Below are 57,671 nucleotides of genomic sequence, written 5' to 3' on the forward strand. Positions count from 1 at the left end.
GTGGTGCAAGGATGCTCTCAAGCTGAGTTATAAAACAGGATGAGGTAGAGCGTAGAACGCGTGCAATCGTATGTGTCTGTTGCGCGACAATATGATCCATCCACTTATAGAAATCACGAATGTAATCGGCAGATATAATGCTCTCGATAGCATTATATTCTGGATTATTCACGACAGTATGAAGCGGGTCGTTCACATCTCTGCGGACGTCTTCCAGATGGCGGTCCCGGTTAATATAATGTTCCAGAGACCTGGATTGGTAGTGAATAAGGCGTGCGCCCTTCCACGTCGGAATATTCCGGGTGAAACCACCACTCGGAGATTCCCACTCAACAGGCAGACCTTCACTATCTACACTGGTACCGTGAACATCGACATTATGAACCTGGTAAACCGACCTCGACAACCGATCAGGACGGAATATAACTTTGGTATGCCGGTTCCAGAAAAGTTCATTACTGCCCGTTCGGGTGTAATTCAGAAATGGAACGCCTTCTGGACGGCTAACATACCCGTTCGTGCCAACACAGCACCAATTAAACGCAACGAGCGATGCATCGCCTTGTTCTGACAGATAAGATTTTATATTTTTCCCATACAGATCGAGATATTCGTCTGCATCGAAAAACGCAATCCAGTCAAACTCATGACCATATCGAATGACGGCATCATTATAAGCACGCACCTGACGCACATTATGAATGTCGCGGTTAACGGCGTTTCTCATATAACGAATATCAATTCCGCCCTGCATGGAAAGAATTACTTCTTCCGTTGCATCATCGGAGAAATCGTCATAAATAATTAGAGTATCGAAACCTAACGCCTTATACCACGCTGCCCAATAAATAATTTCCGTTTGTTCATTTTTTACAACCAGACATACTGCAACCTTCATGTCTCATACTCCCACTTAGACAGACGACAGCATGAAGGGTTTCTTACTGTCTCGCCAATTTTAACCCAGGCTTAAGTATTTTCAAGACCTGCAAAATTAATTATTAATAAATGCTCAATTAGTACCAGATCGAGCACCTACCTTAAGCGTTCTGTACGTTAAACCAGGTTTTCAACCTGCGAATTGCCTCTTCAATCAAATCAGTTGAGAGCGCAAAACTGAAACGTATGAAACGGTTCCCATGCAGAGGGTCGAAGTCTACACCGGGCGCCGTCGTGACCCCCGTCTCCAGAAGAAGCTTACGACAGAACGACAGACTATCCTCTGTGAGATGTCCAATATCCGCGTAAATATAAAATGCACCGTCCGGTGGTGCGATATGCGTCAAGCCAAGCGCGGGCAAAGCTTCAAGAAGCAGATCGCGGTTTCGCCGATACGTCTCAATATGGCCCTCGAGCTCCTGCCGACAGTCAAAAGCGACCAGTCCTGCATGCTGACTCAGCGCCGATGGTGTGAGGAAAAGATTTCCCATACGCGCCCGGGCAGCATCTATCTTGTCGGATGGCACAATCAGCCACCCCAGCCGCCACGGAGCCATACTGAAGTATTTTGAAAAGCTGTTGACCACCAGCGCGTGTGGATCATGTTCCAGAACACTATGGGCAGGCTCCCCGTAGCTCAGACCATGATAAATCTCGTCTGATACAATCCGGATCCCACGGGCCTTGCAGACATCAATGATAGCCTGCAATTCACTGTCTGGCAGAATCGTTCCCGTTGGATTGGCAGGGCTGGCAACAATAAGACCGTCTGGAGCAGGCTCCAGCTCGGCCACGGCTTGTGCCGTCAACTGGAAGCGTTCAGCTTCTCCGCAAGGTATTTCCACCGGCACCATATGAAGTGTGCGGAGCGTATTGCGGTAAGCAACATAACCCGGTCGCGCGAGCGCAATACGCTGCCCAGGCACAAAACAGCTCGTCAAAGCCAGGACAAGCGCGGGGGAGGCGCCGCAGGTCAGGATTACCTGCTCTGGCTGAACGGCGACGCCGTAGGTCTCCTGGTAATGCCGGGCAATACGCTCCTTGAGCGGCTGGCTTTCCCAGTATCCCATGGGATCTGTCGCCAGAATATGCTGTGCCCGTTCAATGGCTTCCTTTGGCGCACCAGTGGAGGGCTGACCAAATTCCATATGAATGATGCTGCGCCCCTCCGCCGCAAGCTTGTGAGCAAGCGCACTAATGGAGATGGCGTGAAACTGGTCAATGTCCGGAACGGGCATGGGAAACTCGGTACAAAACTTCAGAAGCGACGGTAAACCAGTTCAGGCGTTTCTGCCTGCTCCACCGCCTTCTCGACGATGTCATGAAATGGTGAGCGGCTGCAAACCGGGTCCATGTTGGCGGCATTCCCTGTCAGAGCCAGCGCCTGACAACGACAGCCTCCCCAGTCGATCTCCTTACGATCACAGGCCCGGCAGGCTTCCGGCATCCATTCGGTTCCACGGAACATGTTGAACAGGTGGGAATTGTTCCAGATCTCGGCCAGCGATTCATCCCGCACGTTCGGGAAGGTCACATTCGGAATGATTTCCGCAGCATGACAGGGAAGAACACGACCAGACGGGGAGATGTTCACGAACCGCTGCCCCCAGCCGCCCATGCAGGGCTTGGGGCGGTCTGCATGATAATCTGGCGTGACGTAATCAATAGCCAGACCTCCCTTCTCACGCTCGGCTTCTACAGCACGCGTGGACTCTTCGAGCTGTTCTCTGCTGGGGAGCAACGCATCGCGGTTTTTGAGGCCCCAGCCATAATACTGGGTATGAGCAATTTCGACGCGGCCAGCCCCAAGCTGACGTGCCAACTCAAACATTTGCGGAATGCGCGCGACATTTTCCCGATGGACAACAAAGTTCAATGTCATGGGAATCCCGGACGCCTGAATCAGCCGGGCGGCTTTAAGCTTGCGAGGCTGCGCGCCTTTCAGGCCGCCAATGCGTTCGGCGCCCTCTTCCGTCACATCCTGGAAAGAAAGCTGGATATGATCCAGGCCGGCCTTATCCAGCGCATCAAGTTTGGCTTCATCCAGCAGGACGCCGGACGTAATGAGGTTTGTATAAAGATTCAGCTTTCGTGCCAGCGTCACCAGTTCGACCAGATCTGGCCGGGCCATTGGCTCACCGCCCGAGAAGTGAACCTGCAGGACGCCCATCTCCGCTGCCTGTTCAAGCACCCGTCTCCATCCAGCCGTATCCAGCTCCGCCGCCTTGCGTTCCAGATCCAGCGGATTGGAGCAATAGGGGCAGGCGAGCGGACAACGATGGGTCAGTTCAGCCAGAAGGCTCATCGGTGGCTGGGGCAAGGTCATGCGTGCAGAACGCCCTTTTCCGTCAGATCAGAAAGAAGCGCGAGAACATCTGTGGAGATGACTTCGCGCGGGGCGGAGAACTGTTCTGTCAGCTTTTCTACAATAGAACCAACAGACAGTTCCCCGTCCACAAGACCCAGGATATGTGGGGCGGCGCCTTCGATAATAAAAGCCTTTTCGGGAGCCTGGACAAGCCAGACATCCCGAACACGGTCATGTTGCAACCGATGACCACGCGCAAAGGACAAGACGGTCTCTTCCGTCACACTCATGGGACAAAAGCGCCCGGCGGGATATGCCCTTCAACATACGCGTAATCCAACGCATCCAGCATGGACCACAGAACGGAGCACTTGAACTCCAGAGCACCCAGAACTTCGCGCTGTTGTTCCGGTGTACGGGCATTTTCCCGGACATAGGCCAGCGCAAAGTCCGAATCCCGAGGAGCCTGCGTCAGACGGGGTGTGAAATAGGCCAGTGTTTCTTCAGAAATGAAGTCGTAGTGCCGCAGCATCCCTGAGACACGTTCGCTGATGATCGTCGGAGAGAACAGCTCGGTCAGGGAGGATGCGATAGCTGCCAGAATGGACTGATCACGCACGAAATTCACATACGCATCCACGGCAAAGCGCGTCGCGGGCAACAGGCCGTCCGTGCTCTCCACATAGTCCCGATCAAGACCCAGACCATCCGTGAGTACGAGCCAGCGCGCGACACCGCCTGTTCCCGGCTCCGTACCATCATGATCCTCGATGCGGCGACGCCATTCGCGGCGCAGCTCGGCGGTCGGGAGGCGAGCGAGGAGCGTGGCGTCCTTGGCCGGGATCTTAGCCTGATAATAGTAGCGGTTCAGGGCCCAGGCCTGCACCTGCTGCTTCGTCAGCAGACCATCATGCAGCTTGCGGTGGAACGGATGACGGTTGTGATAGCGCTCAGCACCAATCTGGCGGAGGCGAGCTTCGAGCTGGTCAGGGGTCAGGAGTGTCATGGTGTTTCCAGTCTGAAAGTCATGCCGTCTTCGGACACGGTCCACCCCGCGTTCTCGACGTCTTTGCGTTCCGGACTGTCTTCCATCAGAACCGGGTTCGAGTTGTTGATGTGAATCAAGACTTTACGCGGTTTTGAGCAGGACGCGAAGCACTCCACCGGCCCACCAGTATCCCGGACAGAGACGTGCCCCATACGCTGACCTGTCTTGGGGCTCAGTCCCGCACGAATCATTTCATCATCGCGCCACAGAGTACCGTCAAAAAACAGCAGATCCGCTTGAGAGGCACGTTCAATGATTTCTGGTGTGATGTGGGCGCAGCCGGGGATGAACAGAACCGTTTGCTTTCCATCCGTGATGGACACACCCAAAGTTTCATCAGGCCGCGACCCTTCAGCTTCAGCGTAAAGCGGAGCCTTACCCGGCACAGCAAAGGCTGTGAGCGTCAGGCCTGACAGGCTGCCATCCTTCAGCTTCAAAGCTATAGGCACATCAAGCGTCAGAGGAACGCGCGGGACAATTGCAGGATCGAGCGCACCGAAGATCGGATTGGCCGCCAGTTGCTCCAGTGTGGAGTCACTCCCCATGAGCGTGAAAGGCTCACGTTCCCGCAGGGTCAGCAGACCCGTAATGGCGTCGATTTCACCACAGGTGAGAATGACGCTCTGGATCGGCGTTCCGCGCAGACTACCCTGATGGTGAAGGGCCGGAGTCTCGATAATCTGCTGCCGGAGATCAGGGGAAGCGTTGAGAACAAACCAGTGTTCTCCATCAGCACTCACGGCAATGGAGGCCTGAGTGCGAGGGCGTGCGCCCTGTCGCGTGCGGGCGGCTACACAACCCGGCGCTGCGGAGTTCCATTGGGGGAAACCACCGCCGGCCGCGGAGCCGAGCACGATGACATCAATCATTTTTCAGAAAACCGTCTGGGAAGCATGAACAGAAAACGGCCGCCCCTGTGGGAGGCGGCCGCCATTTTTCCCCGAAAGGGAAAAGATGATTACTTCTTCTCGCCGCAGACGTACGAGTTGATTTCTGCGCCTAGCGGAATTTCGGTAACTTTCGGCGTGTTCCAAGCCATGGCTGTTCTCCTAGCTCCAGGTTCGCCAGCAGGGCAGACCCCTACCAGCTCTGATCATTATTTAGTTACCTCTTCCCACTGGAGTTCAAGAGGGTTTTTGGGCAGAACACGCAACTGTGTCCTCTGTCAGGGCTTTTACCCTGACGTCACCCCTCCCCGCTTCAGGCGTCAAACATGTCCGGCTGTCCGACAGAGCCTTCCGCAGTTTCCAGCCAGAAAGGCTCTCTTCCGCCGGAAGAGGATGCATCCGGCCCAAGTCGACCCAGTCAGCGGGAAGGAGACGAGCTGCCAGATCCGACGCTCGACCGTAACATATTACGTCAGCACCTGAACGTCAGAGACATCTGCGTCCTGATCCTGACGATTCTGGCCGTGTTTTACTCGCTGTATTTCACCGCTCCCATCCTCTTGCCCTTTGTGTTCGCGCTGGTCGTCAACCTGATGATGATCTCGCCGATGCGCTTTCTTCGGCAGAAACTGCATCTACCCAAACATCTGGCTGCGCTGTTGCTCATCGTTGCCATGTTCGGTGTGGTTGGTGGAATTGCGACAACAATTTCTGTCCCTGCGGCAGGATGGATTTCCCGTGCTCCGCAGACACTGCCTGCTCTTCAAAGCAAACTGGCCGTCATGCGCGGACCGATTGAAGTCATGGAACGGGATTACATGCGGCTATCCGGCATGTTCGGCGGCTACAAACCCTCTGGTTCGCATGCTGTAGCGGCGCCAATCGGGGGGGAGAATGCCCTGAGCCGCCTTGGGACGTCCGTTCTCGCAGGCACCAGAGAAATTGCAGGCGGCTTCTTCTCCATGCTGCTGATGCTCTTCTTCCTCATGACGGAAGGAGACACACTGCTACGTCGGATTGTGGAAATCATGCCCACATTCCGTAAGAAGCGCCGACTGGTTCAGATCACGACCCAGATTGAACGGAATGTCTCGCTCTACCTTGCAACCATCACGATGATGAACCTGCTGGTGGGGCTTGCGAACATGATCCAGTGCTGGGCAACGGGCATGCCCAATCCCCTGCTTTGGGGGGTTCTGGCTTTTCTGCTCAACTACATCCCGATCATCGGCCCCTTGACCGGAATGGTGGTCTATTTCGTTGTGGGGCTTTTTACCTTTCCGTCCCTGCTTTATGCGCTGGTTCCACCTTCCATCTACCTGCTGATTCATGTGCTAGAAGGAGAAACCATCACCCCCATGCTCCTGGCCCGGCGCTTCACGCTGAACCCGGTTTTCGTCATGGGGTCTCTTCTGTTCTGGGACTGGATGTGGGGCATTTCCGGTGCTTTCCTGTCTGTCCCGATGCTCGCCGTTTTTAAGATCATCTGTGACCATATCGAGGTGCTGGCCCCCCTCGGCCACATCCTTGGCGGATCCCGCAGGCGGTCTCTCAGCAGCGCAATAACAGCACAGCTTCAGTCGGAAACCTGAGGAACATCTGGTCAGACAAGGGGTTTTCAGGCTAGAGGCAGCGACATTGTCCTGCCTCAGGAAACATCAAGGAGACCCTCATGATCCAACAGCCCCGACGCGGTGTCTGCCTGGTGATTTCAGCCCCCTCCGGTGCGGGTAAATCCACGATTGCAAACGCTCTGCGTGCGTCAGAGCCGTCGTTGAAGCACTCTGTTTCCGTGACGACCCGTGGACCCCGCCCAGGTGAAGTTGAAGGTGTTCATTATCACTTCCGGGATATCGAGGCGTTTCGCACGATGGCAGAGGCCGGCGAACTTCTGGAGTGGGCAGAAGTTTTCGGCCGCGGCTATGGCACTCCGCGTGCGCCTGTTGAAGAAGCGTTGGAAGCCGGTCATGACATGGTCTTTGACATTGACTGGCAGGGCCATCGCCAACTGAGAGCCGCCCTTCCTGCAGACGTCGTGAGCCTGTTTGTTCTGCCACCATCACTCGAAGAGCTGGAACGCAGGCTTCACAAACGGGCCTCTGATGATCCTGCAGAGATTGCAAAGCGCATGAAAGCCGCGCTGGATGAAATCTCTCACTGGGCGGAATTCGATCATACGATCATTAATTCTGATCTGGACACAGCTATTTCTCAGGCCAGATCAGTCCTGACGGCCGCTCGGTTGGCAACCAGACGGCAGAGAAATCTCTCCAATATTGTAGCGGCTTTCAACAAGACCGCCTGACATCTTCAAAAACTGAGTTTTCGGAAGGCCGCAATTTCCTGATTGCGGTCTTCATTTCTTTTCCAGAATGACAAAACATTTCGGTATCAGAATTTGCGTAGCCAGACGTAACGAGTTCGTTATGAATAATGACAGCAGCATTGGTGCTGCAGAAGGCCGTAGCTTATTGGGAGTCGACGGTATGTCATCAAGGCGTCTTTTTTTCCTCGCAACCACGTCTCTCCTGGCGTCCTCTGTTGAAACCCATGCTTTGGCTGCAACACCAACGGCAGCAACGGATACTCATCACAAGGTAGTACATCACCATACGCCTGCGCAGGCAGCGACCACACCCACGACCGTAAAGCGTCAGGCTGTGCAGCGTCGCGCTGCTGAAGGTGGCAATGAGAGCATGATTGTTACAGGCACACACGCCAGTAACAAAAGGGCTCGTGACAGCTCAAGCCCGGTAACAGTCGTGTCCGCCGCAACATTGCGACGGTCCGGACAGATGAATCTGGCAGATGCCCTGACCCGCACCTATGCTTCGATCAACGTTTCTGCAAAGGGAAGCGATACCGCAGCTCTTACATCCTCAATCCGGATGCGTGGCCTGAACCCGAACCAGGTGCTGATCCTGATTGATGGCAAGCGCCGCCACGTCACAGCCAACATTGTTCAGAACGCCGGACCGCAGTTCGGTTCAACGCCAGTCGATCTGAACATGATCCCGGCGAACATGATCGACCACATCGAAGTTCTGGAAGATGGCGCAGCAGCCATGTACGGTTCTGACGCGATTGCCGGTGTGGTGAACATCATCACCAAAAAGCAGAATCACGGCCTGAACATGTCAGCCCAGACCGGCGCGAACGCCTACAATGGCGACGGCTGGCAGTACCAGCTCAACGCTGACGGCGGCCTGAAACTTGGACATGATGGCTATATGCACATCAGCGGACAGGTTTATCATACGGATCACTTTGTCGCTGGCGCGAATGACCATCGCCTTCTTGGAAGCTGGCCCACTGGCGCGAACACCAACGGCTACTACACGGGTGTTGTTGCCAACGCTGTAAACGTGCCGAAAAACTCCAACAAGATCATGAGCACCCCCGAAGAAACCCGCGAAAATCTGGGGATTGATTTCGGGAAGCCGATTACTGAAAAAATCGATTTGTATGGGCAGGTGACCTACGCCCATCGTCATGCCGAAGCCATTCAGAATTACCGCGTTCCCAGCATTGCCCCGACGCTTTATCCCTCCGGCTTCTCTCCCCTCGAAGTCATTGATGAAGACGACTACGCCGGTGAACTCGGCCTCAAAGGGCATGATTTCTATGGCTTCGACTGGGATCTGAGCACGGTTTACGGTGCGGATCAGGACAAGATCAGCAACAAGAATACGGCCAACACCGGTATGCTGGGCTCTACCTGCAACAACGGCAACGTCGCCAATTATTCCTCCACCGGGTGTGGCTGGTCTCCCACGACTGTGCGCGCGCTGAACTACCGTAATGCCCAGTGGACCAACAATCTGGATTTCCGCCGGAAGATCAACATCTTCAACACCGTCCCGATGGTTCTTGCCTTTGGAGGTGAACATCGCCTCGAAATGTATGACATCGTCGCTGGTGAACCCGCTTCTTACGAGGTTGGCGGCACACAGGGTTATGCTGGCCTGCGACCACAGAATGCAGGCTCCTGGAGCCGAAACATCTGGGCCGCCTATATTGACGGCGATTTCCACCCTCTGAAGCACTGGGATCTGGATTTCGCAGGCCGCTTCGAGCATTACACAGATGTTGGCAATGCCCAGAACGGCAAGGTCTCCACACGCTACGACGCAACGCCATGGCTGGCGTTCCGCGGCACGATCAGCACAGGCTTCCGTGCCCCGACCCTCGCCGAGCAGCACTACAGCACGATGAGTGTGAGCCCGACCAGCGCCAGCGGCCTTCTGCCTGTCAGCTCCGCAGCAGCACAGATCCTGGGTGCCAGCCCGCTCAAGCCCGAATACTCCGTAAGCTCCAGTGGCGGTGTCGTCGTGGAACCGGTCAAGGGCTTCCACGTGGAGGCAGACGTCTATCAGATCAATCTGCGCAACCGCATTTCGCAAGGTGGAACCACGAAGGGTCAGGCGGCTGTCGACGCCATTCAGGCCATGGGTTACGCGCTGCCCGTCAACTCCTTCGATATCAGCAACGTCTCAGCCTATTACTTTGCCAACGTTGCCAGCACGCGAACACAGGGCCTGGACATCAAGGCGGACTACACGTTCCACCTGCGTCGCTACGGTAATCTCGCTCTCAGCATGGCGCTGGATCTGAACCGTACCCGCATGCATCATGTTGCCAGCGATACAAATGGCAACCCGCTGCTCAACGCGCAGACAATTGGGTACCTCACGACGGGCTACCCGCGGAGCAAGATCATCCTCAACGCGTACTACACGGTTGGGAAATGGGACATCAACGTACGGCAGACGCGTTACGGCGAGACCACCAGCATGATGACCTATCAGGACTGGACGCCAACCTCTGCCACCTGCGCTGCTGCCGGCGGGGCCGCCCTTCGTTACTCCAACACCTGCTTTGGCCAGTTCAAGAACACTCCGCGCTGGCTGACCGATCTTGAAGTCGGCTATCGCTTCAACGAGCACTGGCATGTGGCTGTTGGCGGTAACAACGTCTTCAACGTTCGTCCCCGCAAGCTTCCGGAAGAGCTGAGCTCCTACGGTGCCGCTGTCTATGACTCCAACTCTGCACAGGTGCCGATCAACGGCGGCTACTACTACGGCCGTATCAACGCGACATTCTGAGCCTGCAAAGGGCTGCCAGGGAGAAAACCCGGGCAGCCCTTTCTTCTTACTTCGTCGTGTATCCACCATTCACAAGAATGGTCTGACCCGTCATCCACCAGCCATCAGACACAAGCGTCCGGACAAAGGGGACAACATCCTCAATATCGGTCAGGCCGGTCTTGCTTAGAGCGGACAGGGCAGCCGCTGTCTTGTGATATGCGACGGCATCCGCACCTTCCTGCCCATAAAAGAAGGGCGTATCCATTGGCCCGGGACCAATCGCATTCACGGAAATGCCTCGTGCACCGTACTCTTTGGAAGCAGCCCGTGTGAAATGCTCGACGGCCGCCTTGCTTCCTGCATAGGTGGCGTAGAACGGCGTGTAAGCTCCCAGAAGTGACGTAACGAGTGTCAGAATCTTGCCGTTGTCGTTGAGATGTTCTCCGGCTTCTTTGATGAAGAAAAAAGCCGACTTCGTGTTCACGTCGAACATCTCGTCGAACTCCTGCTCAGACGTCTCTGCCATCGGCTTCTTGAGTACTTTGCCGACCGTATTGATCGCAATATCCGGCCGACCAACCGCAGCCACAGTGTCAGCAAACAGCTTGGTGTTCCCGTCAGCTGTTCTCAGGTCCTGCTGAAAGGCGACGGCCTCCACGCCCTGAGCTTTGAGAGCCGCGATCGTTTCGTCCGCATCGGGTTTTGTCGCTGCACTGTTGTAGTGAATGGCGATGGCCCGAGCCCCATGAGCCGCAAGATCCCGAGCGATCAGGCCGCCAAGGTTCTTGGCGCCTCCAGCAATAAGAACCGTTTTTCCTTTGATACTGTGATCTGTCATGATCCGGTCTCCGCGTTTTTGAAATGGAACGCGCAGGCTACCGTCTGACGGAACACAACAAAGGCTGTATTCCTGACCACACCTGTCAGGAATCACGAACAAACTCAGGGCCCTGCTCTGCGGAGATTTTTTTGGACCGGATCGACCTCTTCCGCATTTTCACCAGAGTCGTTGAAACCTCCAGTTTCACACGCACGGCTGACATGCTGAACATGCCACGTTCGACCATCTCCACAGCCATTCGTGATCTGGAAACGCGCGCAGGAACGCGTTTGCTCGCCAGAACCACACGCGCGGTCTCTCCCACTCAGGACGGACTGGCTTTTTACAAGCGGTGCCTGCGCGTCATCGGAGAGGTGGAGGACATTGAAACGCTGTTCCGGAAAGACCGTGACGGCCTCAGCGGTGTCGTAAGGGTCAATATGCCGGGCAGGATCGGGCGTCTCATTGTTGCCCCGGCTTTACCCGATTTTTTATCCCGTCACCCTGGCTTGTCCGTCGATCTTGGCGTCACAGACAGAGCCATCAATCTGGTGGAAGACAGAGCGGATTGCGTTTTGCGTGTAGGGCCGTTGCAGGATTCCGGTCTCATCAGTCGCAGGATCGGAGAACTCAATCTGATTAACGTCGCGAGTGCGGCCTATCTTGACCAGTTTGGCTGCCCTGCCCACCCAGATGCCCTGAACGATCATTACGTGGTGCGATATGCATCCCCCGTTACTGGCCGACCGGAAGAATGGGAATGGCAGGAGGGCGGAGAGACCAGAACCGCTTCGCCACCCAGTCGCGTGACGGTGGATAACGCTGAAGCCCTCATTGCCTGCTGCCTGGCCGGGCTGGGTCTGATCCAAATTCCGGCCTACGACGTGCAGCAGCACATCCAGGCTGGAGAGCTCGTCAGCGTGATGCCTGAATGGTGCGCAGAGGCTCTGCCCATGACCATTCTATATCCACACAGGCACTCCGCTGGTGATCGTGTGACAACATTCGTGGACTGGCTGGAGCCTCTCATCAAAAGCCACGTTCTGACGTGATTCAGGCTGATGGTACTTCAGAATCAGTTTGCGTTGCAGCCTGCACGGCCGCAGCAAAGGCGGTCGCACTGCCCATCGCGTCGGCCATGGTGGTCGGCATCAGGATGGTCGTTCCACGGTTTTTGTTCATCTCAAAAACGCGGTTGATCTGAAGAATCTGCAGGGCAATCGGTGAGGCTTCATATGTTTTGGCTGCAGCCGCGAGCTCCACAGCAACAGCACGTTCGGCGCTGGCGAGCGTAACACGCGCTGCGCGTTCCCGTTCTGCCTGCGCCTGACGGCTCATCGCATCCTGCAAATTATCTGGCAGCTGAACATCACGGATCTCAACGGCCTGCACCGTAACTCCCCATTCGCGCGTCTTGACCTCAATCAGGTCCCTAAGCTGGTCATCAATTCTGCGACGATCCTCCAGCAACACAGCAAGATCAGAGCTGCTGACCACCTCACGCAGGGTCGTCAGTGCCACCATGGACACGGACCCCTCGTAGTCATCCAGCTCCGTGATGGCGCGGAGTGGGTCATGAACCATCCAGAAAACAACAGCATCCACATCTACCGGCGTCGTATCACGCGTCAGGGTTTGCCGCGTATGCACCGGAACCGTCCTGATCCGCTGATCAACCACTTCGGTGACCTGATCTACAAAAGGGATGATGAGAAACAGCCCAGGTCCCCGCAAACCCTGAATTTTACCGGCGCGCAAGACCAGAGCACGCTGCCAGGAATTGCACATCTTCAGAGACAGAAGGACGAGAACGCCCAGCACCACGCCGATGATTGAGAAGGCGAGGTTAAAGGTCAGAGCCTGTAAGCCCCCACCGGCCAGAATACACCCGAAAGCCAGTGCAATAGACACCGAATTGACAGGAAGGCCATTGCTGCGCCGCGACACGGACGACGGAAGTGTTGGATACGAAATCATGACTATGCCTTTCCGGCGCCGGTATCTGGCGCAATTGTGGGCGAAGACGCTTCAAGAAGGTGCTGCATGGCTTGGAGAAGCGCGTCTGGATCGAGCCCCAAGGCATGGCTCCGGGCGATTGTTGCCGCAGCGAGATCCATGAGCTCTCCCTTCTTTCGATCAATATCGGCCGATGGAGGATGCTGGCTCACAAAGCTGCCTCGCGCCCGATATGTCTCGATGGCACCCAGCCGTTCCAGTTCCGCGTAAGCACGCTGCACAGTGTTGAGATCAACCCGAAGATGAACTGACAACGCCCGCATCGTGGGAAGCTGGTCTCCCGGAGAGAGCAGACCAGACCCTATCGCTGTCAGGATACGCTCCCGCATCTGTGCGCGCAGGGGCAGGCCACTCGCAGCAGAAAGGGGGGTCGGAAACAGCAATGTCTCTATGTTTGCAGACATGCATACAAGATGCATCGATATGCATCCTTCCTGTCAAGAAATTTTGGAAGACCGCCGCTTCGTGATATGCGCTGCTGTTCTCTTTTCATTGGCTGCGGACAGCAAGGACAGACGCCCCATGACAGCGCCTCAGACCGGAACGGACACTTCTGACCGAAGCGGTTCTCCGCTGATCCTTGCCCTTCCAAAAGGGCGGATTCTCAAGGCGTTAGCCCCCGTTCTAACACGAACAGGCATCGAACCCGATGCGGACTGCCTTCAGGAAAGCAGCCGTCGGCTGCGATTTGGCACCTCCTATCCAAATCTGGATGTTGTGCGCGTCCGTTCTTTCGACGTCGCAACTTTCGTCGCGTATGGTGGAGCGCATATTGGTGTCTGTGGCGCAGATGTCCTGATGGAATTCGACTATCCAGACATTTACGCACCGCTTGATCTCGGAATTGGTGGCTGCCGAATTTCCGTGGCGCGCCCCAAAACCGTCACTGAAGATCCGGCAGCGTCCCAGTCACGCCTACGTGTCGCCACGAAGTATCCGACCATTGCACGACGTCACTTTGCGTCCCGCGCCGTGAATGCAGAAATCGTGCACCTGAATGGTGCCATGGAGCTTGCGCCGACCCTGGATCTGGCGAGCGTAATCGTGGATCTGGTTGATACAGGCTCCACTCTCCGTGCCAACGGCCTCATGGAAACCGAAACCATTGCCCACGTCACAAGCCGCCTGATCGTCAATCGCGTTGCGCTCAAGACGCGCCCTGAAGAGATTGGCGCATTGATCGAGCGTTTCCGGGCAGCCCTCAACACTGAGGGAGCGTCAAAATGAAACGTCTCGACACCCTGAGCGCCAGTTTTGAAAAGGATCTTGCGAACCTTCTGGCAGATCGCAGCAGTGACGAGCGCAGCGTTGCGGAGCCTGTCCGGGCCATCCTGGCTGATGTTCGTCAGCGCGGAGACGAAGCGCTCTGTGACTATACGGCCCGCTTTGACCGCCTGACTCTGCCTGCTGAAAAACTACGCATCAGCGCGGAAGAAATTGCCACGCAGGCAGATCTTGTCCCGTCAGACCTGATGGATGCTCTCAAAACTGCTGCCCGGCGTATTGAAGCATTCCATGCTGCACAGATGCCAAAGGATCTGGATTTCACGGACGACGAAGGAATCCGGCTTGGCATGCGCTGGACGGCTCTGGATGCCGTGGGTCTTTATGTGCCCGGCGGAAAAGCCGCTTATCCCTCCTCGGTTCTAATGAATGCCCTTCCCGCGCGCGTCGCCGGAGTGCGACGCGTAGCCATGTGTGTTCCATCTCCCGATGGAGTGCTGAACCCTCTTGTTCTGGCAGCGGCCCGTCTCTGCGGCGTGGAAGAAATTTATCGGATCGGCGGCGCACAGGCTGTGGGCGCCATGGCGTATGGAACAGAACTGATTGCTCCGGTGGACCGGATCGTCGGTCCAGGCAATGCGTTCGTGGCAGAGGCCAAGCGACAGGTCTTTGGCCATGTTGGCATCGACAGCATCGCCGGGCCTTCGGAAGTTGTCGTTGTGGCAGATGGGAATAATGATCCCCGTCTGGCAGCAGTCGATCTGCTGGCACAGGCTGAACATGATGAACAGGCACAGGCCATTCTCATCACCACGGATGCCGCGTTTGCAGATGCAGTAACGGCGGCTGTCCAGACAGAACTGGAAACCCTTCCCCGTACCGCTATCGCGGCCAAAAGCTGGGAAGACCATGGTGCAGTCATTATCGTTCGGGATCTGGATGAAGCCGCCCGGATTGTGAACCAGCTTGCTCCTGAACATCTTGAAGTGCTGCTCGACGAACCGCGTGCCTTCAGTGCGAAAATCCGCCATGCAGGGGCCATTTTCATGGGCCGCTACTGCCCGGAAGCTGTCGGCGATTACGTTGGTGGCCCTAACCACGTTCTGCCCACAAGCCGCACGGCCCGTTTCGCATCAGGGCTTTCTGTGTTCGACTTCATCAAACGCACAACGACCATTGAGGCAGATGAAGCCGGACTTGAAAAGATCGGCCCCGCGGGTGTTGCTCTCGCACAGGCGGAAGGGCTGGATGCTCATGCTCTGAGTCTTTCCCTACGTCTGGGCCAGATCAAAAACTAAGTGTTCGCCCGCCCTTACGAGGGCGGGCAAATCTTTAGGCCGTCTAAATCCTGACAGTGCCGATTGGCTGCAGGCTGCAATCCGCCCACATAAATTTCGAGCGTCCCCTCCACCTGTTTGGCTTGGGGCCTTTCTCTGCCACATGCAAAATCTTTAGGTGGGCGGGACAGGTAGAACGTATTGATCGGACGGTTTTTTTCGGCAGAGAGCCGAAAAACAGTCATAATCCGATCGGCATCCGGGCCGTAGAGATCCAATCCACAGCCTGCAACGGGGTAGAGCGCTACCTGCTGCGCGTCCCCAATCAAACCTGTCAAAGACCTGGTAACGCCCGTAACAGGAAAATCGGCCTTCCACAGGTCATGTGCCTGCGCGCGTAACGAGCGGGTGTCCAGGAATTGCAGCAAGGCACAGACAATCAGCAGGCTGCCTCCGACCCTTCTCGGTATAAAGCGGGATAGACGGATTGCCGCGATCAGCAGGCCATATCCTACAGGCCAGAAGCATCGTCCACTTGCACGAAAAACGTCTGCCAAAGGGGGCGACAGGGCTATGTGCCAAAGCCGGTATGAGCCTGCATATCCCATGTTGGAAACAGCGTAGAGCGCCATAATTCCAAGGAAAATCGACAGTCCGGCATGCCGCCGCATCGCGCTCAGAAGTTCGCGCCTGCAAAAGACCACATCACAGAGCAGAAGCAAAAGAAGCCCTGCACCGAGATAGGAATAGCCCTCAAAAGACTGGGTCTCCATGCCGTAATGCAGCGCAGGAATAAACGCCAGCAGATCGGAATGCATGGGCCAGATGGGCGACAGCAGGTTCATGGAGAACAGGCCATACCCGCCAGCGCCTTGAGCATACCGGAAATATCCCAGCACCTCGCTGACGATCAGGACCAATACAATTCCAGCCCCGCATGAACAGGCTACCTCACGCCACGCCTTAGCCCTCCGAAACAGAAGCGTCAGAGCTGCTGCCGCAATGGTTCCAGAACCCAACAGCATCAGGATCGGATGAATAAGCAGGCAGATCACAAGAAAGATCGGCGTCAGCCCCAAAGCCCACTTTTTCCCCCGCACAAGGGAAAAATAAAACGCAAATGCCAACAGAAGAAGGAATTGCCCCATCAAACTGAGATGAATGATACGTCCCAGAAAAAATGGCATGCAGAGAGCCAGGATTGCTCCGGACATCAACGCCGTAAAACGCCATTCACCCGCAGCGGACAGCGCCAGAACCATAGAGACCGGCTGCATGAGGAAACAGAACACCAGCCAGAGCCTGTAAGGTACAAATCCGGCGGGCAGCAGAGCCACGAACGGTTTGAACAGTAACAACAGTAACGGTGTACTGTCTGTCATTGCTACGCTGGCACCCCGAGGGGTCAGGAGCGAGTGTGTGTCCAGCAAAGGCCACTGCCACGCATCGCCCAGGAAATACCGCTGCCCAGCGACGGCCTGGATTCCGTCCTGGAAAACTGGAAAACGGCTTAGACTATCCAGCGGGACAAGATGCAGGCCCTCGCCCAGCCCCATGAGCACGGCAAGGACCAAAGCCCAGACAATCGAAGGCACCGCTCGCACCCACTCATACCTTTTCGCCACGCATGTCCTCGCCTGCGGGGCGGAGCTGTCAGAAGCCGTCCCGCTTTTGTTTCATATTACCGAAGCACCAGCCCATTTCTGCCATTTTCATACCCGGTGCCATGGACAATCGGTATGTCTTGTGAAAAGTCCACAATCATTTCGGCCAAAAACATCAGAAAAACCGCGTTAAGCTTGACCTTTTGCCGGACAGTCCGCACATAGCGGAACTGGATTTTCAGGCTCCGATCGGGGCCACTGCCATCCGCAGACCTTTACCCTGTCCCTGAAGCAAGGATTCCCATGTCCAAAGAAGACCTTATCGAGTTCACCGGCACCGTCATGGAACTGCTGCCCAACGCCATGTTCCGTGTCACGCTCGACAACGAGCACACCATTCTCGCCCATACGAGCGGCAAGATGCGCAAGAACCGTATCCGCGTTCTCGCTGGTGACCGCGTAAACGTTGAAATGACCCCATACGACCTGTCCAAGGGCCGGATCACGTTCCGCTTCAAGTAAGAGACTGCGGCGTATGCCCCTTTCCCAGTCTCCCGTGCCTGAAAACGGCATGACAGATCGCCCGGCGCTTGTTCTGGCGTCTGCCTCTCCCCGACGTCTGGCTCTTCTGAAGCAGATTGGAATCGTGCCTGATGACGTCATCGGCACAGATGTGGATGAGGAACCGCGCCCCGGTGAACTTCCCCGCGCGCTGGTCCAGCGTCTTGCCCGAGCGAAAGCTGACCATGCAGCCGCACAGCGTCAGGATGCAGCTCTGGTGATCGGTGCGGATACTGTCGTTGCGGTTGGACGACGCATTCTCCCCAAGGCGGAGGATGAACAAACTGCACGCGCGTGTCTGCGGCTGCTTTCAGGCCGAAACCACAAAGTGCTGACCGCAGTGGCTCTGCGTCCCACCTCTGCCTGGCCGGACGGTGTGGCCAATGAGCGCCTTGTGGAAACGGCCGTCACGTTCCACCGGCTGACTGACAGCCAGATCGACGCACTGATCGCCAACGGAGACTGGCAGGGCAAGGCTGGCGGCTACGCCATCCAAGGGGCTGCCGCAGCTCATATCCGGCAGATTGGCGGCAGTTATTCTGCTGTTGTGGGTCTTCCGTTGTTCGAAACCGCACAGCTTCTGCGCGGGCAGCCCCGTCGTCAGGGTGGGTGGATCGCGTGATCGAGATCCGCGCCGCCTGCTCTCCGGGCGATGTGCGGATTGCGGTTACGGACCATGAGACCCTTCTGGATGCGGCCATTTGGCGTCCCGGCCTTCCGGATGGGTTTGATGACTGGCATATTGCGCGCATCCAAACGGTCGCTCCCGCATTGGGCGGGGCCTTTGTCACACTCCACAACGGAGATAATGGCTTTCTGTCCTGCCGGGATGCGCTGGTTCAAGGAGAACTGATCTCCGTCCGCGTCAGCCGCTCCGCACAGAATGGCAAGGGCCTGCGCCTGCGTAAAGCAGAGTCTGTGCCGGATATGCCTGTTGCACCGACGCTTCTGGCATGCGGCCCTTCACCACTGGAAGAGCTGGCAGACCGCTATCCTGACGCCCCTCTGTACGTTGATGCGCCAGGTATTGCCGCGCGCCTTCCGGCCCGACTGCGCCCTCGGTTTCAGCGATGCCAGCAGGCTTTTGACGACACGCTGGAAAGCGATTTTGACGAACTTGGCTCCGAATTTGCAGATCTTGGCCAACTGACAGCCAGTATCTTTCCCACCCCCGCACTGATCGCCATAGACCTGGACAGCGCCAGCGCTCCTGACTTCAAGGGAAACGTTGCAAGCTTTCCGGCCCTGGCGCGACAGATCCGCCTCCGCAATCTGTCAGGGACGCTGCTGGTTGATCCCGCAGGCGTTAAAACCCGCAAGAGGCCTGCCCTCGTCAGCTTTCTGCGCGATGCCCTGTTGGATGATCCGTTAAAGTCGCAAGTGCTCGGGGCCACGCCTTCCGGCCTTCTGGAAATCACTCGCCCGCGGCGCAGACCTCCCTTGCATGAGCTTTTGTCCTCCCCACATGGGAGGGCGCTGTCAGTGCTCCGCACCATTTTACGAGAAGACCGCAAGGGTCGCACTCTGACAGCATCCATTTCTCTCATCAGGGCTCTGGAGAACGATCCGGAAGCCCTGAGTGACTTTACTTCCCGCCGGGCCGCTCCTCTGGAGTTGGTCATGGATCCAAACGCATCCCCCGCAAGCTGGAGCCTGTCATGAGTGCCACCTGCCCTATCTGCAATCGCCCAACGGAACCGGCTTTTCGGCCCTTCTGCTCACAGCACTGTGCAGACATTGATCTGGGGCGCTGGTTCAACGGTAACTACCGTGTTCCATCCTTCAGGCAGGATAATGAAGAAGACTCTGAAGAATATCCTCATACTGAGGGTTGATCCCAAGCGAATCATCAGCTAAACCCCGTTTCCGCAGCGGGTGTCTCACCTTAAGCCCGGTGCCCAAGTAGCTCAGTTGGTAGAGCATGCGACTGAAAATCGCAGTGTCACTGGTTCGATCCCGGTCTTGGGCACCATTTTTCCCAGAAAATAAAAAAATCTGTTTGTGCTAAGCCTTAAAGCCTAGCTCGTCTTAGCTGCGCCGAGACTCACGAACAGAGCCGTCATTCCTGATCCACTGCATCAATCTGCGGCGGCAGGCGCCGATCAATCCATTTCACCAGAACTCTCAACACCGTATTGGCACCGAGAATAAAGACGGTCAGCAGAGCTGCCTCTGCAATCATATCACACCCTGTGCACGCACCGATGGCGGCTGAGCACCAGAGTGTTGCCGCAGTGTTCAGGCCCCGCACATTAGGGCCATCTTTCATGATGACGCCGGCGCCAAGAAATCCGACACCTGATACCACGTAGGCAATCACGCGAATGGCCGAGACATCTCCGCCAATACGCTCTGCGAGATCTACGAAAGCAGACGCACCAATCGCGACCAGCGCGTTGGTGCGCAGCCCGGCGGTCCGTTGGCGGAACTGACGTTCCGCCCCGATCAGCGTCCCAAATACAAAAGCAGCCAGATAGCTTCCGAACGTATCCAGAAAGGAGTGCGCATCAAAGGTCTGGGTAAAATGCATTGTTACTCTTTCTCTGCCTGCCGTGTATCGCGGTTCAGAAGCCTTGGCTGTTTGCGATCATACGGCGGTCGGACGATCCATGGTTTTCCGCAGAGGATACAGACTGAGATTTTCGATGGTTGCACCAGCGTTTGTCGCCTGAAGACTGAGTGTATCCAAGGGACTTGCAGGAAACACCAGAGCTGTCCCGACCGACAAGCCATCATTGATGAAGATTTCGAGCGCACACGCGTCCAGAACCAGTTTCAACGAGAAACGTCGGCTGTTTGCCGTTAGCGGTGTGGAAAACCTCTCCGTGAAAAATGGCTGCGAAAAGCCATGCAGATCTCCGCGATCCAGCCAGAGCTGAGCTGAAAATGCGTCAAACCCGATAGAGAGAGACTCTCCCTGACCGTTGGAGAAGACAATCAGGAAGCGACCGGCTCGTCCCTTGTTGCCATCAGGTTGAGGGTTTCTGCGCTCATCCACGGTTACCGTCAGAGAAAGTTCAATAGCCTGTCCTGTGGGGATGGAGACCTGAACGCCGCTCTGAGCAGCAATACGTTCAACCCGAAAGGGAATCTGCTCGCCTCTCAGCATTTCCAGTCCTCGAGGACGCTGCACCAACCGTAGCCAGTTCATATCGTCCCGCCTGAGCGACAAGGTTCGCGGAAGGGTCATAAGACCGCGCCAGCTTCTGTTCGGAACCTCTTCGCAATACTGCCAGTTCCCAAACCAGGCGAAATAGACAGCTTCATTGCGCAGCATGTTTTCATAAACCTGCATGGCGTAGCTGTCTTTGGCGAAGTCCGTCAGACCTATGACCGTATTTTCGGGGATAAAGCGCTCACCGTCGAAGTCACCTACAAAATACTGCGTGACACTTCCGCCCTGAGGTCCACCGGGATTGACTGAAACGAACAGAACCCAACGGGACGTCTTCCCCTCATCCTCAACCTGCAATTCAATAAGATTGGGACATTCATAATCCACGCCGAACAGACCTGCTGGCCCGAAATCACTGAGATGCATCCAGTGTTTCAAATCAATCGATCCGTAGAAGGCCACCCTGTGAGCCCGCGCCTTCACGACGACCATGACCCACTTTCCACTGGGTTGGTGCCAGAACACTTTCGGATCGCGGAAAGAGTTCAGCCCGATATCCAGAACGGGGTTGTGCTCGTAGTCGATAAAGCGCTTACCGCCATCTGGACTCCAGGCCAGATACTGCGTCTGCTTCTGGGGTGTAGCACGCGTGTAAAGAGCGACCAGACCACCTGGCATGGATGGTAACGGCGGCACCGAAGGAGCCGCTGGCGGAAGTTCAGCTGTTGTCGGTGGATCAAAGACATGTCCGAAGGGAGCATTCGTCCCCGGACCAAGAACATCCATGTTTTCCGGCGAAAATGGCACATCTGACGTGGCTTTGGTCAAGCCCGGAGCCAAGGCCTCAACTGCCGCCTGCGTTGCCGTCTTGGGAGCGGGTGGAGTGTCCCCTTGCGTAGGGGAGCTTGCCTTCGGGGGGAAAAGACCAGAATCATTATTTCGGTCCAGAACCACGCACCCTGAATACGCCTCGCCAGCGGCTGTCTGATCAATCGCGATAGGTTGATCCTGCCACGTGTATAAATCCGTACTGATTGCATGCCCCCAGTGCACCTGACCCGCATAGGGGGCAAAGGGGTCGTACTGGTAATAGAGATGATACGTCTGCCCGTCGAAAATCAGACCATTGGGATCATTCATGAAGCCGGTTTGTGGCGAGAAATGAACCGTGGGGCGATAGAGATAGTCACTTTGCGTTCTGACAACGGGCTGGCTTGCTATCCCCGGATGATTGCCCGGCTCCTGATGGGAATTGCTGGGTTCATCGTGATGAGGAGTCATTGCAGACATCGGCGTTTCCTCGGCGGCTCTGGCAATCCGGCTACTGCCGACAGCAGCTCCTGCGGCTAGAATGCTGGCCAGAGCCGTGCGGCGCCCGAGTTCGGGCCTGTCGTTTCGATCTGTCATACCTCCACCATACAGGAGGATGCTTAACCCGGAAGCCTTTCAGGAAAGCGCCCGTCTTCAAAAAGAGGAAGGACATTGCATGTCCGTTGCGAATACGCACATAAGGACGTCATGAAGCGCTTAGACCCTTTCCTGATGGCCCTGATCTGCGCGATCGTCCTGGCCTCCGTCCTGCCCTGCCGCGGGGAAATGCAACATATCCTGCAGCAGGTCGTCACGGTTCTCATCACCCTGATGTTCTTCTTCCAGGGGGCCAAACTTGAGCGCCATGCCATTATCGAAAGCGTGCGTGACTGGCGCCTTCAGGGAACGGTTCTACTCTGCACATTTGCTCTCTTCCCGCTTCTTGGCATCGGGCTGCATCTGCTCTTCCGCAATTTGTTCCCGAATGCGCTGTTCGGAGAAGATCTGTGGGCTGGCATTCTTTTCCTGTGCTGCCTGCCTTCAACCGTTCAATCCTCGATTGCCCTGACTTCGATTGCACGCGGCAATGTTCCTGCGGCCATCTGCGCAGCCACTGTGTCGAATATTGCAGGTATTGCATTGACCCCGCTTCTGACAGGCATTGTCCTTGGTCACGTTGGTGCAGGTCACTCACCCCTTGAGAGCGTTCTGGACGTTGCCAAGGAACTGCTTCTTCCGTTCATTCTCGGGCAGATCCTTCAGAAATGGATTGGCCCGATTGTCAAACGCCACAAATTCCTGATTTCGTTCACAGATCGTGGCTCCATCGTCGTGGTCGTCTACACCGCGTTCAGTTCAGCCGTTGTCGAAGGCATCTGGCACCGCGTTTCACCGCTTCATTTGCTTGAGGTGGCGCTGCTGGACAGCTTCATGCTTGCGCTGGTGCTGGTGGCCTCGCATTTCATGGGCAAGGGCATGAACCAGTCCACGGAAAACAGCATCGCGCTTCAGTTCTGTGGTTCAAAAAAATCGCTGGCTTCTGGTGTTCCGATGGCGAGCGTTATCTTTCCCTCTGCCTCGGTAGGCATCATTGTTCTGCCCCTTATGATCTATCACCAGATCCAGCTTTTCACCTGCACGCTTCTGGCCCGTCATTATGGAAAACGCATAGGCCTGGAAACGCATTCAAACCCTCATTCCTGAGCTTCATGACAAAGCTGTTAAAGAGGTTTCTTTTTGTCACGAGGTGGTCTTTGACCCCTTTGGGTTCGTAGACCAGTGTGGCCCCAGTTTGAAAACCGGAGCTACAGAATATGCCGTCATACTCGACCCTGGTTCAGGAAAAAATTCCTGAACCGTCGGTACTCAGGCCTGTACCAGACGGCATTCCACAATCCCTTCTCTGCCGACTTTTCCGCGTTCAGCAATTCAATGACATTCACGAACGAGCTGCTGAACTGCATCTGCACCTGCCCTTGGGCAAAAAGCGCTTGAAACGTCTGGAATGTATTCGAAGTGCTGGTGCACTGTTTATTCATGTTCCCAAAAATGGCGGAACATCAATCTGTAACCAGCTTTACGGCTGTTCCATGATGCATCAGACGTTCCGATACTATCGCCACGTCACACCGGAGCTTTCCAAGGAGTTGCCGAGCTTTGCCATTTGGCGCGATCCGGTAGAGCGATTTGTTTCTGCTTGGGCGTTCGCAAGAAAAGGCGGCACTTCGACAGTCAAGATCCACCCTTCTGTAAATGCACTTTACCGCTCATTCCACACGCTGGACGATGCCATCACACATGTGGAAAGCCAGTCATCTCCATATGACGTAGACCACGTCTTCCGCCCGCAGGCCTGGTACATTTGCGGAAAGGACGGACAGCTTGAGGTGGATAACCTGTTTCCTATGGAACAAATTGCGCAACTGCCCGAACTCGTTCCAGCCATGCGGGGCCACGTCATCCCACACCTGAATCAGAACCCGCACGCAATCGAAGTTACGGCACTACAATCCGCAAGCTCTACCAGCAGGATGAAGCGCTGCGCCCGTAACGCCAAGAATAGACAAAGGGAAAAATAGGACCCTTTTCTCTAAACTGTCACAAAGCATACAGCTATCGCTCTATAAATAGCCCCGGAAAGACTGTGTTGTTGCGAAATTACCATACACCCTAAATGTCATAGTGTGACTTACATGATCTGATTGAAGATCACTGCAAACCATGGTCTTTCTCGGCCGAACCAAACCAACCTGGCCGAGAAAGACCCCACAGACGATGCGCCTTACACGCCTCCTCTCGACCTCAGCGCTGATCGCATTTGGCACACTGCCAGCATTTGCAGCGCCTGTTTCAGATACGAAACATCAAAATCAAAAGGCTCATCCAAAGACGGAAGTAGCCGCCCCATCCATGATGGGTAATACGGCTCCGACGGACGTGCACGAAGAGCATGTCTCCGTCAGCGGTCGACATTCTTTCGACGGCGTAACACGTCGCGCCGTTGGCGGCGGTCTGATGGAGAAGCAGGACAGCGCAAAGTCTGTGTCGGCCGTCTCGCGTGACTTTATCGAGAAGCAGGTTCCGGGCGCTGACCCGATGCAGTTGATTTCCCTGCTCCCGGGTGCAAACGTCTCTTCAACTGATCCCGCAGGCCTCTCTGGCAGCTCCATGAGCATGCGCGGCCTTGATTCCTCACAGATCGGCTTCACCCTTGAAGGTTTCCCGATCAACGATATCGGCAACTTCGCCGTGTATTCGCAGGAAATCGTTGATTCCGAAAACCTTCGCACCGTTCGCGTTGCCCAGGGTTCGGCAGATCTGGATAGCCCACACATCAGCGCCACAGGCGGTGTGGTCGACATGTATATGATCGACCCGAAGATGAAGGCTGGCGGCGCATTCGACGTTTCATACGGCTCATACGATTACACCCGTGGCTTCCTGCGGCTCGACACAGGCAAGATTGGTCACACCAATCTGCGTGCCTACTTCTCCGGGTCTTATGCAACCGAAGGTGTGAATAACAGCGATGCTACGCAGCGTAAGCTGCACGCGGAAACGAAAATCGTAAACGATTGGGGTGACGGGAACCGCGTCTCTCTCGCGATCGTGGGTAACCGTCTTTACAATTATCTGACACCAAGCGTGAACAAGGCATCCTGGAATGCCTATGGTCGCGGCGTTGGAAACCGTTACGTTGCACCATGCTCCAATAACGCAACGTGTACCCGTGCCGATGGCACGACGTATAAGAATACGACTGGCGCAACGATCTCCAACACGGTTTGGAACTCGTCTTACAACACGAGCGCGTCCGACAAGGGCGTTTCGTACTATCAGTTGCACCAGAATCCTTTCACCAACATCTATGTCAGTGGACCTTCCACCTTCAAGTTGGCTGATCACCTGGTTCTGACGGAAACACCGTATTTCTGGTATGGCGAAGGTAGTGGCGGCAGCGCATACAGCACTAACCTGAACAGCCTCAGCTACGGTACCACCAAGGTTACAGGTAGCATCAACGGGCAAAGCGGAACGCGCACCCTCTACAACCCGTCCATCACCAAAACCTATCGCCCGGGTGCAACCACGAAATTGACCCTCACAACAGGTGCAAACCGCCTGATGGTTGGTTACTGGTTCGAATATTCGAAGCAGTCACAGCAGGGCCCTTACACAGGCGTCGGTGAAGACGGTAATCCTTGGGACATCTGGGGCAGCGCAGAAAACGTTGTTCTTTCCAACGGACAGACATACCAATACCGCAACACGCTAACGCAGACACGCGTCCACACGATGTTCATTGGTGACACCTTGTCACTTCTAAATAACAAGCTGACAATCGACGCTGGTTTCAAATACGCGATTGTACTTCGTACTGGCACCAACATGCTGCCCAACACGTCCACGGGCCGCAATATCAGCCAGACATACAAGGAACCGCTGCCAACCTTCGCAGCTCGTTACCAGATCAATCCGGAAAACCAGATCTTTGTGTCTGCTGCGACCAATTTCCGTATGCCAACCAACTATGCGCTGTATGACTCCGGCGCCTATTATGCTGGTTCCGGCTACTCAACGCACGCCAACACGAACCAGAAGCCAGAAATCTCGATTTCTGAAGAAGTGGGCTACCGTTACACTGGCCCAACCATTATGGGCTCTCTGACGTATTTCCATTACGACTTCACGAACCGTCTGATGTCCACCAGCCAGTGCATGGACTCTGCATGCACGAATTACTACTCCACCAATATCAATGCTGGCGGTCAGACAACAAACGGTGTGGATGCTGAAATCGGAACGCGCCCGATCTTCTATCACCTACGTCCGTATGTTTCCTTCGAGTATGTTGATGCCCGTCTGGGCAGCAACCTGCAGGCAGGCAGTGGTACAGGCATCGACTATCTGCGCACCAAAGGTAAATTTGCTCCAGAAACACCAAAGTTCCAGGCTGCCTTCAACCTTGACTACGATGACGGCCACCTCTTCGGTGCCTACAACCTGAAGTATGTTGCCAAGCAGTATTCCACCTTCATGAACGACCAGTCCATTCCAGGCTATGTCGTCATGAACGTGAATGTTGGCTACCGCTTCAAGACCATTGGCTTCCTGCAGAGCCCGAACATCAAGCTGAACTTCTCCAACATTACAGACAAGGCATACCTGGGCTTCGTGAAGGGCCTTCAGACCAATGCCAAGCCGACAGTTGGTATTTTTGGCAAGACTGTCAGTGCTTCTGTCCCCACCTACGCCATCGCAGCTCCGTTCTCTGCTATTGCGAGCGTCAGCGCCGGTTTCTGATCTTCCGACCAGATATCGCTTCGTACAGTCCTCATGCCAGTCTCTGGTATGAGGACTTTTTTTGTACCCCACGCCGAATTTTCATCATGACGTTGACAGTTTAGGCGTCCTGCACAGATATAAGCCAAGACCCCGTCGTCTTGACGCTAGAGGAAACCCATGGCTGGCAGAACAAAGTCCGCAGAAACAACAGCACTGGATATTTATCTGGAGCGGTTGCAGGACCATCTGGCAATCGAGACCAAAGCCATCGAGACCGTTCTTTCAGAGCTTCCATTCTGCGAGCGCTATGGAAGTGTGAGCGCCCAGATGGAACAGGACCTTATCCTGCGTCGAAAACATGTCAGCGACATCACGGCCCTTCTGAGCCGACACGGCCGGCAAACGCCCGCAGCGCATGAGACCGTTTCTTCCATTCTCAGCACTGTTTCCAGTTTATTGAGCACCGGAGAGGAAAGTAATCTCCTCAAAAACGTACTCACCGACGTCAGTTACCGCGCTCATCAGATCGCATCTTTGAATATGCTGGCGATCCTTGCAGACCGCTTGGGTTTCAGCAGCGACCTGTCTCTTCTGGAGCGGCTTCGCAATGAGGAAACAGCTTCGACTGACAAGCTACAGCAGAATTTGCCAGTTATCGTGGCGCAATATCTCGCCAATCACTAAAAACATAGTCCCCCCTCTTCAGTCAGGCAGGCCGTAAACCTGAATCTGACTGAAATGCAGGTATGTCTTTTCACCGAGGATTGTAATCCTTACAAATCTTGCTCGGATACCTTCTGGGGTCACCCAAATGTAGGGGCTCCCGTCGGCACCACCGAAAATCTGTCCGTCTTCCTTACGATGGACTTCGGTCCAAGCCTCTCCATCAACTGAAACAGAGATTGCCAGATTGTTTGCACGCTCTAATGCAGTATCAAGTCGATTAAACAACCGCACTTCATGAACGCTTACTTTTCCCTGAAGATCGACCTGCCACCACGGGTCTTTTTCTTCAGCAGTATGGTGCGCAGGGAAATTACCGATTTGTCCTGAGAGTGGGCCTTCTGCGTCATCCTCTGGAGAGATGTCCAAAAGTGCTGAAGACTGCGTAGCGGTGCATCCCTCTGACAAAAGCGCCCACATTGAAATCGGAAAAACGCAGGTTACACGCGCATCAGATAATTTTTTCCAGTAATCGGCTAGATAAGTGTCGTGAACAGCATTTGTCATCGAAAAGAAGCTTTCGCGCTCTGACTGCGTCATTAACCTCCAAGTTTTTTGACTACTAAAGTTTCCGACAATGCTCCGTTTCGCACGGATTTCAAAGTCCTGCTCAGACTTGATATTATAATGAGCAATAAAGGCGATATCTAAGATAGCGCGATTCCGCTCTTTTCCCTTAAGATATGCCCAAGCATTTTCAGGAAAATTGTCATAATAACTAAACATTGTCTCTCCCAAAACATTTGTTGCCTTGAGATCTTGAGCTACCGTCATCAGGTTATGATGAATCGCTTCTTGTGGGTTTTCGAAGATGGTCTGATAAGGAACTGCCGCTGACCGCACAAGGATCTTTGTAAGCGGCGTTGCTCCGTTCTCGCGGCGCGTATAATTGGTCAGGACGGAACCTTTAGGTCGAATTTTATGCCCATTATTTCCAAAAAATGACCAGTTGAAATAAAGAGCATCATTCTGCGGGAATTTTTCAAGAAATTTTTCGATGTTGTCGCAATCTCTCAGACACAAAAACTCATCGACATCTAGAAACATATGCCACTCTGTCTCAGTCGAGTAGTGGCGTAAATAATGAAAAAACATCTGAAACTGGGCACCGACAACCCCATAGTGAACAAATGTCACTTTAGGATTAGGGCCGACAGTTAAAGGAAGAACTTCATCATAAAGTTCGCTTGGGTCGTCATCATTGCAATATATGTAGACGTGCTCAAACCCTATCGAAAAATGATAGGTAAGCCACTCTAAAATATAGGGTGTTTCCCACCGTACCGTGGTCACAAGAGAAAACTGATGCTTGGGAGTGGGTCGTTGTCCTCCCCCAGCAATCACTTCACGAGGTGCAGTACCGTAGGCTGTCCAACTATCCATTGATCCGGCATAGGGTGGGTTGTCTTGCTTCGTCAAGGCCATCTTCCAAAACACTCTTCGCTCGTTTCTGCTCTCGCGTTAGAGTGTCGCTATGTCCAGCTTCCGCTTCCTTCACGCCGCCGACATTCATCTCGATAGCCCCCTTAAAGGACTAAGCCGTTATGAGGGTCTTCCACTGGAAGAAATCCGGAATGCAACCCGGCGAGCTCTGGATCGTCTCATCGATATTGCCATCGAGGAAAAGGTCAGTTTTCTGATCCTCGCAGGCGATCTGTATGACGGAAGCTGGCAGGACGCCAGTACCGGCCTCTACATGATGAAATCTCTTAGTCGCCTCGTGCATGCTGGAATTCGAGTCATTACTCTTTCGGGCAATCATGACGCTCAGTCCGTCATCGCACGTGAGCTTCCTCGACCGGCTGGCATTGATCACTTCAGTTACGATGCTCCTGAAACCATACGACTGGAAGACATCCAAGTCGCCCTGCATGGTCAGAGCTTTCGTGAAAGACATGTTCGAAAAGACATGACGCCTACATACCCGGAGCCTGTTTCCGGATGGTTCAATATTGGTGTTCTTCATACCTCTCTTTCAGGCTACGGCGAACATGAAACCTATGCGCCCTGCTCCGTCGAAACGCTTGCGTCAAAGCACTATGACTATTGGGCTCTAGGGCATGTTCACGCCCAACAGATTGTTTGTCATCATCCATGGATTGTTTTTCCTGGAGTACTTCAAGGGCGACACATCCGGGAGACAGGCCCTTGTGGCGCAATGCTCGTCAGCGTCGAAAACAACATTGTCCAGTCTGTCACACCTGTTGCCTGTGACGTCATACGCTGGAGCCATATCGTCATAGATATAGCTGATATGCATGATCTGGATGACCTCATGCATGCCGCGAGGCTTCGTATGGAGGAAGCCCTGGCTCAGGCCGACGGACGCACCGTTGTCGCACGTGTGACGCTAACGGGAACAACCACTCTGCATGACAGCCTCTGTGCATCCACCTGCTGGCAAGACGATTTAAGGAGCGTTGCTGTCTCCCTGGATACTGGTCAGAACCAAATCGCCTTGGAGAAGCTCCGGAACAAGACAACCTCTCCGCCCACTACAAATACACTCCATGACCTGGATGCGGCTTTGTCAGAGCTCATGAGCGATCCCGAATTTATAGCAACGCTTTCTGATGACTTTGAGATGTTCTTCTCCGCGCTTCCTGGATGTGTCGAGAGAAGTGCTTTGATGGCTGATGAAAATAGTTGGCCGCTGGAAGAAGCAAGCTCTGCCTTGCGCGCACGACTGATGGGGAGCGCAAGCTGATGCGGTTTGATCGTCTTGACCTGTTCAGATATGGCGGCTTTCAAGAGCGCACTATTACCTTCCCAAAATCGGAAGGGGATTTTCACGTCATTCATGGACACAATGAAGCCGGGAAATCCACGATGCTTGCAGCTATCAGGGATTTTCTCTTTCAGTTCCCGCATCACATCAGTGCTGACTGGTTAAGTGCAGCACCCCTTCTGCGAGTTGGCGGGCAGGTAAGTCACAATGGAGCAGTACTGGAGGGCATACGACGTAGAGCCCGCACACAGACCTTCTACGCCTCCGATGACGCCACCCCCAAAAGTGACGAGTTGCTGAGACAATGGATGGGAGACCTGGACGCTAAAAGCTTCGAAACCGGATGGGCTCTTGACCATCGTCGCCTTCGTGAAGGCGGTGAAGAAATGCGCCGCCTTAAGGACGATGCAGGCCTGCAAATTCTTTCCGCAGGTCTGGGCGTCGGCGGTTTGGGCGGACTGATAACTTCTCTCGAAAAAGAAATGAACTCTCAATGGCGAAAGGGAAGCAGTACATCTGCCATTCTGAAAGCAAAGCGTGACCTTTCAGATCTGAATAAAACCCTGAGAAATACCGCAGTCCTCCCTCACGATTTAACTGTCGCCCGCGAAACGCAGGAAAAAGAAGAGAAAGCCCTTTCTGAATGTAATGCTGAACACCAACGCCTTGTCGTGCGGCAGAGAGAAAACTCTCGGGCCAGAAACATCAGCATTCCCTATCTTCAGCTTATGGATCTGCAATTACAACTTTCGCAATCAGGACTTCCTGAATTTTCTTTCTCTGAATGCGACAATTTTGAAGTTATTCTTTCAGAAATAAAAACAGAAACAACCATCGAATCTGCAACAAAATTAAAATTAGAGTCGATATCAGAACGTATAAATGAGTCCACGCCAAGAGGCAAAATTTTAGATGATGCAAACCGGATAATATCATTAACTAATAAGAATGATTTTATCAATAAAATCGATATCGATACAAATTTAAGGTTAGACCGAATTCGCAATGACAAAATCTGGATGGAGCAATTTTGGGCACGACATCGCGCAACGCCCAATCGCCTTCCTGACGCAGGCGCGCTGGACGCCTTAAATAAAAAGCTTCAAGAGCGAGAAAATTATCTTACGCTTGAGCATGAAATAAAAGATCGCTTAGAAAAATTACGCCAAGAGTTTGATCTAATACGATCTTCTAATTTTTCTTCTGACGAGCGGAAAACCGTTTCTACAGCCGATTTCGAGCACTTAAAAACCAATTTGAACTATGCAAGAAGCCTAGGTGGGATTGATGATGAAATTGAAAAATTAAAAAAGGATCTGAAAACAGCCATTCACGACACTAATGCAGCATTTGATCGTCTGCTTCCTTGGTCAGCAATTACTGAAAATCGTTGGTCGGCGCTGGATGGTCTTCCTGTTCTGGAAAAAGAGATCATTGACGAAGAGTATCTTAAATGGCGTGATCTTGAGGAGAAGTCTCTTCAGGAAAATAGCCTTCTCCTAAAACTCCAAGAAGCGCTTTCGAAGAAAATCTTTGATCGTGATATTTTGGAAAAATCTGGAGATGCTGTTTCCATAGAAGCTCTTTCAAATGCACGAGATCTCCGCGATACGACCTGGTGCAACATTCAGGGTATTTTACAAACAGAGCAATATCCGGATCCATCTGTTTTAAATGCATTTTTCATTCTTCTGAAAAACACAGATATTCTTGCAGATCGGCGCCATACTCATGCTGAGCAATCGGCTCGACTGAACGATCTTAGCCATCATATTAGCAGCATTAAAATTGAAGCTGCTCAGGTTGAGAAACATATACTCTTTATTAAATCACAACAAATTTCTCTTCAAAATACTTGGTTTGAAAAATTAAAATATCTTGGGCTGCCCGCACTTCCACCTAAAGAGTTTCTGAGTTGGTGTGACGCTAGACTTGATGCTCTTTCCAAATCAAAGCATCAGGAACAAATTGCAGAATCTTTTCAGAAAAAACAGCAGCAAAAACGTTCTGCACTAGAACAGTTATCACCTTATCTACAGGAGGCTCAGACGGATAATTTTGTTCTCTGCCTCCAGCATGCTCAAAATATTCAGGATGAATATGAGGCTCATTTAAGGAGTGCACTGGATAAAAAACAGGCCCAAGAAAGACTGCAAACTGCTATCGCAGCGGAAGAGCGTCAACTTGAGACGCTTAAGCATAATTTGGCCGCATGGCAGGTTTCATGGGAAACAGCTTGTACCTCTTGCCATTATCCTGCTGGGGCCCGGCATGTTGATCTTGTTGATGTGCAAGAGGCGCGATCAATCCAAATCCGTTTGGAAAGCGAAAAGAAAGAGCACCATAAAAATTACGCGGATATTCTGGAATTTAAAAATTCTCTCAATTTCATGCTTGAAAAGCATAACAAGAAATCGTTGGAAAATTTATGCACCTCACTTCGGCAGTCCGAAGAGGCTGAACACAAACGTCAAGAATTCATAACCCAAAGAGCAACACTCCAGGAAACTCTCGAAGCCACATCTATAAGGCTCGCCTCATTGCGGCAAAGCCTAGCTCCCATATTAATTAAGCTTGGCATTCCATACAGTGACGATCTCCATAATATCGCTGCGGAACTTAGGCATCGCGCCACTCTGCTTCAACGCCGTGATGAGCTGAACACCATTATTCTCTCCGCGGGTAACGGCCGGGGTCTTGAGGCCCTCTTGTTAGAAGCAAAGAAGTCTGACCCTGAAACACTTGAAAGGGAATCTGACGAACTTGAGCAGCAGAGTCTTATGCTAAAGCAAAAACACTCGGAAATTGAAAAGCGATTGTGGGATGCTCGGCAAATTTTGACATCTCTGGAAAATAAAGGCGGCGCGCACGAAACTGCCGAGCGGATACAGGAAGTAGAGGCAGAGCTGAATGATCGTGCAGCGCGATATGTTTCGCTTCGCCTTCAAAGCCTGATGTTACGTCGTCTCGTTGAAAAACAGCGCCAGGAAACTCATGGTCCTTTGCTGGAGAAAGCAGGGAGCATGTTTTCGCACCTCACACGACATCGATATGCAGGAATTGCTTTGGAGGACACAGGAACGGACAATCTGACTTTGTCCGGCCTTCTTCCAGATAAGTCCTCTCTTGTTCCCGTACACTCCATGAGTGAAGGGACTAGAGATCAACTTTATCTGGCATTACGACTTGCCTCGGTAGAACAATCTCTCGACCGTGGAATCCAACTTCCCTTTATCGCAGATGATCTTTTTATAACATTCGATGAAGAAAGATCTCTTTCCGGACTTGAACTTCTTTCTTCAATATCAAAACGAACTCAGATATTATTTTTCACACACCATGCACATATTGCGGATATTGCAAAGAATTTTGGTCATATTACCCGTCTTTGAAATATAAAATTTAAAGGATATTTTAATTTTTATGTTTTAGAGACATTCCTCAGACACATAACGAAATTCTATATTTTCATTCCTATGACTGAGTAATTTCGTTATAGCAGACCATTCCTGTTTTCTTCTGGAGGCTCCATAGAGTTTCTGCCATGACCCAAAAAGGGCCTTCGCCAGAGCTGCCCGCTCGCATTATTCCGCTTGCGACGCTTGCTACTCCGTCCCAAGGGCTGCAGCCCGTCGTTCAAAGACGACAAGGCGCCTCTCATGAAACGATTGAGAGCCTTCTCCCCTATTTCAATGAAGACAGAGCTCTCTTCACAATCTCACGTCATACTGGTGGAAACCTGTATATTGACCGTGAACAACTCATCAGAACCCATCAATCTGAAAAACCTGCTTTAGGTCACGAAATTCTTCTGACTAATGACAGCATTCTTATATCTGTGACACGGAGCGGTCTGCTCAATCACCTTCCTGTCCTATCCGGCCTTCCTGTGGTCCATTTTGAAACCCAGTCAGGCCCAGGTCGCTTTCTTCTCACCTGCTGTGAATTAATTCTCGATGGTGCCTTGGAAGCCAGCCCCTCTCAAACGCAGACGCGTTTGTTCAAACACCTGACAGACCTTCTGATCACAACACTTCTGGATTCTCTCGATCTGGAGTTAAGCGTTGCTGGTCGACGCAAACACCGTCAAAAACATATTCGGTCTTATATTGAAAGCAGATTACAAGAGCCTGATTTAACGCCAAAAAGCATTGCCAGTGCCTACGGTATATCATCCAGAGCGCTTTATTTGCTTTTTGATGGAGAACCAGGTGCTGTCTCAGGTTGGATTTTAAACAAGAGGCTGGAGAGAATTTATAAGGACCTGCAATCGGCTGAATACACATCTATGGCCATTGCCGAAATCGCTGCAAAACATGGCTTTAGAAATGCGGCTCATTTTTCAAGGCGCTTCCGTCAAAAATTCGGTCTTTCGCCCAGAGAACTCCGTCAGAGAAAATTGACTGGCTAGAGTTTCGTTCGTTCCCTCAAGATCCAAAAAAAGCGGAAGATTACTCTTCCGCTTTTTCCTATTCTTCCTAAATCGCCGGAAAGAAATTTATTAGGCAGTTGCAGCCCCGGCAAGCAAACCTGCAAGCAACCGAGCAAACCCAGTCGGATCTGGTAGGGGCTCGCCCTCCTGAACACGCGCGAGATCCAACAGCACGCGTGCAAGATCTTGAATGCTTTCCTTCTTTTCAACGCGCTGAGCCAAGGCTTTAATTAACGGGTGACGAGGGTTAATTTCCAGAATTGGGAGCGTTTCCGGAAGAGCCTGTCCTGATCGGCGCATCAGCCGCTGCATGGCCAAGTCCGGGCCTCCTTCAGACGTAATCACGACCGCACTATTCGTCAGGCGAACGGTACTCCGGACATCTTTCACTGCATCGCCCAAAGCCTCTTTCAACGCAGGAACCAAGGTGTCTACATTAGCTGCCTCGACTGTTTCCTCATGATCTGTCGAAAACTTCTCAAGATCTCCATGAGAATAGACGACTGAGCGCAAAGTTTTGTCGTTGTATGAATGAAGCCGCTCTGGCCAGAAAGCATCTACTGGATCAGAGAGAAGAAGAACCTCCAAGCCCCGGGCATGGAAGCCTTCCAGCTGTGCAGATGCCTTCAGAGCCTCAAGGTTATCACCTGTGAGGAAGTAGATAACGTCCTGTCCGTCCTTCATACGCGAGATATAGTCATCAAGCGTCGTTAGATCGTCACCATGGGTTGTATGGAAACGTGCGAAACTGGCAATTTCCTGACGGTGCTCGCTATCTTCCCACAATCCCTCCTTGAGAACCGCCCCAAAGTTTTCCCAGAATGCATTAAATCCAGCATCTGCGTCCTTGGCTCGTGTTTTAATCTCCGTCAGAACGCGTTTCGTGACCGCCTTGCGGATACGAGCAAGAACTGGTGTCGCCTGTAACATCTCACGAGACACATTAAGCGGCAGATCTTCTGTATCCACTACACCCTGAACAAAGCGCATCCAATTGGGAAGCAAATCTGCCTCATCTGTGATGAACATGCGTCGAACATGAAGGTGAATCTTACTTTCCCGAGACTGCTCCATGAAATCAAATGGTCGGGCGCTGGGAAGAAACAGAAGGGCTGTGAATTCTGTCGTACCTTCTGCATGCCAATGCATTGTTGCATAAGGTTCATCAAAAGCGCGCGCAATGTGCCTGTAGAATTCCGTATACTGTTCAGGGGTAATTTCGGCCTTAGGCTTGCGCCACAAAGCTGTTCCTTCGTTGGCAGCTTTCTCTTCGACTGTTCCATCCTCATTGACCTCACGCAGAGTGATTGGCCAGGAAATATGGTCAGCCCATTTGCGAATAATTGACCGAAGACGCCAGCTGTCCAGGAAGTCTTCCGCATCACTTTTCATGTGCAGAACAATGTCAGTGCCCGGCGTAGAGCGAGTGGAAGGCGTGAGGGTAAAAGCGCCCTTCCCGTCTGAAGACCAAGTCCAGGCCTCTTCTGCCCCAGCCTTGCGGGACGTCACATCCACCCTGTCGGCAACCATGAACGCCGCGTAGAACCCAACACCAAACTGACCAATCAGACTTGGGCGATCTTCAGCTTTGGCAGCATTCAGTTTTTCACCAAAGGCGCGTGTGCCTGAACGGGCAATCGTACCCAGATTTTGAGCCAGTTCATCATGCGTCATTCCCACACCGTCGTCGGAAATGACCAACTCTTTCTTGTCTTTTTCCGGGGCAATACGAATTGACGCATTTTCGGGAAGAGCAAGAGCAGAGTTCGTCAGCCCTTCAAAGCGGCGCTTGTCTGTTGCGTCGGCTGCGTTCGCAACAAGTTCACGCAGAAAAATCTCTCGATCCGAATAAAGCGCGTGCACGACAAGATCGAGCAGACGCCCCACCTCTGCACTGAATTCATGCTGTTCCGGCTGGCCTTGCGTTGCACTCATCGTCATCAATCTCCTCTTAGGAAAGTAACGAAGATATGCGACGTCAGGGTCAATTTTTCAACAGACGTCAGAGATAACTTGCAAGCGTCATACCCTTCATATTTGCGATAATGGAATATGATGCCTGGAGCTGATTGCTGGTATCATTCAATTGGACGGAAACCTGTGCGAGATCTGCATCCTTCGCCGTTCCCAGTTGGGTCGTAAGAGCGGCTTTCATCTGTGCCAGCATCGTACTCTGACTGGTCAAGCTGTTCTGCTGTATTCCAAGTGAACCACTGATATCGGATAGCCCTTCTGTCACACCGGTATTCGTCGTCTGTAATCCTTGAACTAGCTGTGTGTAATCTGTGGTCCCTGCGTCATCAGAACTCAGAGAGGCAACAACCATCAGGTTTCGCATAAGATCTCGGATCGGAGAGCCCGTTGACGTTTCTGACGATGTACTCCCCTCTGTCGCCACGATGCCTGCAGAAACTGTTTGATTAGTCCCAACGGTGATTTTTAATTTCTGCTGTGCAGCAGTAACCGGGTCAGTCGAAAGTGCAGCGGAAAATGGCTGATTCTGGCTGGTGTCTTTTGCAAGAGAAAGCGTCTCTGACAGAACATCTGACGCACTACCATTCCCCATGCTTTTTACAGTCTCCTGTATAGAAGATGCGAGACTGGAACTGCTTAAGCTAGTGCTTACGGGAGCAGTGGAAGACTGCAACCCTGAAAAAACATAGCTCCCGCCCTCCTGCGTGTTCAACAAATTACCTAAAGACGATAAATATGATTTAGCCTGTTCGGACGCAGAACTTATAGCCGTTGAGGAAACATTCCCGACAAGAGTTGAAAGAGTGTCATTCAGATTATCTGCGATTGTCGCAATTTGGCTGACTGTACTCTGCGTGACCGTTAATCTGTTTTGTGCCATGGTTACGTTGGAATTCCAGGACGAAACCTGAGTGATTGCAGGCTGGAGCGCTAGCGCCTGAGCACGTGTTTCTCCAAGCTGGGCGTAGTTGCTGGATTTTACGCCCGTAGAAGCTTGTTCCTGAAGATTATCTTTTATCTGGGATAACGAAGCCAAGTTTAGCGTCTGTTGATTCGATAATCCGCCATAACCAAACGATGCCGTAATTCCAGTCATAATCAGCTTTCAACAGCATTTAAAAGAGCGGTAAACATGGATTGTACGGAAGAAATAACTTTCGCATTGGCTGAATAGGCGTTCTGTAATGTAACGATATTGGCCATTTCAGTATCAACAGAGACAGTTGATGTTCCTGCCAGGCTTGAAGAGAGATTGGTCTGCGTTGTTTGTGCAAGAGACAGACTGCTACTTGCATTATTAGCTGTCGCAGCCTGGTTGGCTGTCAAAGACGTCGCAAGAGCCACAAGACTTTGACTTCCACTATATCCGGTAGACAATTTCCCCGTCACACCTAAATTATTGGTAGGGGCGGCTACCTGTCCTGTGCCATCTGATTGAGTGGTTCCAAACGCATAAGACAGAATGTTCTGGACAACACTACTACTTGCGGTCTCACCAGATACAAGAAGCGATGGATCGTCCTGATAGGACTGGGAAACCTGAATATTCTGGGCAAAACCAGCGCTTCCCTGAGGCACAATGGACGTCTGGGACGCATCGGGAATATTGCCACTGGATGTTGTAAATAAAGACATGCCCTGCGCATCGAAGCGGCTGGCTACAGTATAGGCTAGAGAGTCAAATTGGGCCTGCATCGTTGGGAGCGTGGTATCTCGCAGCGTTATATCGGCTCCGAGGCTTCCACCGGTCAGATGACCAGTAATATCTTTTCCGTTCAGCGTAATTGCCGGAATCGCATTAGCGTCTAAGTTACCCGGATAGCTCATACTGGTTGAAATTTGCGCTGAGGCTGTCGTCAAAGGCCAGGTGCTGGAAATGGTGTCTGCTGAACCCGAAGACGTATTGTGTGTAGGGAGCGTGACACCGTCTTGCGTGGTAATGGACATGTCTCCATTGGAGGAAACCTTCCAACTCACACCCAATTCACTGGAGAGCGATGACAGGGCCGTAAAGCGCTGATTTTCAATGTCCGCAGTATCGAGCCCTTGCCCTTTAAGAGCCATGATCTTGGTAGACAAAGAGCCAATAGTCGTCAGGTTGGTATTGATATCCGAAACTGACGAGACAACACCATCCTGTGCGTTCTGACGTTGCTCCTGCACAGTGTCTGCAAGAGTGTTCAACGACTGGGTAAAGCTATTGGCCGCCGAAAGAACTGTGCTTTGGGTGGTCGAACTCGACGCGGAGCTGGTCAAAGAAATAAGGGCTGACTGAAGATTTCCCAACTGGTCAGAAAGTGTCCCGCTGCTACCAGAATCTGCAGAGGTTGAACCTTGTAGAGCCGTGACGACAGAGAGCGCGTTGCTCGTTGTCGTATATTGGGAAACATCTGAATTCTGGGAATATAAAGCAGTTTGGATATGTGCGTTTGTAGCCAGACTGGTTGTTGCGCGTCGTACGCCGCCACCCGTCCCGTCATTTACGACAGACTGAACATTTGCGACTTCTTTGATGTAACCTGCAGTAGACGCATTGGCGACATTCTGGGAAGCCGTAGACATTCCATACTGGACGGCCTGCAAGCCAGAAACGGCGATTGAAAGTGAATCAGTTAGTCCCATGATAGAGAGTTCCCCTCACCCGGCCTTACTGAATCATCGCCAAAGTGGTCTGCAGAAGCTGATTTGCAGTGGTCACGATTTTCGTATTCGCTCCATAAGCCTGCTGCGCGACAATAAGTTTGGTAAGATCGCTGGTCAGATCCGTCGTTGAGCTTTCAGTAGAACTGGTACTGAGCGTCCCTGCCCCATTCGTGTTCACTGCATTGACTGTCGGTGCACCAGATGATGCCGTTGCCGTATATGCCTGTCCGTTTTGGGCAGAGAGCCCATTAGGGTCTGCGAACGTCGAGAGTGGTATTTTTGCAAGAAGCTGAGAAAGCCCATTATCAAATGTCGCCATCACAGACCCGTCGCTTTGCATAGACAGACCCGTGAAGGTGCCGCTTGTGACGCTGTCCGTCGTCATTGTGGGATTGGTGCTATAATTACTGCTGTCTGTTGCCAGGCTCACACCGGACGTGCTCCCGATGGTTCCCAGGTTGACGGTCATATCCTGCGGCAGCCCCGTATATGAAAAGGTTGCCGCTGAACCCGTAGACTGGGACGCTCCATTTACAGATGCCAGAGAACCATCACTGTTAAATTTCACTGTGGCTGAATTGCTCGAATCTGCTGAATTACTGACAGTCCAAACCAAAGGATCCGTGGAAGACTGTTTCCAGTTCAGGCTCACCTCCTGAGCATTTCCCTTACTGTCATAGGCTGTTGCCGTAGATGTATTGGTACCTTCTGCCCCAGAGGTGCTGCCAATTGCAGCAGACAGAGAAACAATTGTGCTCTTGGTCGGCTGAAATGCGACAGAATCAGAGATTTTGATAGGTGATAGAGTGCTACTCAAAGCACCCTCTGAACCCACCTGATACCCTTCCAGATAATAACCCGAGGTGTTGACCAGATATCCCTGGTTATTTTGTGAGAAGTCACCATTTCGCGTATAAAACTGCTGGCTGCTGAACGTCGGCGCTGTGCTGGATGTCGTGCTTCCCGTGGGTTGGACAACGTTGAAGAATCCGTTGCCTGAAATTGCGAGCGCCAGCGTATTTGTGGAAGAAACAACCATACCCTGATTGTCAGTATGCTGCCTGGTTGTCGCAGCCACACTGTCGCTCAGTGACTCCCCGTCGCTTGCCAGATCATTGCTCGTCACATAATCGGCAAAGCTTGTTGTTACAGCTTTATATCCTGTCGTCTGACTGTTCGCGATGTTGTTGGAGAGATCGCTGAAAGCATGTGACTGGGAATTGAGGCCACTGACAGCCGTGTTGAGAGAATTGATGATCGACATGGCGGACTCCGGCAGAAACTGGGCTTCGGGCCTCACGCCCGGGTGTTATCTGACCTGACAGTTCCACACCATGCGTTAACGAAACCCTTACACTCGCGGAAAACCTCCTTCTTCCTCCCACGCTCCCTTTCCTTTCTGGCAGACAGAAAACCTTCCCAACAAAGCACTTCAGGCACTGGTTCTTTGTCACGGGACAAGGCAGTATATGCCGACATGCCAGTACCATCAGATGACCCATCCAAGCCCAGAATTCCTGACGATTCTCCCATAAAGCCGGCGAGATTCGTGCATGGCAGCATCATGCGTCATGTCATCACCATGGCGGGAACCGGGGCCATTGGCCTCATGGCAGTTTTTGCTGTCGATCTTCTGAACTACTTCTACATCTCCCACCTGCATGATTCTGCCCTTACGGCCGCTATCGCTTTTGCGACGTCTCTAAGCTTTCTGCAGATTTCAGTCTCCATTGGCATGACCATTGGACTTGGCGCCTGCATTGGTCGTCTGATCGGCGCGCGCCAGCATGCGGAGGCCCGAAGTCTCGCATCTGCTTTCATTGCTGTCATGGTTGGCATCGCGGCCGTTCTGGGCACGCTCACGGCGGTATTTGCCACGCCACTTCTCAGGCTGCTTGGAGCTCAGGGAGCAGCTTTGGAAAACGCGGCGACCTTCCTGCACATAGTATCGCCAGCTCTTCCATTAGTGTGCCTGGGAATGGCTCTGTCAGCTCTGTTGCGCGCAGTTGGGGATGCCAAACGGTCCATGCGCATTACCCTGACAGGTGCGCTTGTTTCAGCTCTGCTGGACCCCTTGATGATCTTTGTGCTGCATCTCGGTCTGGAAGGTGCAGCCATCAGCACCATTCTGGCGCGATGTGCCATCACAGCGAGCGGCTTCCTGAACCTTCGGGGGCACGCCATGCTGGAATGGCCAAAGAAAGAAGCCTTTGAGCCTGCCATGCGGAAAATTGGCGGTATTGCCGTCCCGGCGATTGCAACCAATCTCGCCACACCAACAGGCGCACTGTTCGTAACTCATGCCATGGCACAGTTTGGGCTGGATGCTGTTTCAGGGCAGGCAACTATCGACCGCATTGTGCCTGTTGCGTTTTCATTGGTTTTTGCTTTGACAGGTTCTGTCGGACCCATCATGGCGCAGAACCTTGGTGCCCAACAATTTGATCGGGTGCGTGAAGCCCTGATGGCCGCGCTGAAGCTGACAGCGCTCTGTGTTGGAACCACCTGGTTTGTTCTTGCCGCCGGGCACAATGTCATTCTCCAGCTTTTCAACGTTCAGGGTATTGGGGCGGAAATCGTACGCCTGTTCTGTTGCTGGCTGGTCCTGAGTTATATGTTCGTCGGGCTGCTATTTGTCGCCAATACGGCGTTCAACAACCTTGGGCACCCTTTTTACTCAACCGGCTTCAACTGGGGACGCGCCACACTGGGAACCATCCCGTTTGTGTGGTTTGGCTCAGCTTATGGCCCGATTGGTATTCTCGTTGGGCAGTCTCTGGGTGTCGTTATTTTTGGCACGTTTGCAGTTCTGACTGCTTTCCGTGTCATTGGACGGCTCGGGCCGCACACAGCCCCCTGACAGACGCAGGCATGATCTCATGCCTGCGTCGTTGAAACTCAGGGAGCGGGATTTGAATGCACCTGGTGAATGGCGTTGATCTTGGCTTCCAGTTCAGGCGTGATCTGTAGACGGGTTGAATCCAGAATTGTCTGAAGCTGATCCGTGCTGGTGGCCCCAATGATATTGGATGTCACGAACGGACGCGACGTCACAAAAGCCACAGCCAACTGAACCGGATCCAGTCCTTCCTCACGGGCCAATGCGTGATAGGCCTCAATAGCAACATCCACACCGGGCTTCTCGTAACGCTGACCACGATTAAAGAGCGTGGTGCGTGCGCCAGCAGGGCGTGCTCCGTTCAGGTATTTCCCTGTCAAATATCCCTGAGCCAGCGGAGAGTAGGCCAGAAGCCCGACATCTTCCCGCAGGCACATCTCTGCCAGACCGATTTCGAACGTCCGGTTAATGAGATTGTAGGCGTTTTGAATGGATGCCAGCCGCGGAAGACCATTCTGCGAAGCTGCAAGGAATTGTGAAACACCCCACGCTGTTTCATTGGAAACACCGACATGACGGATTTTACCTTGTGCGACCAGATCACCCAATGCGCCAAGAGTTTCAGCAATCGGAACTTCATTGGCTGCCGGCACGTCCCGAAACGTCGTGCCGCCTTCACCAAACAACCCGATTTTACGGTCTGGCCAGTGAAGCTGATAGATATCAAGATAGTCCGTCTGCAGACGACGCAAAGAGCCTTCAACTGCATAGTGAATCTGCTTTGGCGTCAAACGGGCTTCCTCACCGCCGGGCCGAAACCACGGTGAAGAACTGCGTCCAACAACTTTGCTCGCAACAACAAGTTTGTCACGGCCGCCGCGAGCTTTTAGCCAACTTCCAACAATGGTCTCAGTCGCGCCATAGGTCTCAGCACGCGGGGGAATGGAATAAAGTTCAGCAGTATCAATAAAATTGATCCCCTGATCGAGCGCCATATCGAGCTGCGCATGCCCGTCGGCTTCTGTATTCTGCTGACCGAAAGTCATTGTGCCCAGGCAGATTTCACTGACCTGAAGACCGGTGCGTCCAAGTTTGCGATGTTTCATAGAAGGTCCGATGAGATGATTTTTTGGATGTCAGGTTGCGCATCCAACAGATAAATGCGCAACCGGTTAAGCTGAGTCTCTCCTGTGCCGGGATCAAACGCAAGGGCAGGGCATGCATGTTTGCGCTGCCCGCGACAAAGCAATTCCATTCTGTCCAATTGAATATTTCTTATTCAAAACATTCAAACATACCATTCCGGAATAAAATCGAATTTTTATAAAGTCTTCTATTTTGATTTCTTTACTCATAAGACCGGATCAGCAGATGTGGCAAAAACAGTTCGATAAAATTTCAGCTCTCTCTCAAGAGCATCTTCGACAACCTCACGGGCTCTAAAACCGTGACCTTCGTCCGGGTAAACATGGAGATCAGACTGTGCCAGTTTTGTTCTCATGGCTTCAGCCTGTGCGAGAGGCACCACCTTGTCAGCACCCCCATGCAGGAACAGGACAGGAACGGAAATTTTCTCCGCATGCGTGAGAGGAGAACGTTCCAGATACACAGCTTCCTTTTCGGGATAAGGCCCAATCAGACCATCCAAATAGCGTGCTTCGAATTTATGCGTCTCTGCTGCCAAAGCCCTTAGATCCGTAACGCCATAAAGAGAGGCGCCTGCCGCAAAGAGATCAGACTGTGCCAGCGCTGACAGAACCGTCAGGCCTCCCGCACTGCTTCCGCGAATAACGCAGCGTGTTGGATCAACCAGCCCTTGTTCAATCAGAGACTGAACACCAGCCAGGCAATCCTCGACATCTGCAACACCCCATTGTTCGTTTAGGGCTTCCCGATATTTGCGACCAAACCCTGTTGAACCGCGGTAATTGACATCAAGAACAGCGAAACCGCGGGAGGTCCACCATTGCACTTTGAAAGCAAAACCTGAATTGGCACGCCCTGTTGGACCACCATGAGCCATAACAACCAAAGGCGGTTTTTCGCCTTCTTTTAGATGCGAAGTGCTGCTCGCAGGTTTATAGAAGAGCGCATATGCCTTCGATCCACCGGCTGTTGGAAAGGAGAACAAAGAAGGCTTGGCAATGTCGTCAGGCGTAATCGTATCAGGCAGCACAACACTTGGGCGAAAACGCTCGAAATTCCCATCCATGTGACCAATAGCCAAAGAAGGTGGAGCGTCTTCGGGGGCATCAATCCAGGCAAACTGTCCATTCGACAGACGCTCTGGAACGTTGACAGGCGCCCCCATCTGAACAGTTTTCCAATGTCCATCTGCAAAGAGCAGAACGCCAGTGAGGCCTTCCCGAATTCCTAATGCGAGAAGCTGACCGTCAGGCAGTGGCGTGAGTGTTCTTTGTCCGAAGACCCAATGTGGCAGACCAATCTCAGCTCCAGCCTCTGGGAAAAACTGCTCTTTCCATCCCGTTTGATCATGCACGAATTTAACAGGCGTCCAGCAACCCTGAGCATCTGATGTCGCATAGAGGCTACCATCTGCCCCCCAACGCGGTTCAATAATGCTGCAGGGTGTCTGACCACTCAGATCTGTGGCGCGTCCAAGCTTGAGGCCGGTTCGGTCAATAGGTGCCACAAATAGTCGGGTCACTGTCCATGGCATTTCCGGATTCTGCCAGGAGAACCAGGCCAGAGAGGCACCATCCAACGAGGGGCGAGGGGCTGCATAGAAATCAGCCCCATCTACCAGAACCTTTTCCTGACCCGCCTGTGATACATGGACAAGCGCCGCTGTTGGCAGACCTTCGTCATGCGTTTCACGAACGCAGAAAACACCGTCTCCGGCTATATCCCATGTCAGATCAGCATAACACATTTCCGGTGCGCGGTCGCCAGATAACGCCTGAAACGTGCCTTCTCTGTTGCTGAACCACAGTCCGCCGACCTTTCGGTCACTGAAAACAACTTCCGGATATCCGTTTTTCAGGCGGACATCCCACGCTCCTCCACCATATTCGTGAACACGGGTTCCGACAGTTCTCTCTGGCGGGATCAGATCTACGAGTGTTCCATCGTGACGTCGTCCGACGATCACCGTGCGACCTTGCTCTTCTGGTCGGGTCTCCTGCCAGAACACCCAGTCTTCGACCGTTCTGAGTTCAGAGAAAGAAAGAGTGCGGCCAGCCACGAGTTCAGGGCCAACCCAAGAGGGCCAGTTTCCGGCTACGTGAGGAGGGCAAAGCTCAGTCATTTTTCATCCCGTGTCTGATGTCCTAATATCGTAGCTGGCGGTTTTGCCTTCCGCCATATTCGCACAGGATCACGACACTGTTTCATCTCACGCAATTTCTCGATCACCTGCTCCAGGAATATGGCTACGGCGTTATCGGCGTGACAGTCATGCTCGAAAGCATGGGCTTGCCACTGCCAGCGGAAAGCATCATCATCGCTGCGTCCCTCTATGCAGGAAGTACGCATCATCTCGAGATTCGATGGATTGCCCTTGCCGCTGTGACAGGCGCCATCATGGGCGATAATTTCGGGTATCTGCTCGGCCACCATTTTGGCTACAGCATCCTGAAGAAACACGGCAAGAAGGTCGGCTTGACTGACGAGCGCCTGATGCTCGGCCGCTATCTTTTTCGCAAACACGGCGGGATTGTTGTCTTCCTTGGACGCTTCGTCGCTGTTCTGCGCGTGTTCGTTGCTCTTCTGGCTGGAGCAAACCGAATGCCCTGGCATTCGTTTCTTTTTTTCAACGCGCTGGGCGGTCTCTTCTGGGCTGGAGGCTATGCCTTCATCACTTATGAACTCGGTAAGCAGATCGAAAAGATCACTGGGCCGGTTGGAATTGCTCTGGCCGTCGTAGGAGCCTGCTGTCTGGGAGGAGCGTTTCTCTTTCTCAAAAAGAACGAGAAACGACTGACTGAAGAAGCCATGAAACAGGCTGAAGAAGATGAAAAGCGCTCAGCCGCCGGAGCCCACGAAAAAGGACAACACTGATGACCCGTCTTCCCCAGACCAGCTGGTCTCTTGATAATCTGAATCGTCTGGATGGTCAGACCGCGCTCATTACGGGCTCCACAGGCGGCCTGGGTTTCGAAATTGCCTGTGGGCTGGCTGAGCGTGGCGCTTCCATCATTTTGAGTGGGCGTAACCTGGAGAAGGGCAGGGCGGCTCTTAACCGCCTGTATGAAAGTGTTCCAAGTGTGCAGGGTCGCTTTGAAGTGCTGGATCTTGCCTCACTGGCATCTATTGCAGCTTTTGCCACCGCTTTGCGCGAGCAGGGACGCCCCATTCAGCTTCTTGCCAATAATGCTGGCATCATGGGCCCTGCATCCCGGCTCACCACAAAAGACGGGTTTGAACTTCAGTTTGGTACCAACCACCTTGGTCACTTTGCTCTGACCGGACGGCTGCTCCCTCTGTTAGCCGCAGGCAATGCGACAATCATGACTGTCGCGTCTCTTGCTGCCCTGAAGGGTGAAATTCCGTTTGGTGATCTGAATGCCCGGCACCGCTACAATCCGATGGCACGTTACCGGCAGAGTAAACTTTCAAATCTGCTCTTTGCTCTGGAACTAGACCGCCGGGCCAAGAAAGCTCCCTGGCCCATTCATTCACGGGCTGCTCATCCCGGCTGGGCGGCAAGCGATATTGTCTCCAATAACGGCTCGCTTGATCGGAATGGTACCCCCGTTGGTCGCTGGGGTCGTAAAATTGCCCGAAGCTTTGCCGGCCCCGTGTTTCATATGATGGGGCAGACAGTGGAGGAGGGGGCTTGGCCCCTTCTCTATGCTCTGGCGTCTCCTGAAGCGCAGGACGGGGATTATTACGGGCCTCAGGGCAAGGGAGAGAGAACCGGCCTTCCGGGTGACGCCGGGCTGCCAGAGGCTGCGTCAGATCATACGCTTGCAAAACGCCTCTGGGCGATTTCTGAAGAAATGACTGGCGTCAGATACGGCCTTCTCTAAGGCCGTATTTTTACAGGCGACGTCTCTCAGGGCCGAACCATGATCATGATGACAATGATCACCATGAGAATGGTCGGTACCTCGTTTGCGATCCGGTAATATTTCTCGGAATGCGGATTACGGTCTTCTGCGAACAGACGACGCCATTTGCTGCATGCCCCATGAAACCCCATGAGGCCGAGAACGCAGATCACTTTTGTCCACCACCAGCCGCTGTTCCAGTCCACCAGACCCGGCACCGACGACATCATACCACCCACGAGCACGGTAACAATCATCGCAGGCGTCATGATCTGACGGAGAAGCTTGCGCTCCATGATTTTGAAACGTTCGCTCTCCGCAGTACCAGGCGTTGTCTGGGTATGGTACACGTAGAGGCGTGGCAGATAGAATGTCCCCGCCATCCAGGCCGTGAAGGCCATGATATGGAGGGACAGGAACCAGCTCAGGTGATCAACAACAAAGTCCATCAGTTGTCTTTCTGGCTTTGAAGTGTCTTGCGAAGCAGCGGTACCAGTTCGGAGAGATGACCGATCCTGACGAAGCCTGGCGTTGGCCAAAATGCCGGAAGAGGAAGGTCTTCCGAACGAAGAAGCACACAACTCATACCAGCACGCCGGGCGGCTTCAGCACCCGTGTCACTATCCTCAATCACAACACAGTTTTCTGGCAGAACACCTTCTGCTTTTGCAGCGTACAGATAAACCCCAGGAGATGGCTTCGGTTCATCCATGTCATTCGCTGAATGGACCCGGTTTTCCGGGAAAAATATAGTCATCTGTGTCCGTTCAAACTTGGCATCCATCTCAACGACAGACGAGTTCGAACCAACACGAAACGGCAGTTGTAAACCACGTATTCCATGCAGCATTTCTGGCGCACCCTCTACAGGTTCTGCCATTTTCTGCATCAGACGTACAAGATTTTCCCTCATTTTGAGTGCCGTATTTTCAGGTAGAGCACGTCCTGTTTCGTGCTCCAGTTCCTTTACGACCTGAGAGAGTGCCTTACCTGAAAACCGGTCATGAGCCTCATCGTCTGAAATCTTAAGACCCAGGGACCGAGCGAACTCTGCTGTGGCCCGGCAGGACGCACGCTCACTGTCCACGAGTACACCGTCACAGTCGAAGATGACCAGTTTCAGCTGGCCTGCTGCATCCAGAGCCGTGGTCATATCGCGCGCACCGCCTCAACGAGGGCACCGACGTTTTCAGGCGGTGTGTGCTGCATAACGCCGTGTCCCAGGTTGAAAACATGCGAACGCCCACGAAGCGCGTCCCGGATCCCCTGAGCTTCACGCACCATGGCCTCACCGCCAGAAAACAGGACCATCGGGTCCATGTTCCCTTGCAGCGTCACGTTTGGTACCAGCTCCGCAATCTGCGCCGGATCAGCCACTGTATCGAGCGCCAGCGTATTGATCCCCGTCTTTTCTGCGTATTCGCGTATCATGATCCCTCCCAGGCGCGGGAAACCGATAATCGGCGTATTCGGATGCTTCTCCTGGATATGACGCACGATCTGCCGGGTAGGTTCAATCACATAGCGACGAAATGCGTTGGGAGGGAGAATTCCAGCCCAGGAATCAAAGAGCATGACAGCTTCAGCGCCTGCTTCAATCTGGCCGCAAAGCATCTCCGCTGTGCTGATCGTCAGGGTTTCAATCAGACGATCAAACAGCGCTGGATCAGTTTGCATCATTTTGCGGGTATTGGCGAAATCCCGCGATCCGCCGCCCTCGACCATGTAACAGGCAACCGTAAATGGGCTGCCGGCAAAGCCGAGCAATGTCGTGACATCTGGGAGTGATTTACTCAGTCGCGAGAGTGTTTCCCGAACAGGTGCCGTAGCCTCCTGTGCACGTTTTGGATCAAGTTTTTCCAGATCTGCCTGCGAACGGATGGCGCCAAGAACCGGGCCCCGACCATCAATGAATTCAAGGGACTGACCCATTGCCCAGGGCAGAATGAGAATGTCCGAGAACAGGATTGCTCCGTCCATTCCATACCTGCGGATCGGCTGAAGGGTGAGTTCTTCAGCCATGTCCGGAGTCATGCAGCGTGTCAGGAAGTCAGCCTTGTCACGCATGGCACGAAATTCGGGAAGGTAACGCCCTGCCTGCCGCATGAGCCAGACCGGCGGGGGCCAGACAGCTTCACCCTTGAGAGCTCTCAGGAGCGGTTTCGAGGATGGGGAGAGGGGTGCGTTTTCCGAATTCATGCCGCTCACTAACCATGAAAGAAATAAGAAAGAAATCCTGGAGGATAGGATGATCCCTGTGGATACCGGGGTACCCGGCTCTCTAAAAATGTACCCCGTCTTACTCACACTGTGTACAACTGCAAAACCCGCAGTGGACAAGGGGGTGCAGGATTCTATCCCGATTTGCTCACAGACCCCCTGTGTACAACCCCCAAAATTTGGGGGCGTACCCAACAATCCACGGTACTCGGTACCTTCCCGCAAACTTCAAGTACTGTCCCCATGTACCCCAGTACTGACACAATCTTTTCACCGGGTCATACGCAGTACTGGTACTCGTGCTCGCCGTCGATAGTTTGGAGTCGCATCTTATGACCTTGCTCAATAATTCCATAATCCTCGCAAGTGGCTCGAGTGCCCGGCGAGTACTTCTGGAAGAGAGTGGTCTGATCATTCAGGTTCGACCGGTAGATCTGGATGAAGAGGCCTTGCGCCAGCAGTGTGAAAGTGAAGGAAAATCTCTGGGAGACACGGCTTTGGCTCTCGCGGATGCCAAAGCGAGGCTTGTGGCCGACGTATCGCCGGACACCAGTCTGATTATCGCGGCTGACCAGATCCTCGATCTGGACGGAACAGCCTTTGCGAAGCCGCAGGATCTCAATGAGGCGAAGACGCATCTTAAATGCCTTCGAAACCGCACGCATATTCTTCAGACGGCTGTCGTTTTGTATCGGGGCACACAGAAAATCTGGGAGACACTCGCTACTCCTCAAATGACGATGCGCCCCTTTTCCGATGAATTTCTGGCGTTTTATCTAAGAGAAGAGGGAGACAGGATACTGTCCTGCGTAGGGGCTTATCGGCTGGAGGGCTTGGGTATTCAGCTCTTTTCCAAAATTTCGGGCGATCAGGATGCTATCCTTGGGCTTCCACGACTTTCGCTTCTTGAGAAGCTGCGTCAGGAGAACGTGATTCTAGCCTGAAAAAGTGTTTTTATGGCTTGTCACGATGAAAACATCCTTATATACCGCGCTCATCCGGCTCCATCCCAAAGGGGCTGTAGATGAAACACGTGGGGCCATAGCTCAGTTGGGAGAGCGCCTGAATGGCATTCAGGAGGTCGTCGGTTCGATCCCGATTGGCTCCACCAGTTTCTCCCAAAAAATCTGAAATTTCTGCTCTACAATTTTTGTGTTTTTACACACGAAGCGCGTATCGCCTGCGCAGACCTTGCCCTTTCAGTATGAAAGGTCACGCCTGTATCAAATTCAGGGCAGTGGGCGAACGAGGTCTGCGACCAGACCGTTTGTCGCTATGAGAGCATCTTCCGGTCCAAGTTCCAGAAGAAGGCCTCGGTCTCCGCCATTAATGACGACAGGGGGGCCATCCATTGCACTCTGATCAAACGCTGTTGGTACAATACTGCGCTGGCCGAATGGGCTGACACCGCCAATCTTGTAACCTGTCCGCTGTTCTGCCTCCGGGCGAGAGAGCATTTTGGCTTTTCTCCCCCCAAATGCTGCTGCAACACGTTTGAAATCCAACTCGCGATCCGCAGGCAGGACAACACAGGCAGGGCGCCCGTCAATCTGCACCATCAGGGTCTTGAGAACATGATCCGGGGAAAGACCCAGAGCTTTGGCGGCGGCGATACCTAGTTTCCCAGCGGATGGATCATAGTCATAAATGCGACGCTGATAGGGTATGGACAGAGCATCCAAGGTCAGGGTTGCGGAAGTATCCTGTGTATTCATTCCTGTTGCTCTTATTCTTTCGGCTTGTTGTGTCAGGATGGCAGGTAGGGTCAGGGGATGCTAGACTATGAGCTTCTTTAATAAAGATGACAGGGTTTCATGGCCGCTGGTTTCCTAGCCTGTATGCTTGCTTCGGCTTTGCATTATCGTATTCCTCCCCGTGTTCTTCCTGCCATTCAGCGGGTCGAGGGTGGAGTGATGGGCAAGGTTAGCCAGAATAAGGATGGATCAGTGGATATTGGTCTCATGCAGATCAATTCGCGGTGGATCCTTCCTATTTCATCCATGCTGCACCAGAGCCCTGCCCAGATTGCAACGCGACTGGCCCTTGAGCCTTGTTTCAATGTTGCTGCCGCTGCGATGATCCTGCGCACCGCTCTGGATAATGAACACGGGAATCTCATGCGGGCCATTGGAGATTACCATTCACGGACCGTGCCATTGAATATGGCGTATCAGCGTAAGGTTCTTGCCGCAGCAACCGAACTTTACGTAAGGCCGCCGTCCCGAGGATAGCCAAAGGAAGAATGTTATCTTATAACGTTTTTCCTTTCCATCCGTCCGGGGAAACTCATGCGCTGTGTCCGAACCCTGTTTCTGGCTGGTTCGCTTCTGACTGCGCCTTTTGCGTATGCTGCTCCGCTGCCTGTGGTCTGCGTTGAGGCAGCCTGGTGTAATATTGCAGCGCAGATTGGTGGACCGGCCGTCCAGACACAGTCGTTAATTTCAACTCCGGGCATCGATCCCCATGAATTGACGCCAACGCCATCCATGGCGCGGAACATGGCTCATGCCAGCGTCATCGTTCTGAATGGCGCGACCTACGATGACTGGGCAGTCCATTTTTCTCCTTCATCAGCAACACGGATTATTGCAGCAGAAGAAGCGGGATGGCGCGCAGGGGATAATCCGCATCTGTTCCTCGATCTGAACGCCGTGCGTAAAGTGGCCTCAGCCGTGGCGGACGCGTTTATAGCGCGGGGCCTGGATCAGACGGATATTCATAGTCGCCTAACGAGCTTTCTGACACAAGTTGATGCTCTGTCTGGCCAGACAGCAGCCATCAGGCAGAAACACGACGGGACTATTATCGGTGTCATGGAACCGGTGGGAGCTGATCTGATCCAGACGATGGGACTCAGGATCATTGACCCCGGGTTTGCCCTGTCGGTCATGCATCATAGCGAACCGTCTCCACGGGATGTGGCTCAACTGGAAACTGCAATCGACAGCAGACAGATCAGATTTCTGATCGTCAATCCTGCCGTCAGGTCTCCACAGATTGACCGTATGGTAGAACGGGCCAGGGGCAGCGGTCTGCCGCTGGTTATGATAGGAGAGACGCTCCCTGTCAGCCAGCAATGGCAAGACTGGGTCTCGTCGATCCTTCAGTCCGTTCAGCAGGCACTTGATGGCCAGTCCCGATAACCTTGTTCTTGAGAATGTTACCCTCTGTGCAGGCCAGACACGTGTTTTAAATCAGGTTTCCCTGACCGTGCCTCTTGAAGGCATTACGCTTCTGTCAGGACGAAATGGTGCAGGAAAATCGACTGCTCTGCGGGCTTGTCTGGATCTTGTAAGGCCTGAGAAAGGACAGATCCTGATTGACGGTCTCCCACCCGGAATGGCCTGTGAACGCATTGGATATATGCCGCAGGGTTTGAGCGATGCGGCTCTCATGATCCCGGCGATCAGTCATGTGATGGCTGCCATGGACGGTGCGCGCTGGGGTGTGCCTGTTCGTTTTGGTCAAAGAAAAAGGGAGGCCGAGAGGCTTCTTGCCCTGACTGGAGCACTCTCTTTCTCAAAACGGCCTCTGGGACATCTGTCAGGGGGAGAGCGACAGCGTGTCTGCCTGGCACAGGCACTTGCCGGTCAACCGGGTCTGCTCCTTCTGGACGAACCCCTTGCCGCTCTGGATCACGATGCGCAGCAGCAGATTGTTGCCCTGCTGGTATCACTCACCCAGACCCTTGGCGTTTCAATCCTTATGACATCTCATGAAACTGCCGCGCTGGAAGGAAAAGTAACGCGCGTTCTGGCTTTGGAAAATGGCGAGTTGCATGTTCGAATTTGAATTCATGCGGCATGCATTTCTGGGATGCACGCTCGTCTCTGTTCTCGCAGGAACTGTGGGATGGTTTCTGAGCCTGCGGCGACAGGCTTTTGCAGCCCATGCACTGTCCCACATTGGCTTCAGTGGAGCCGCAGGGGCAGTCTGGCTTGGCGTTTCGCCTCTCTTTGGAATGATTGCTTTCAGCCTTCTGGCAGGCCTTGCCATAGGAAGCGAAGGTGAGGGACGCGGTAAAATTCCCCCTCAGAGAGACAGTACGATCGGCCTTGTGCTTGCTGCCAGCCTTGGCCTAGGCACCTGGTTCCTGCATGAGGCCAACGGAGCCTCCAGCATGGCGACGACACTGCTATTTGGGGATGTGCTCGGAATTGACACTCCGACGCTGTTCATTCTGGCTGGAGTGACGGCTCTTTGTCTGTTGGGGCTGGTTTTTCTTGGACGGCCGCTTCTGTTTTCGAGCCTGACGCCAGAAGTGGCGCGTGCACGTGGTGTTCCTGTGCGCCTGACGTCTCTTGGATTTATGGCTGTAGCAGCTTTGGCCTGTTCAGCATGTGCCGAAGTTTCCGGCGCATTGCTGGCCTTCAGTCTCATGATTGGCCCGGCGGCTACGGCATTGAGGCTAGGGCTATGCCCGGCGATGGGACTACTGGTTTCGGTATTGCTTGCTCTTGTCCTGTCCTGGGGCGGTCTGATGCTGTCCTGGATAACGGACATTCCCATTCCATTCTGGATTGGGTTGGGAGCAGGGATTTTTTATGGATTGGCGAACCTCTGGACGAGGCTGAGGACTAATTAAGGGATCCGGCGAACCAGTGCACGAACACGATGAAAGCAACGATACAGATGTGCATGATGATCAGGATTCTACCAGAAATATAGGGCACATCACGGGTGGTATCGGGTGTGGGCGTCAGCATAGAAGGTCTCCGGAGCAGTCCTGATATTCATATAGAATTCTGGTTTTCGTGGCCACAATAAGTGGAAGCTCACTTAATTTTCAAAAAAATAGAAAAATGCGGAAAAACTGAATAGATTGCGATATGTTAATGTCATTATGCCAAATGATACAAAAACATCTCGACCTGCTCGTGAAAAGATAGACCTCTCACAGGTTGAGGTCTCACCGAACGCGAAATTGATCCTGATGCTTGCAGCCATGGTTGCTGCAATCTGCGGTGGCCTCTACGGCTACGACACAGGCATCATCTCCGGCACATTGCCTTTGATTGGCGATGATTTTCATCTGAACTCTACAATGAAAGAAAGCGTCGCTTCGGCTATTCTTCTTGGAGCAGTATTCGGCGCCTTCGTGGCCGGGTCCCTCTCAGAGAAATTCGGACGGCGCACTACAACGTGTCTCGTGAGTGGTGTCTTTGTCCTTGGCGCGACAGCGTGCGCTTTCTCTCCGGATGTATGGAGCCTCATTGCTGCACGATTTGTGCTTGGACTTGCCGTCGGCGGTTCCACACAGGTTGTGCCGATGTATATTTCGGAGCTGGCCCCCCAGGAACGGCGGGGAAGCCTTGTGACGATGTTCAACGTGGCGATCGGCCTCGGTATTCTGATTGCCAATATCATCGGTCTTACACAGCGCACGAACTGGGGCTGGCGCCCTATGGTGGGGATTGCCGCGATACCGGCTTTCCTTGTCTTTGTATCCATGTTTTTCATGCCAAAGAGCCCGCGCTGGTCTGCTGAGAATGAAGGCATGAAGAATGCCATCCTTCACCTTAGCCGTATCCGCACCACAAAAAGGGCAGTTCGCAAAGAAGTTGAGGCCATCCGTGAAAATGCAGAGGGCATCAAGCAGGAGAACCGGGGGTGGCATGGTCTTTTCCAGCCCTGGGTTCGACCGGCTCTCGTCGCAGCACTGGGTGTAGCATTCTTTACGCAGTGCGGTGGCCTGGAGATGATGATCTACTACGCCCCGACATTTCTGAATGATGCTGGTTTCGGGGCTTCTTCAGCGCTTTGGGCATCGCTGGGTGTTGCGATCGTTTATTGCATCATGACCATTCTGGGCTGTCTCTTTGTGGACAGGATTGGTCGGCGTCGTCTGATGTTGATCATGGGGCCAGGGGCAGCACTCTCGCTGGTTGGCCTGGGTATCATGTTCATGCTGCACCCTGCCGCAGGCAGTGCAGGGTCATATCTGATCGTCGCGTTCCTGCTGCTGTTCATGATGTTCAACTCGGGTGGCATTCAGGTCTGTGGCTGGCTGCTGGGTGCTGAAATGTTCCCGCTGTCCATGCGTGGACAGGCGACCTCCCTGCATGCCGCTACCCTGTGGGGGGCTGATCTGCTCGTCACCAGCACGGCTCTTACGATGGCAGAGGGCATTGGTCTGACATGGACGATGTGGTTCTATGCCCTCGTCAATCTGGCTTCGGTTATCTTTGTCTTTTTCTTCGTCCCGGAAACATCCGGTGCTTCTCTCGAAGATATTGAAGACGCCTTGGTGGAAAACCGTTTCCGGCCCACTCGCGACAACAAGCGTATTGTGCCGGAAGAGGATGAAGAGGACGCACGTTCCGCTGCATGATAGCTTTCCCTTTTTGAAGGGAAACATGCATGTTGGATGTTATTGCAAAACGGGTTGTTGCCGCGCGAAGTGGCAGCAACCCGTTTGTCATTGGGCGTATGAAATCAGGCTGGCTTGTTATTGGTGAGACGCAGCCGCTTGCAGGATATTGCCAACTCCTCGCCGATCCTGTTGTGCCTTCCCTGAATGACCTGAAAGGTGAGGAACGGATTCAATATCTTCTGGATGTTGCCGCTGTTGGGGATGCTCTTCTGGCTCTTACCGCTTCAAACCGCATTAATTACGAAACATGGTGCAATTTGGCACCGTCTCTTCATACGCATATAGTTCCGCGGTATGCCTCAGAACCTGAAGACCTGCGCATCAAGGCAGCCAGTATCGCTTATGATTATGCGTCTGCGCGCCCGTTCAGTCTTGAGCATGACGGGGCCTTCATGGACGCCATGCGGCGCGAGCTACATATTCAGCCTTGAGAAGGCTGCCGGACTGCAAGAAGAAACCAGAGACGGAAAATAGCGGTCTCACATCGTGTCTGGCGCTGAAGTTCTCTTCGCCTCCAGAGGATTTTGATTCTGGCTCTTAACGTTCGGGCTCCGGCCAGTTCTGACAGAAGGGTCTGTGCGTCTTCTGTCAGGATATCCGGTTCATGGAGCAGGTGCTGAACATTGGACTCAAAGATCGTCATGAACACGCCGGGTCCGCGTCTGAGAGCACTTAAGCCTCGGCTAAGAAGCGAGCGTTTGGCTCCGACGGTATTGCGCGCGTGCTGGCGATAATGGCTGACACACCGCTCATCAAAAAAGACTTTACCGCCAGAGGCCATTGTAACGAGATAAGCCCACCAGTCATGCAGGATGAAGGGCGGAGGCAGTCGCTCATATAAAAGCTCATATGTCGCAGCGTTGATAACAACCGTGTGCCCGGTTGCGATGTTTTGCGTCAGAGCGGATGCAAAGTCAGGGGTTCTGCTGAGGGACGCCGACTTACTGAACACGTTGAGCGAAGAATCTGTCAGATACTGACGGGCACAATATAAAGCGGGCATGTCGAGCGGCTGTTTCTGGAGCCATTCCAGCGCCCATTGCAGCTTTTGGGGCTGCCAGACGTCATCCTGGTCCGCGAACGCTACGAATGGCGTTGGAGGAATGGAATCCAGAAGATGCAGATAAGACCCCGTCACGCCCATATTGCCCATGACGGATGTAATTTCGACGCAACGCCCGTGTCCGCGATGCTCTTCAAATGAGAGCATGATCACACGGGATGCATCAGTTGATCCGTCATCACGCCAGTAAAGGACCCAGTCCGTATGGGTCTGCGCGAGAATGCTGTCGAGCTGTGCGTTGAGATAGGTTTCGCCGTTGTGCAAGGACAGTAGAATGGCGACACGGTCTGTCCTGTCGGCGGTCTGGCTTGCTCCTCCCCGTATCATCTGTGGGTTCCAGCGGCGAATGCCGGAGTGGGGAGAAGACATAATATCCTTGGTTAAGACGGGTCAGGGAAGCAGGGCAGGAGGGTCATCCTGCGTAATTGCTGGATGACCCATTTTTCAGATCGCAGCGAAAAGGCGGTGGACTGTCCGTGCGACGCTTTCACGCCATTCAGGCAACCGAACGCCAAACACACGATGAAGTTTTGAACAGTCTAGCCGTGAATCCTGTGGACGCTTGGCCGGGGTCGGCCAGTCTTCAGTCCGGATTGCACTGACTGTTGGCATGGATTGACCATGCTTTTCTGCTTCTTCCAGTGCAGCGACAGCCAGACCGTGCCATGTCGTCTCGCCTGTG

At 53.3% G+C, this 57,671-nt stretch carries 52 protein-coding genes, 2 tRNA genes and 1 pseudogene (2 of these 55 only partly in view); 29 read left to right on the forward strand and 26 right to left on the reverse strand.

The window, feature by feature from the left end; translation table 11 throughout:
• From KP707_RS06065 to pqqA, 7 genes are all read right to left on the reverse strand, one after another.
• Positions 1-898: the 5' portion of a glycosyltransferase family 2 protein gene (locus KP707_RS06065; RefSeq protein ID WP_215751665.1), read on the reverse strand. Its footprint begins 665 nt before the window's first position; the window shows 898 of its 1,563 coding nt (coding positions 1-898); its start codon is at positions 896-898; its stop codon lies beyond the left edge, outside the window.
• Positions 899-1,040: 142 nt separating this feature from the next.
• A complete protein-coding gene (locus tag KP707_RS06070; RefSeq protein WP_211502461.1) occupies positions 1,041-2,177 on the reverse strand; it encodes a pyridoxal phosphate-dependent aminotransferase in 1,137 nt (378 codons plus the stop codon).
• Positions 2,178-2,197: 20 nt separating this feature from the next.
• Positions 2,198-3,265 carry a pyrroloquinoline quinone biosynthesis protein PqqE gene (gene pqqE, locus KP707_RS06075; protein WP_099211352.1) on the reverse strand — a complete coding sequence of 356 codons (1,068 nt, stop codon included), beginning with the start codon at positions 3,263-3,265 and terminating at the stop codon, positions 2,198-2,200.
• A complete protein-coding gene (gene pqqD / locus KP707_RS06080) occupies positions 3,262-3,537 on the reverse strand; it encodes a pyrroloquinoline quinone biosynthesis peptide chaperone PqqD (RefSeq protein WP_211502462.1) in 276 nt (91 codons plus the stop codon). The genes pqqE and pqqD overlap by 4 nt, the downstream gene beginning before the upstream one ends.
• Positions 3,534-4,253, reverse strand: a complete 720-nt coding sequence (gene pqqC, locus KP707_RS06085; RefSeq protein ID WP_064275209.1) for a pyrroloquinoline-quinone synthase PqqC — start codon at positions 4,251-4,253, stop codon at positions 3,534-3,536. Before pqqC ends, pqqD begins: the two co-directional genes overlap by 4 nt.
• Positions 4,250-5,164: a pyrroloquinoline quinone biosynthesis protein PqqB gene (gene pqqB / locus KP707_RS06090; protein WP_211502463.1), complete on the reverse strand. Its 915-nt coding sequence runs from the start codon at positions 5,162-5,164 to the stop codon at positions 4,250-4,252. Before pqqB ends, pqqC begins: the two co-directional genes overlap by 4 nt.
• An 89-nt stretch (positions 5,165-5,253) precedes the next feature.
• Positions 5,254-5,334: a pyrroloquinoline quinone precursor peptide PqqA gene (gene pqqA / locus KP707_RS06095; RefSeq protein ID WP_010502998.1), complete on the reverse strand. Its 81-nt coding sequence runs from the start codon at positions 5,332-5,334 to the stop codon at positions 5,254-5,256.
• Positions 5,335-5,508: 174 nt separating this feature from the next.
• On the opposite strand from pqqA, the gene KP707_RS06100 reads away from it, so the two are divergent.
• The 3 genes from KP707_RS06100 to KP707_RS06110 all read left to right on the forward strand — a co-directional run bounded on the left by KP707_RS06100 (position 5,509) and on the right by KP707_RS06110 (position 10,287).
• Positions 5,509-6,774 (forward strand): AI-2E family transporter, encoded by a 1,266-nt coding sequence (locus KP707_RS06100; protein ID WP_211495666.1) that lies wholly within the window; start codon positions 5,509-5,511, stop codon positions 6,772-6,774.
• Between the two features lie 80 nt (positions 6,775-6,854).
• Positions 6,855-7,487: a guanylate kinase gene (gmk, locus tag KP707_RS06105; protein ID WP_099211344.1), complete on the forward strand. Its 633-nt coding sequence runs from the start codon at positions 6,855-6,857 to the stop codon at positions 7,485-7,487.
• Positions 7,488-7,668: 181 nt separating this feature from the next.
• The gene (locus tag KP707_RS06110; RefSeq protein ID WP_211502464.1) at positions 7,669-10,287 is read left to right on the forward strand and encodes a TonB-dependent siderophore receptor; all 2,619 of its coding nucleotides are present in this window, start codon (positions 7,669-7,671) and stop codon (positions 10,285-10,287) included.
• A 46-nt stretch (positions 10,288-10,333) separates the two neighbouring features.
• Here KP707_RS06110 and KP707_RS06115 read toward each other — a convergent pair whose 3' ends face one another.
• Positions 10,334-11,107, reverse strand: coding sequence for an SDR family oxidoreductase (locus KP707_RS06115; protein ID WP_211502465.1), 774 nt, complete (start codon positions 11,105-11,107; stop codon positions 10,334-10,336).
• Positions 11,108-11,238: 131 nt separating this feature from the next.
• Here KP707_RS06115 and KP707_RS06120 point away from each other — a divergent pair, with 131 nt between their 5' ends.
• Positions 11,239-12,141 (forward strand): LysR family transcriptional regulator, encoded by a 903-nt coding sequence (locus KP707_RS06120; RefSeq protein WP_202206906.1) that lies wholly within the window; start codon positions 11,239-11,241, stop codon positions 12,139-12,141.
• 1 nt (position 12,142) lies between these two features.
• Here the strand turns inward: KP707_RS06120 and KP707_RS06125 are convergent, their stop codons facing one another.
• Positions 12,143-13,066: a slipin family protein gene (locus tag KP707_RS06125; RefSeq protein WP_211502466.1), complete on the reverse strand. Its 924-nt coding sequence runs from the start codon at positions 13,064-13,066 to the stop codon at positions 12,143-12,145.
• 2 nt (positions 13,067-13,068) lie between these two features.
• On the reverse strand, positions 13,069-13,524 hold the full coding sequence (locus tag KP707_RS06130) for a GntR family transcriptional regulator (protein ID WP_252348835.1): 456 nt from the start codon (positions 13,522-13,524) through the stop codon (positions 13,069-13,071).
• 103 nt (positions 13,525-13,627) lie between these two features.
• Between KP707_RS06130 and hisG the strand changes: the two genes are divergently transcribed.
• Together hisG and hisD are read left to right on the forward strand one after the other, a co-directional pair.
• A complete protein-coding gene (hisG, locus tag KP707_RS06135) occupies positions 13,628-14,332 on the forward strand; it encodes an ATP phosphoribosyltransferase (protein WP_235271746.1) in 705 nt (234 codons plus the stop codon).
• Entirely contained in the window at positions 14,329-15,627 is a 1,299-nt protein-coding gene (gene hisD / locus KP707_RS06140; RefSeq protein ID WP_211502468.1) for a histidinol dehydrogenase, read from the forward strand. The genes hisG and hisD overlap by 4 nt, the downstream gene beginning before the upstream one ends.
• 14 nt (positions 15,628-15,641) lie before the next feature.
• Here the strand turns inward: hisD and KP707_RS06145 are convergent, their stop codons facing one another.
• Entirely contained in the window at positions 15,642-17,201 is a 1,560-nt protein-coding gene (locus tag KP707_RS06145) for a DUF6311 domain-containing protein (protein ID WP_215769406.1), read from the reverse strand.
• A 312-nt stretch (positions 17,202-17,513) separates the two neighbouring features.
• Between KP707_RS06145 and infA the strand changes: the two genes are divergently transcribed.
• The 5 genes from infA to KP707_RS06170 all read left to right on the forward strand — a co-directional run bounded on the left by infA (position 17,514) and on the right by KP707_RS06170 (position 19,743).
• Positions 17,514-17,732 carry a translation initiation factor IF-1 gene (gene infA, locus KP707_RS06150; RefSeq protein WP_007282896.1) on the forward strand — a complete coding sequence of 73 codons (219 nt, stop codon included), beginning with the start codon at positions 17,514-17,516 and terminating at the stop codon, positions 17,730-17,732.
• Positions 17,733-17,745: 13 nt separating this feature from the next.
• Positions 17,746-18,393, forward strand: a complete 648-nt coding sequence (locus KP707_RS06155) for a nucleoside triphosphate pyrophosphatase (RefSeq protein WP_086633285.1) — start codon at positions 17,746-17,748, stop codon at positions 18,391-18,393.
• The gene (locus KP707_RS06160) at positions 18,390-19,433 is read left to right on the forward strand and encodes a ribonuclease E/G (protein WP_211502470.1); all 1,044 of its coding nucleotides are present in this window, start codon (positions 18,390-18,392) and stop codon (positions 19,431-19,433) included. Before KP707_RS06155 ends, KP707_RS06160 begins: the two co-directional genes overlap by 4 nt.
• A complete protein-coding gene (locus tag KP707_RS06165; protein ID WP_211502471.1) occupies positions 19,430-19,606 on the forward strand; it encodes a DNA gyrase inhibitor YacG in 177 nt (58 codons plus the stop codon). Before KP707_RS06160 ends, KP707_RS06165 begins: the two co-directional genes overlap by 4 nt.
• Positions 19,607-19,667: 61 nt before the next feature.
• Positions 19,668-19,743: transfer RNA gene (locus KP707_RS06170), tRNA-Phe, on the forward strand.
• Positions 19,744-19,869: 126 nt separating this feature from the next.
• Here KP707_RS06170 and KP707_RS06175 read toward each other — a convergent pair.
• Positions 19,870-20,301, reverse strand: a pseudogene (locus KP707_RS06175) (MgtC/SapB family protein); the annotation flags it as partial.
• Between the two features lie 57 nt (positions 20,302-20,358).
• Positions 20,359-22,293 carry a glycoside hydrolase family 32 protein gene (locus KP707_RS06180; protein ID WP_211502472.1) on the reverse strand — a complete coding sequence of 645 codons (1,935 nt, stop codon included), beginning with the start codon at positions 22,291-22,293 and terminating at the stop codon, positions 20,359-20,361.
• A 111-nt stretch (positions 22,294-22,404) separates the two neighbouring features.
• Here KP707_RS06180 and KP707_RS06185 point away from each other — a divergent pair, with 111 nt between their 5' ends.
• From KP707_RS06185 to KP707_RS06200, 4 genes are all read left to right on the forward strand, one after another.
• Positions 22,405-23,400 (forward strand): bile acid:sodium symporter family protein, encoded by a 996-nt coding sequence (locus tag KP707_RS06185; RefSeq protein ID WP_211502473.1) that lies wholly within the window; start codon positions 22,405-22,407, stop codon positions 23,398-23,400.
• A 110-nt stretch (positions 23,401-23,510) separates the two neighbouring features.
• On the forward strand, positions 23,511-24,275 hold the full coding sequence (locus tag KP707_RS06190; protein WP_249206578.1) for a sulfotransferase family 2 domain-containing protein: 765 nt from the start codon (positions 23,511-23,513) through the stop codon (positions 24,273-24,275).
• 196 nt (positions 24,276-24,471) lie between these two features.
• Positions 24,472-27,000: a TonB-dependent receptor gene (locus KP707_RS06195; protein WP_086633326.1), complete on the forward strand. Its 2,529-nt coding sequence runs from the start codon at positions 24,472-24,474 to the stop codon at positions 26,998-27,000.
• 159 nt (positions 27,001-27,159) lie between these two features.
• A complete protein-coding gene (locus tag KP707_RS06200; protein ID WP_086633290.1) occupies positions 27,160-27,666 on the forward strand; it encodes a DUF892 family protein in 507 nt (168 codons plus the stop codon).
• 18 nt (positions 27,667-27,684) lie between these two features.
• Here the strand turns inward: KP707_RS06200 and KP707_RS06205 are convergent, their stop codons facing one another.
• Positions 27,685-29,130 carry a glycosyltransferase family 2 protein gene (locus KP707_RS06205; protein WP_252348836.1) on the reverse strand — a complete coding sequence of 482 codons (1,446 nt, stop codon included), beginning with the start codon at positions 29,128-29,130 and terminating at the stop codon, positions 27,685-27,687.
• 49 nt (positions 29,131-29,179) lie between these two features.
• Here KP707_RS06205 and KP707_RS06210 point away from each other — a divergent pair, with 49 nt between their 5' ends.
• The 3 genes from KP707_RS06210 (at position 29,180) to KP707_RS06220 (ending at position 34,844) form a co-directional block, all read left to right on the forward strand.
• A complete protein-coding gene (locus KP707_RS06210; protein ID WP_211502477.1) occupies positions 29,180-30,412 on the forward strand; it encodes a DNA repair exonuclease in 1,233 nt (410 codons plus the stop codon).
• Positions 30,412-33,825, forward strand: coding sequence for an AAA family ATPase (locus KP707_RS06215; protein WP_211502478.1), 3,414 nt, complete (start codon positions 30,412-30,414; stop codon positions 33,823-33,825). Before KP707_RS06210 ends, KP707_RS06215 begins: the two co-directional genes overlap by 1 nt.
• 152 nt (positions 33,826-33,977) lie before the next feature.
• Entirely contained in the window at positions 33,978-34,844 is an 867-nt protein-coding gene (locus KP707_RS06220) for a helix-turn-helix domain-containing protein (protein WP_211502479.1), read from the forward strand.
• A 90-nt stretch (positions 34,845-34,934) separates the two neighbouring features.
• Here KP707_RS06220 and htpG read toward each other — a convergent pair whose 3' ends face one another.
• The 4 genes from htpG to flgE all read right to left on the reverse strand — a co-directional run bounded on the left by htpG (position 34,935) and on the right by flgE (position 40,746).
• Complete coding sequence (gene htpG / locus KP707_RS06225; protein ID WP_211502480.1) at positions 34,935-36,800, reverse strand: molecular chaperone HtpG; 1,866 nt, start codon at positions 36,798-36,800, stop codon at positions 34,935-34,937.
• A gap of 67 nt (positions 36,801-36,867) precedes the next feature.
• Positions 36,868-37,935, reverse strand: a complete 1,068-nt coding sequence (locus KP707_RS06230) for a flagellin (RefSeq protein ID WP_211502481.1) — start codon at positions 37,933-37,935, stop codon at positions 36,868-36,870.
• A 2-nt stretch (positions 37,936-37,937) separates the two neighbouring features.
• Positions 37,938-39,461: a flagellar hook-associated protein FlgK gene (gene flgK, locus KP707_RS06235; protein ID WP_211502482.1), complete on the reverse strand. Its 1,524-nt coding sequence runs from the start codon at positions 39,459-39,461 to the stop codon at positions 37,938-37,940.
• A 25-nt stretch (positions 39,462-39,486) separates the two neighbouring features.
• On the reverse strand, positions 39,487-40,746 hold the full coding sequence (flgE, locus tag KP707_RS06240; protein WP_215751666.1) for a flagellar hook protein FlgE: 1,260 nt from the start codon (positions 40,744-40,746) through the stop codon (positions 39,487-39,489).
• A gap of 300 nt (positions 40,747-41,046) precedes the next feature.
• Between flgE and KP707_RS06245 the strand changes: the two genes are divergently transcribed.
• A complete protein-coding gene (locus KP707_RS06245; RefSeq protein WP_202206887.1) occupies positions 41,047-42,342 on the forward strand; it encodes an MATE family efflux transporter in 1,296 nt (431 codons plus the stop codon).
• Between the two features lie 38 nt (positions 42,343-42,380).
• Here the strand turns inward: KP707_RS06245 and KP707_RS06250 are convergent, their stop codons facing one another.
• Together KP707_RS06250 and KP707_RS06255 are read right to left on the reverse strand one after the other, a co-directional pair.
• A complete protein-coding gene (locus KP707_RS06250; protein ID WP_211502483.1) occupies positions 42,381-43,427 on the reverse strand; it encodes an aldo/keto reductase in 1,047 nt (348 codons plus the stop codon).
• A gap of 245 nt (positions 43,428-43,672) precedes the next feature.
• Positions 43,673-45,589 carry a S9 family peptidase gene (locus KP707_RS06255; protein ID WP_211502484.1) on the reverse strand — a complete coding sequence of 639 codons (1,917 nt, stop codon included), beginning with the start codon at positions 45,587-45,589 and terminating at the stop codon, positions 43,673-43,675.
• Between the two features lie 149 nt (positions 45,590-45,738).
• On the opposite strand from KP707_RS06255, the gene KP707_RS06260 reads away from it, so the two are divergent.
• Positions 45,739-46,341 carry a DedA family protein gene (locus tag KP707_RS06260; protein WP_198150526.1) on the forward strand — a complete coding sequence of 201 codons (603 nt, stop codon included), beginning with the start codon at positions 45,739-45,741 and terminating at the stop codon, positions 46,339-46,341.
• Positions 46,341-47,312, forward strand: coding sequence for an SDR family oxidoreductase (locus KP707_RS06265; protein WP_211502485.1), 972 nt, complete (start codon positions 46,341-46,343; stop codon positions 47,310-47,312). Before KP707_RS06260 ends, KP707_RS06265 begins: the two co-directional genes overlap by 1 nt.
• A gap of 26 nt (positions 47,313-47,338) precedes the next feature.
• Here the strand turns inward: KP707_RS06265 and hemJ are convergent, their stop codons facing one another.
• From hemJ to hemE, 3 genes are read right to left on the reverse strand one after another with little or no spacing between them, the layout of a single operon-like run.
• Complete coding sequence (hemJ, locus tag KP707_RS06270) at positions 47,339-47,782, reverse strand: protoporphyrinogen oxidase HemJ (protein ID WP_369826506.1); 444 nt, start codon at positions 47,780-47,782, stop codon at positions 47,339-47,341.
• A complete protein-coding gene (locus KP707_RS06275) occupies positions 47,782-48,486 on the reverse strand; it encodes an HAD family phosphatase (protein ID WP_099211306.1) in 705 nt (234 codons plus the stop codon). Before KP707_RS06275 ends, hemJ begins: the two co-directional genes overlap by 1 nt.
• Positions 48,483-49,532 carry a uroporphyrinogen decarboxylase gene (gene hemE, locus KP707_RS06280; RefSeq protein WP_211502486.1) on the reverse strand — a complete coding sequence of 350 codons (1,050 nt, stop codon included), beginning with the start codon at positions 49,530-49,532 and terminating at the stop codon, positions 48,483-48,485. Before hemE ends, KP707_RS06275 begins: the two co-directional genes overlap by 4 nt.
• Positions 49,533-49,885: 353 nt before the next feature.
• Between hemE and KP707_RS06285 the strand changes: the two genes are divergently transcribed.
• Positions 49,886-50,497, forward strand: a complete 612-nt coding sequence (locus tag KP707_RS06285; protein ID WP_211498282.1) for a Maf family protein — start codon at positions 49,886-49,888, stop codon at positions 50,495-50,497.
• Between the two features lie 91 nt (positions 50,498-50,588).
• Positions 50,589-50,664, forward strand: a tRNA-Ala gene (locus tag KP707_RS06290).
• 118 nt (positions 50,665-50,782) lie between these two features.
• Here KP707_RS06290 and KP707_RS06295 read toward each other — a convergent pair.
• Positions 50,783-51,268, reverse strand: coding sequence for an aminoacyl-tRNA deacylase (locus KP707_RS06295; RefSeq protein WP_211495693.1), 486 nt, complete (start codon positions 51,266-51,268; stop codon positions 50,783-50,785).
• Positions 51,269-51,367: 99 nt separating this feature from the next.
• Between KP707_RS06295 and KP707_RS06300 the strand changes: the two genes are divergently transcribed.
• The 6 genes from KP707_RS06300 to KP707_RS06325 all read left to right on the forward strand — a co-directional run bounded on the left by KP707_RS06300 (position 51,368) and on the right by KP707_RS06325 (position 56,357).
• Entirely contained in the window at positions 51,368-51,784 is a 417-nt protein-coding gene (locus tag KP707_RS06300) for a lytic transglycosylase domain-containing protein (protein ID WP_086633305.1), read from the forward strand.
• 57 nt (positions 51,785-51,841) lie between these two features.
• Entirely contained in the window at positions 51,842-52,696 is an 855-nt protein-coding gene (locus tag KP707_RS06305) for a metal ABC transporter solute-binding protein, Zn/Mn family (RefSeq protein ID WP_211498281.1), read from the forward strand.
• Positions 52,680-53,345 (forward strand): metal ABC transporter ATP-binding protein, encoded by a 666-nt coding sequence (locus tag KP707_RS06310; protein WP_211498280.1) that lies wholly within the window; start codon positions 52,680-52,682, stop codon positions 53,343-53,345. The genes KP707_RS06305 and KP707_RS06310 overlap by 17 nt, the downstream gene beginning before the upstream one ends.
• Positions 53,332-54,138 (forward strand): metal ABC transporter permease, encoded by an 807-nt coding sequence (locus KP707_RS06315; protein WP_099211294.1) that lies wholly within the window; start codon positions 53,332-53,334, stop codon positions 54,136-54,138. Before KP707_RS06310 ends, KP707_RS06315 begins: the two co-directional genes overlap by 14 nt.
• 258 nt (positions 54,139-54,396) lie before the next feature.
• On the forward strand, positions 54,397-55,884 hold the full coding sequence (locus KP707_RS06320; RefSeq protein WP_086633309.1) for a sugar porter family MFS transporter: 1,488 nt from the start codon (positions 54,397-54,399) through the stop codon (positions 55,882-55,884).
• Between the two features lie 29 nt (positions 55,885-55,913).
• The gene (locus tag KP707_RS06325; RefSeq protein ID WP_198150518.1) at positions 55,914-56,357 is read left to right on the forward strand and encodes an HIT family protein; all 444 of its coding nucleotides are present in this window, start codon (positions 55,914-55,916) and stop codon (positions 56,355-56,357) included.
• On the opposite strand, the gene KP707_RS06330 is transcribed toward KP707_RS06325, so the two are convergent.
• Together KP707_RS06330 and rfbD are read right to left on the reverse strand one after the other, a co-directional pair.
• Entirely contained in the window at positions 56,348-57,358 is a 1,011-nt protein-coding gene (locus tag KP707_RS06330; RefSeq protein WP_252348837.1) for a glycosyltransferase family 2 protein, read from the reverse strand. The two genes, KP707_RS06325 and KP707_RS06330, sit on opposite strands and share 10 nt — an antisense overlap.
• Before the next feature lie 75 nt (positions 57,359-57,433).
• A protein-coding gene (gene rfbD, locus KP707_RS06335; protein WP_232309224.1) for a dTDP-4-dehydrorhamnose reductase crosses the window boundary here: on the reverse strand, positions 57,434-57,671 show its 3' end. The gene runs 653 nt beyond the window's last position; the window shows 238 of its 891 coding nt (coding positions 654-891); the start codon falls outside the window, past its right edge — the gene reads right to left on this strand; the stop codon is at positions 57,434-57,436.

The organism is Gluconobacter sp. P5E10 (genome assembly GCF_018812145.1).
Lineage (GTDB): Bacteria > Pseudomonadota > Alphaproteobacteria > Acetobacterales > Acetobacteraceae > Gluconobacter > Gluconobacter cerinus.

Coding starts and splice junctions, on each gene's coding strand:
- htpG (WP_211502480.1), bottom strand. CDS start 36,800: ATGAGTGCAACGCAAGGCCAGCCGGAACAGCATGAATTCAGTGCAGAG.
- KP707_RS06255 (WP_211502484.1), bottom strand. CDS start 45,589: ATGACTGAGCTTTGCCCTCCTCACGTAGCCGGAAACTGGCCCTCTTGG.
- KP707_RS06215 (WP_211502478.1), top strand. CDS start 30,412: ATGCGGTTTGATCGTCTTGACCTGTTCAGATATGGCGGCTTTCAAGAG.
- KP707_RS06070 (WP_211502461.1), bottom strand. CDS start 2,177: ATGCCCGTTCCGGACATTGACCAGTTTCACGCCATCTCCATTAGTGCG.
- KP707_RS06185 (WP_211502473.1), top strand. CDS start 22,405: ATGAAGCGCTTAGACCCTTTCCTGATGGCCCTGATCTGCGCGATCGTC.
- pqqA (WP_010502998.1), bottom strand. CDS start 5,334: ATGGCTTGGAACACGCCGAAAGTTACCGAAATTCCGCTAGGCGCAGAA.
- KP707_RS06210 (WP_211502477.1), top strand. CDS start 29,180: ATGTCCAGCTTCCGCTTCCTTCACGCCGCCGACATTCATCTCGATAGC.
- hisD (WP_211502468.1), top strand. CDS start 14,329: ATGAAACGTCTCGACACCCTGAGCGCCAGTTTTGAAAAGGATCTTGCG.
- KP707_RS06130 (WP_252348835.1), bottom strand. CDS start 13,524: ATGCATCTTGTATGCATGTCTGCAAACATAGAGACATTGCTGTTTCCG.
- KP707_RS06250 (WP_211502483.1), bottom strand. CDS start 43,427: ATGAAACATCGCAAACTTGGACGCACCGGTCTTCAGGTCAGTGAAATC.
- KP707_RS06220 (WP_211502479.1), top strand. CDS start 33,978: ATGACCCAAAAAGGGCCTTCGCCAGAGCTGCCCGCTCGCATTATTCCG.
- KP707_RS06300 (WP_086633305.1), top strand. CDS start 51,368: ATGGCCGCTGGTTTCCTAGCCTGTATGCTTGCTTCGGCTTTGCATTAT.
- KP707_RS06285 (WP_211498282.1), top strand. CDS start 49,886: ATGACCTTGCTCAATAATTCCATAATCCTCGCAAGTGGCTCGAGTGCC.
- KP707_RS06115 (WP_211502465.1), bottom strand. CDS start 11,107: ATGACAGATCACAGTATCAAAGGAAAAACGGTTCTTATTGCTGGAGGC.
- KP707_RS06125 (WP_211502466.1), bottom strand. CDS start 13,066: ATGATTTCGTATCCAACACTTCCGTCGTCCGTGTCGCGGCGCAGCAAT.
- KP707_RS06165 (WP_211502471.1), top strand. CDS start 19,430: ATGAGTGCCACCTGCCCTATCTGCAATCGCCCAACGGAACCGGCTTTT.
- hisG (WP_235271746.1), top strand. CDS start 13,628: ATGACAGCGCCTCAGACCGGAACGGACACTTCTGACCGAAGCGGTTCT.
- KP707_RS06205 (WP_252348836.1), bottom strand. CDS start 29,130: ATGGCCTTGACGAAGCAAGACAACCCACCCTATGCCGGATCAATGGAT.
- KP707_RS06265 (WP_211502485.1), top strand. CDS start 46,341: ATGACCCGTCTTCCCCAGACCAGCTGGTCTCTTGATAATCTGAATCGT.
- gmk (WP_099211344.1), top strand. CDS start 6,855: ATGATCCAACAGCCCCGACGCGGTGTCTGCCTGGTGATTTCAGCCCCC.
- KP707_RS06330 (WP_252348837.1), bottom strand. CDS start 57,358: ATGTCTTCTCCCCACTCCGGCATTCGCCGCTGGAACCCACAGATGATA.
- infA (WP_007282896.1), top strand. CDS start 17,514: ATGTCCAAAGAAGACCTTATCGAGTTCACCGGCACCGTCATGGAACTG.
- KP707_RS06310 (WP_211498280.1), top strand. CDS start 52,680: ATGGCCAGTCCCGATAACCTTGTTCTTGAGAATGTTACCCTCTGTGCA.
- hemJ (WP_369826506.1), bottom strand. CDS start 47,782: ATGGACTTTGTTGTTGATCACCTGAGCTGGTTCCTGTCCCTCCATATC.
- KP707_RS06305 (WP_211498281.1), top strand. CDS start 51,842: ATGCGCTGTGTCCGAACCCTGTTTCTGGCTGGTTCGCTTCTGACTGCG.
- pqqC (WP_064275209.1), bottom strand. CDS start 4,253: ATGACACTCCTGACCCCTGACCAGCTCGAAGCTCGCCTCCGCCAGATT.
- pqqD (WP_211502462.1), bottom strand. CDS start 3,537: ATGAGTGTGACGGAAGAGACCGTCTTGTCCTTTGCGCGTGGTCATCGG.
- flgE (WP_215751666.1), bottom strand. CDS start 40,746: ATGTCGATCATCAATTCTCTCAACACGGCTGTCAGTGGCCTCAATTCC.
- pqqE (WP_099211352.1), bottom strand. CDS start 3,265: ATGACCTTGCCCCAGCCACCGATGAGCCTTCTGGCTGAACTGACCCAT.
- pqqB (WP_211502463.1), bottom strand. CDS start 5,164: ATGATTGATGTCATCGTGCTCGGCTCCGCGGCCGGCGGTGGTTTCCCC.
- KP707_RS06315 (WP_099211294.1), top strand. CDS start 53,332: ATGTTCGAATTTGAATTCATGCGGCATGCATTTCTGGGATGCACGCTC.
- KP707_RS06260 (WP_198150526.1), top strand. CDS start 45,739: ATGCTCGAAAGCATGGGCTTGCCACTGCCAGCGGAAAGCATCATCATC.
- KP707_RS06190 (WP_249206578.1), top strand. CDS start 23,511: ATGCCGTCATACTCGACCCTGGTTCAGGAAAAAATTCCTGAACCGTCG.
- KP707_RS06325 (WP_198150518.1), top strand. CDS start 55,914: ATGTTGGATGTTATTGCAAAACGGGTTGTTGCCGCGCGAAGTGGCAGC.
- KP707_RS06295 (WP_211495693.1), bottom strand. CDS start 51,268: ATGAATACACAGGATACTTCCGCAACCCTGACCTTGGATGCTCTGTCC.
- hemE (WP_211502486.1), bottom strand. CDS start 49,532: ATGAATTCGGAAAACGCACCCCTCTCCCCATCCTCGAAACCGCTCCTG.
- KP707_RS06180 (WP_211502472.1), bottom strand. CDS start 22,293: ATGACAGATCGAAACGACAGGCCCGAACTCGGGCGCCGCACGGCTCTG.
- KP707_RS06110 (WP_211502464.1), top strand. CDS start 7,669: ATGTCATCAAGGCGTCTTTTTTTCCTCGCAACCACGTCTCTCCTGGCG.
- flgK (WP_211502482.1), bottom strand. CDS start 39,461: ATGGGACTAACTGATTCACTTTCAATCGCCGTTTCTGGCTTGCAGGCC.
- KP707_RS06195 (WP_086633326.1), top strand. CDS start 24,472: ATGCGCCTTACACGCCTCCTCTCGACCTCAGCGCTGATCGCATTTGGC.
- KP707_RS06100 (WP_211495666.1), top strand. CDS start 5,509: ATGTCCGGCTGTCCGACAGAGCCTTCCGCAGTTTCCAGCCAGAAAGGC.
- KP707_RS06245 (WP_202206887.1), top strand. CDS start 41,047: ATGCGTCATGTCATCACCATGGCGGGAACCGGGGCCATTGGCCTCATG.
- KP707_RS06200 (WP_086633290.1), top strand. CDS start 27,160: ATGGCTGGCAGAACAAAGTCCGCAGAAACAACAGCACTGGATATTTAT.
- KP707_RS06275 (WP_099211306.1), bottom strand. CDS start 48,486: ATGACCACGGCTCTGGATGCAGCAGGCCAGCTGAAACTGGTCATCTTC.
- KP707_RS06230 (WP_211502481.1), bottom strand. CDS start 37,935: ATGACTGGAATTACGGCATCGTTTGGTTATGGCGGATTATCGAATCAA.
- KP707_RS06320 (WP_086633309.1), top strand. CDS start 54,397: ATGCCAAATGATACAAAAACATCTCGACCTGCTCGTGAAAAGATAGAC.
- KP707_RS06155 (WP_086633285.1), top strand. CDS start 17,746: ATGCCCCTTTCCCAGTCTCCCGTGCCTGAAAACGGCATGACAGATCGC.